The 57,671-nt window shown below is 58.8% G+C and carries 52 protein-coding genes and 6 pseudogenes; 41 read left to right on the forward strand and 17 right to left on the reverse strand.

Features of this window, described 5'->3' with window-relative positions; all coding sequences use genetic code 11:
- Positions 1-339, forward strand: a pseudogene (locus C8K18_RS30210) (hypothetical protein); the annotation flags it as partial.
- Between the two features lie 528 nt (positions 340-867).
- On the forward strand, positions 868-1,536 hold the full coding sequence (locus tag C8K18_RS30220; protein ID WP_107710774.1) for an RraA family protein: 669 nt from the start codon (positions 868-870) through the stop codon (positions 1,534-1,536).
- 72 nt (positions 1,537-1,608) lie between these two features.
- On the opposite strand, the gene C8K18_RS30225 is transcribed toward C8K18_RS30220, so the two are convergent.
- From C8K18_RS30225 to C8K18_RS30235, 3 genes are all read right to left on the reverse strand, one after another.
- Entirely contained in the window at positions 1,609-2,643 is a 1,035-nt protein-coding gene (locus C8K18_RS30225) for an L-idonate 5-dehydrogenase (protein WP_165919882.1), read from the reverse strand.
- Between the two features lie 288 nt (positions 2,644-2,931).
- Positions 2,932-4,041, reverse strand: coding sequence for a porin (locus C8K18_RS30230; RefSeq protein ID WP_258196221.1), 1,110 nt, complete (start codon positions 4,039-4,041; stop codon positions 2,932-2,934).
- Positions 4,042-4,174: 133 nt separating this feature from the next.
- A complete protein-coding gene (locus C8K18_RS30235; RefSeq protein WP_107710776.1) occupies positions 4,175-5,383 on the reverse strand; it encodes an aspartate transaminase in 1,209 nt (402 codons plus the stop codon).
- Positions 5,384-5,653: 270 nt separating this feature from the next.
- Between C8K18_RS30235 and nac the strand changes: the two genes are divergently transcribed.
- From nac to C8K18_RS30305, 14 genes are all read left to right on the forward strand, one after another.
- Entirely contained in the window at positions 5,654-6,580 is a 927-nt protein-coding gene (gene nac / locus C8K18_RS30240) for a nitrogen assimilation transcriptional regulator NAC (protein WP_107710822.1), read from the forward strand.
- A 124-nt stretch (positions 6,581-6,704) separates the two neighbouring features.
- Positions 6,705-7,187 (forward strand): acetyl-CoA carboxylase biotin carboxyl carrier protein, encoded by a 483-nt coding sequence (gene accB / locus C8K18_RS30245; RefSeq protein WP_107710823.1) that lies wholly within the window; start codon positions 6,705-6,707, stop codon positions 7,185-7,187.
- A 6-nt stretch (positions 7,188-7,193) separates the two neighbouring features.
- On the forward strand, positions 7,194-8,546 hold the full coding sequence (gene accC / locus C8K18_RS30250; protein ID WP_107710777.1) for an acetyl-CoA carboxylase biotin carboxylase subunit: 1,353 nt from the start codon (positions 7,194-7,196) through the stop codon (positions 8,544-8,546).
- An 83-nt stretch (positions 8,547-8,629) separates the two neighbouring features.
- Positions 8,630-9,301, forward strand: coding sequence for a 5-oxoprolinase subunit PxpB (gene pxpB / locus C8K18_RS30255; RefSeq protein WP_258196235.1), 672 nt, complete (start codon positions 8,630-8,632; stop codon positions 9,299-9,301).
- On the forward strand, positions 9,298-10,305 hold the full coding sequence (locus C8K18_RS30260) for a biotin-dependent carboxyltransferase family protein (protein WP_107710779.1): 1,008 nt from the start codon (positions 9,298-9,300) through the stop codon (positions 10,303-10,305). The genes pxpB and C8K18_RS30260 overlap by 4 nt, the downstream gene beginning before the upstream one ends.
- A gap of 3 nt (positions 10,306-10,308) precedes the next feature.
- A complete protein-coding gene (locus C8K18_RS30265; protein ID WP_107710780.1) occupies positions 10,309-10,767 on the forward strand; it encodes an acetyl-CoA carboxylase biotin carboxyl carrier protein subunit in 459 nt (152 codons plus the stop codon).
- Between the two features lie 45 nt (positions 10,768-10,812).
- On the forward strand, positions 10,813-11,580 hold the full coding sequence (locus C8K18_RS30270) for a LamB/YcsF family protein (protein WP_107710781.1): 768 nt from the start codon (positions 10,813-10,815) through the stop codon (positions 11,578-11,580).
- Between the two features lie 171 nt (positions 11,581-11,751).
- Positions 11,752-12,510, forward strand: a complete 759-nt coding sequence (locus tag C8K18_RS30275; RefSeq protein ID WP_107710782.1) for an SDR family oxidoreductase — start codon at positions 11,752-11,754, stop codon at positions 12,508-12,510.
- Positions 12,511-12,558: 48 nt separating this feature from the next.
- Complete coding sequence (locus C8K18_RS30280) at positions 12,559-13,569, forward strand: D-glycerate dehydrogenase (protein ID WP_107710783.1); 1,011 nt, start codon at positions 12,559-12,561, stop codon at positions 13,567-13,569.
- A gap of 342 nt (positions 13,570-13,911) precedes the next feature.
- Positions 13,912-14,613: an amino acid ABC transporter permease gene (locus C8K18_RS30285; RefSeq protein WP_107710784.1), complete on the forward strand. Its 702-nt coding sequence runs from the start codon at positions 13,912-13,914 to the stop codon at positions 14,611-14,613.
- Between the two features lies 1 nt (position 14,614).
- Entirely contained in the window at positions 14,615-15,364 is a 750-nt protein-coding gene (locus C8K18_RS30290; RefSeq protein WP_107710785.1) for an amino acid ABC transporter permease, read from the forward strand.
- Positions 15,365-15,391: 27 nt separating this feature from the next.
- On the forward strand, positions 15,392-16,120 hold the full coding sequence (locus tag C8K18_RS30295) for an amino acid ABC transporter ATP-binding protein (protein WP_107710786.1): 729 nt from the start codon (positions 15,392-15,394) through the stop codon (positions 16,118-16,120).
- Positions 16,121-16,243: 123 nt separating this feature from the next.
- Positions 16,244-17,035 (forward strand): transporter substrate-binding domain-containing protein, encoded by a 792-nt coding sequence (locus C8K18_RS30300; RefSeq protein WP_258196222.1) that lies wholly within the window; start codon positions 16,244-16,246, stop codon positions 17,033-17,035.
- 29 nt (positions 17,036-17,064) lie between these two features.
- The gene (locus C8K18_RS30305) at positions 17,065-17,844 is read left to right on the forward strand and encodes a glucose 1-dehydrogenase (protein ID WP_107710788.1); all 780 of its coding nucleotides are present in this window, start codon (positions 17,065-17,067) and stop codon (positions 17,842-17,844) included.
- Between the two features lie 659 nt (positions 17,845-18,503).
- Here the strand turns inward: C8K18_RS30305 and C8K18_RS30310 are convergent.
- From C8K18_RS30310 to C8K18_RS30360, 10 genes are all read right to left on the reverse strand, one after another.
- Entirely contained in the window at positions 18,504-19,985 is a 1,482-nt protein-coding gene (locus C8K18_RS30310) for an aldehyde dehydrogenase family protein (protein WP_375135827.1), read from the reverse strand.
- 25 nt (positions 19,986-20,010) lie between these two features.
- Complete coding sequence (locus tag C8K18_RS30315; RefSeq protein WP_165919883.1) at positions 20,011-21,249, reverse strand: FAD-binding oxidoreductase; 1,239 nt, start codon at positions 21,247-21,249, stop codon at positions 20,011-20,013.
- 59 nt (positions 21,250-21,308) lie between these two features.
- A complete protein-coding gene (gene dapA, locus C8K18_RS30320; RefSeq protein ID WP_107710790.1) occupies positions 21,309-22,187 on the reverse strand; it encodes a 4-hydroxy-tetrahydrodipicolinate synthase in 879 nt (292 codons plus the stop codon).
- Between the two features lie 729 nt (positions 22,188-22,916).
- Complete coding sequence (locus tag C8K18_RS30325; RefSeq protein WP_258196224.1) at positions 22,917-23,678, reverse strand: GntR family transcriptional regulator; 762 nt, start codon at positions 23,676-23,678, stop codon at positions 22,917-22,919.
- A 14-nt stretch (positions 23,679-23,692) separates the two neighbouring features.
- Positions 23,693-24,724, reverse strand: coding sequence for a proline racemase family protein (locus C8K18_RS30330; RefSeq protein WP_107710791.1), 1,032 nt, complete (start codon positions 24,722-24,724; stop codon positions 23,693-23,695).
- 70 nt (positions 24,725-24,794) lie between these two features.
- Positions 24,795-25,136, reverse strand: a complete 342-nt coding sequence (locus tag C8K18_RS33910) for an aldehyde dehydrogenase family protein (RefSeq protein ID WP_258196225.1) — start codon at positions 25,134-25,136, stop codon at positions 24,795-24,797.
- Between the two features lie 31 nt (positions 25,137-25,167).
- A complete protein-coding gene (locus C8K18_RS30345) occupies positions 25,168-25,833 on the reverse strand; it encodes an amino acid ABC transporter permease (RefSeq protein ID WP_107710792.1) in 666 nt (221 codons plus the stop codon).
- 8 nt (positions 25,834-25,841) lie between these two features.
- The gene (locus C8K18_RS30350) at positions 25,842-26,513 is read right to left on the reverse strand and encodes an amino acid ABC transporter permease (RefSeq protein ID WP_107710793.1); all 672 of its coding nucleotides are present in this window, start codon (positions 26,511-26,513) and stop codon (positions 25,842-25,844) included.
- 10 nt (positions 26,514-26,523) lie between these two features.
- Complete coding sequence (locus tag C8K18_RS30355) at positions 26,524-27,354, reverse strand: amino acid ABC transporter ATP-binding protein (protein ID WP_107710794.1); 831 nt, start codon at positions 27,352-27,354, stop codon at positions 26,524-26,526.
- A gap of 321 nt (positions 27,355-27,675) precedes the next feature.
- Positions 27,676-28,806 carry a porin gene (locus tag C8K18_RS30360; RefSeq protein WP_107710795.1) on the reverse strand — a complete coding sequence of 377 codons (1,131 nt, stop codon included), beginning with the start codon at positions 28,804-28,806 and terminating at the stop codon, positions 27,676-27,678.
- A gap of 406 nt (positions 28,807-29,212) precedes the next feature.
- On the opposite strand from C8K18_RS30360, the gene betC reads away from it, so the two are divergent.
- From betC to C8K18_RS30375, 3 genes are all read left to right on the forward strand, one after another.
- Positions 29,213-30,775: a choline-sulfatase gene (gene betC, locus C8K18_RS30365; RefSeq protein WP_107710796.1), complete on the forward strand. Its 1,563-nt coding sequence runs from the start codon at positions 29,213-29,215 to the stop codon at positions 30,773-30,775.
- Between the two features lie 77 nt (positions 30,776-30,852).
- Positions 30,853-31,596, forward strand: a complete 744-nt coding sequence (locus C8K18_RS30370) for a GntR family transcriptional regulator (protein WP_207909702.1) — start codon at positions 30,853-30,855, stop codon at positions 31,594-31,596.
- A 171-nt stretch (positions 31,597-31,767) separates the two neighbouring features.
- Complete coding sequence (locus tag C8K18_RS30375) at positions 31,768-32,601, forward strand: ABC transporter substrate-binding protein (RefSeq protein WP_107710797.1); 834 nt, start codon at positions 31,768-31,770, stop codon at positions 32,599-32,601.
- A gap of 164 nt (positions 32,602-32,765) precedes the next feature.
- Here the strand turns inward: C8K18_RS30375 and C8K18_RS30380 are convergent, their stop codons facing one another.
- Complete coding sequence (locus C8K18_RS30380) at positions 32,766-33,596, reverse strand: ABC transporter substrate-binding protein (RefSeq protein ID WP_258196226.1); 831 nt, start codon at positions 33,594-33,596, stop codon at positions 32,766-32,768.
- A gap of 273 nt (positions 33,597-33,869) precedes the next feature.
- On the opposite strand from C8K18_RS30380, the pseudogene C8K18_RS30385 reads away from it, so the two are divergent.
- A pseudogene (locus tag C8K18_RS30385) lies at positions 33,870-34,053 on the forward strand (FAD-dependent oxidoreductase); the annotation flags it as partial.
- Between the two features lie 257 nt (positions 34,054-34,310).
- Here C8K18_RS30385 and C8K18_RS30395 read toward each other — a convergent pair.
- Positions 34,311-35,294, reverse strand: a pseudogene (locus C8K18_RS30395) (threo-3-hydroxy-L-aspartate ammonia-lyase).
- Positions 35,295-35,392: 98 nt separating this feature from the next.
- Between C8K18_RS30395 and C8K18_RS30400 the strand changes: the two are divergent.
- From C8K18_RS30400 to C8K18_RS30435, 10 genes and pseudogenes are all read left to right on the forward strand, one after another.
- Complete coding sequence (locus C8K18_RS30400) at positions 35,393-35,617, forward strand: phage integrase family protein (RefSeq protein ID WP_375135826.1); 225 nt, start codon at positions 35,393-35,395, stop codon at positions 35,615-35,617.
- Between the two features lie 260 nt (positions 35,618-35,877).
- Complete coding sequence (locus C8K18_RS30405; RefSeq protein ID WP_107710798.1) at positions 35,878-37,002, forward strand: porin; 1,125 nt, start codon at positions 35,878-35,880, stop codon at positions 37,000-37,002.
- A 90-nt stretch (positions 37,003-37,092) separates the two neighbouring features.
- A complete protein-coding gene (locus tag C8K18_RS30410) occupies positions 37,093-37,989 on the forward strand; it encodes an MFS transporter (RefSeq protein ID WP_107710799.1) in 897 nt (298 codons plus the stop codon).
- Positions 37,990-38,071: 82 nt separating this feature from the next.
- A pseudogene (locus tag C8K18_RS30415) lies at positions 38,072-38,365 on the forward strand (formaldehyde dehydrogenase, glutathione-independent); the annotation flags it as partial.
- Positions 38,366-38,376: 11 nt separating this feature from the next.
- A complete protein-coding gene (locus C8K18_RS30420; protein WP_107710800.1) occupies positions 38,377-39,339 on the forward strand; it encodes a PDR/VanB family oxidoreductase in 963 nt (320 codons plus the stop codon).
- A gap of 166 nt (positions 39,340-39,505) precedes the next feature.
- Positions 39,506-39,718, forward strand: a complete 213-nt coding sequence (locus C8K18_RS33920) for a hypothetical protein (RefSeq protein WP_258196227.1) — start codon at positions 39,506-39,508, stop codon at positions 39,716-39,718.
- Positions 39,719-40,033: 315 nt separating this feature from the next.
- Positions 40,034-40,348 (forward strand): FAD-dependent monooxygenase, encoded by a 315-nt coding sequence (locus tag C8K18_RS33925; RefSeq protein ID WP_258196228.1) that lies wholly within the window; start codon positions 40,034-40,036, stop codon positions 40,346-40,348.
- The gene (locus tag C8K18_RS33930; RefSeq protein WP_258196229.1) at positions 40,335-40,595 is read left to right on the forward strand and encodes a hypothetical protein; all 261 of its coding nucleotides are present in this window, start codon (positions 40,335-40,337) and stop codon (positions 40,593-40,595) included. Before C8K18_RS33925 ends, C8K18_RS33930 begins: the two co-directional genes overlap by 14 nt.
- A 167-nt stretch (positions 40,596-40,762) precedes the next feature.
- Complete coding sequence (locus tag C8K18_RS30430) at positions 40,763-41,146, forward strand: fumarylacetoacetate hydrolase family protein (RefSeq protein WP_308810926.1); 384 nt, start codon at positions 40,763-40,765, stop codon at positions 41,144-41,146.
- A gap of 187 nt (positions 41,147-41,333) precedes the next feature.
- Entirely contained in the window at positions 41,334-42,206 is an 873-nt protein-coding gene (locus tag C8K18_RS30435) for a cupin domain-containing protein (RefSeq protein WP_258196230.1), read from the forward strand.
- A 9-nt stretch (positions 42,207-42,215) separates the two neighbouring features.
- On the opposite strand, the gene C8K18_RS30440 is transcribed toward C8K18_RS30435, so the two are convergent.
- Positions 42,216-43,127, reverse strand: a complete 912-nt coding sequence (locus C8K18_RS30440) for a LysR substrate-binding domain-containing protein (protein ID WP_107710801.1) — start codon at positions 43,125-43,127, stop codon at positions 42,216-42,218.
- Positions 43,128-43,389: 262 nt separating this feature from the next.
- Between C8K18_RS30440 and C8K18_RS30445 the strand changes: the two genes are divergently transcribed.
- From C8K18_RS30445 to C8K18_RS30490, 10 genes and pseudogenes are all read left to right on the forward strand, one after another.
- The gene (locus tag C8K18_RS30445; protein WP_107710802.1) at positions 43,390-44,427 is read left to right on the forward strand and encodes an aromatic ring-hydroxylating dioxygenase subunit alpha; all 1,038 of its coding nucleotides are present in this window, start codon (positions 43,390-43,392) and stop codon (positions 44,425-44,427) included.
- Positions 44,393-44,920 (forward strand): class II aldolase/adducin family protein, encoded by a 528-nt coding sequence (locus tag C8K18_RS30450; RefSeq protein WP_107710803.1) that lies wholly within the window; start codon positions 44,393-44,395, stop codon positions 44,918-44,920. The genes C8K18_RS30445 and C8K18_RS30450 overlap by 35 nt, the downstream gene beginning before the upstream one ends.
- A gap of 1,008 nt (positions 44,921-45,928) precedes the next feature.
- On the forward strand, positions 45,929-47,158 hold the full coding sequence (locus C8K18_RS30460; RefSeq protein WP_107710804.1) for a 3-hydroxybenzoate 6-monooxygenase: 1,230 nt from the start codon (positions 45,929-45,931) through the stop codon (positions 47,156-47,158).
- Between the two features lie 57 nt (positions 47,159-47,215).
- Positions 47,216-48,082, forward strand: a complete 867-nt coding sequence (locus C8K18_RS30465; protein ID WP_107710805.1) for a fumarylacetoacetate hydrolase family protein — start codon at positions 47,216-47,218, stop codon at positions 48,080-48,082.
- Positions 48,083-48,085: 3 nt separating this feature from the next.
- Entirely contained in the window at positions 48,086-49,132 is a 1,047-nt protein-coding gene (gtdA, locus tag C8K18_RS30470; RefSeq protein WP_107710806.1) for a gentisate 1,2-dioxygenase, read from the forward strand.
- A gap of 208 nt (positions 49,133-49,340) precedes the next feature.
- Positions 49,341-49,766 (forward strand): annotated as a pseudogene (locus tag C8K18_RS33940) (MFS transporter); the annotation flags it as partial.
- A 166-nt stretch (positions 49,767-49,932) separates the two neighbouring features.
- Entirely contained in the window at positions 49,933-50,538 is a 606-nt protein-coding gene (locus tag C8K18_RS33945) for an MFS transporter (RefSeq protein ID WP_258196231.1), read from the forward strand.
- Between the two features lie 164 nt (positions 50,539-50,702).
- Positions 50,703-51,920 carry a CaiB/BaiF CoA-transferase family protein gene (locus C8K18_RS30480; RefSeq protein ID WP_107710807.1) on the forward strand — a complete coding sequence of 406 codons (1,218 nt, stop codon included), beginning with the start codon at positions 50,703-50,705 and terminating at the stop codon, positions 51,918-51,920.
- Between the two features lie 753 nt (positions 51,921-52,673).
- Positions 52,674-54,044: an MFS transporter gene (locus C8K18_RS30485; protein ID WP_107710808.1), complete on the forward strand. Its 1,371-nt coding sequence runs from the start codon at positions 52,674-52,676 to the stop codon at positions 54,042-54,044.
- 137 nt (positions 54,045-54,181) lie between these two features.
- Positions 54,182-55,541, forward strand: a pseudogene (locus C8K18_RS30490) (IS3 family transposase).
- A 91-nt stretch (positions 55,542-55,632) separates the two neighbouring features.
- Here C8K18_RS30490 and C8K18_RS30495 read toward each other — a convergent pair.
- Positions 55,633-56,529 carry a LysR family transcriptional regulator gene (locus C8K18_RS30495; RefSeq protein WP_107710809.1) on the reverse strand — a complete coding sequence of 299 codons (897 nt, stop codon included), beginning with the start codon at positions 56,527-56,529 and terminating at the stop codon, positions 55,633-55,635.
- Between the two features lie 504 nt (positions 56,530-57,033).
- Between C8K18_RS30495 and C8K18_RS30500 the strand changes: the two genes are divergently transcribed.
- On the forward strand, positions 57,034-57,447 hold the full coding sequence (locus C8K18_RS30500; RefSeq protein WP_258196232.1) for a phage integrase N-terminal SAM-like domain-containing protein: 414 nt from the start codon (positions 57,034-57,036) through the stop codon (positions 57,445-57,447).
- The last annotated feature ends 224 nt before the right edge of the window (positions 57,448-57,671 follow it).

The raw sequence follows: 57,671 nt of genomic DNA on the forward strand, positions 1-57,671 counted from the left end.
TCTCTCAACGCTGGCGGCGGCGATCAGCTCGAATACGATGCGCCCACCAACCGGTACTACAACGCAGCGAGCCGCTGGACGTCTTCTGGCAATGCATCGACCAACGGCGCCTGCTCGGCCGCCTCGCCATGCACGCCGGTGCTGACTATCGTGGACGCAGGCAGCCGCCGTGTCGTTACCCGCCTGAACACGGGCAATAACGCGCACTCAGTTGCGATCGATCCGGCGACCGGTCTCATTTTCGTTCCGTATTCTTCAGCGACATCGCCTGCGGGCTGTCCGGGTTGCGCAGCGAACGGGTTCGTCAATGGCGGGCTGTCGGTATTCGCGGCGCGATGAGACCCGTAACGGCAACAGACCGACGCGGCGGCATGGATGCGCTCGATGGCGACCCGAATCGAAGGCCGGCCAAGGATGACCGCATTTCTGCTCGGACCGGATGGCGGTTCCATTACCGGTCAACAGATCGTCGTGTGCGGCGGAGCGTCGCTGTAAGGCGGTTTGATGCGAGCGTCCCGACCGTTCAGGTGCCTTCTGGCGGAAGGCTCGATCGTCGGGATCGCGGTGGTGCCGGAGAGCGCTGCTGCGATGAGGCCGGCCAATCTGGACTTCGTGCGGCTCTGGGATCCGCTGGCGCAAGCGAGCGGTCTTCGCCTCCAGGCGAACCGTTGCGCGGTCGCGGGCGCCGATTGTGACGCAGCAACTCCGCGCTTTCATAAGCCTTCACTATCGCGTAAGAACCAAGTCGTCTTTGCGCGCGTCCGGTGCCTGATATACCGTTGGTTCCGTGTCCCCGCGGCCATGCGAAGACGAGCGAATGCGTCTCGCGTGAGCCGCACTCCTCCCACCCGGAAGCGACCATCGACCATGTACAAAGCCATCAGAAAGAACCCCTCGGCGCCGCAAGCGCCAGATGACATTCTCAGCGCGTTGCGCGACATTCCCGTATCCGCTCTGAGCGACAACATGCATCGCAATATCGGCAGCGTGGGGCTTCGTCCGTATCAGCGGCCTGGTAGAAAGACCATGGCGGGGACCGCGATAACGGTGCGCTCGCGAGGTGGCGACAACCTGACCTATCTGCGAGCGCTGGAGTTCTGCCGTAAAGGCGACGTCCTCGTCGTGGATGCCGGTGGCGATCTCGACAACGCGGTGGTCGGCGGGATTTTGTCGTTCTATGCGGCGCATGTCGGCATGGCGGGCCTCGTGGTCGATGGCGCGATCCGTGACGTGGCTGAAATTCGCGAGCGCGATTTTCCGGTGTATGCGCGAGGCGTCACACACCGCGGACCATATAAAGATGGGCCCGGAGAGATCAACGTCACGGTGTCGGTCGGCGGGATGGTGGTGAAGCCCGGCGATATTGTCGTCGGCGATCAGGACGGGTTGCTCGCCATTCCACAGGAAGACGCCGGCTATGTCATCGAAAAAGCGCTAGCCGTCTTGCAAGCCGAGGCGGAAACCATGCGGGCGATGAAAGAGGGACGCTGGGACCGCGCATTTATCGACGTGCTCGAAGCGCGTTGCAATAACTGAGTAACCTGAGTCATATGCGAAAAAAAGCCGACACCTGCATTGCAGTGTCGGCTTTGTGCATGGCTGGACAGGTTAGTCGAAGCTCACCAGCACCTTCATCGCCTTCGAGCGGTCGCTCGCGGTCTGGAACGCCTTGACCGATTCCTGATACGGAAAAACGCCTGTAATAAGGGGCTTTACGTCGATCAACCCCTTGTTGATCAGTTCAACGGCGACAGCGAACTCTTCGTGAAAGCGGAATGCACCGCGCAGTTCGAGCTCCTTTGCGACGATCACGTTGAGCGGCAATGAGATGTCGCCACCTAATCCTACTTGCACGATCACGGCGCGCGGCTTGAGCACCTCGAACGAGCCACGCAGCGCCGCTGCATTGCCGCTTGCCTCGAACAGCACGTCGAAAGTGCCTTTGCCGGCGGCGAATGGCTTCAGGGCCTCGGGCGACTCGGCAATATTGAGCGCGAGATCGGCGCCGACTTTTTTTGCACTGTCCAGCGGCAACGCGTTGACGTCGGTCGCGACGATCGTCGCCGCGCCGGCGCGCCGTGAGGCAGCAACGATCAATGCGCCGATCGGCCCGCTGCCAGTCACGAGCACGCGCTTGCCGAGCAGTGGGCCCGCGCGTCGCACTGCATGCAGCGCGACCGAGAGCGGCTCGGCCATCGCGGCTTCGGCATCGCTCAACGAATCGGAGACGGCGTGCGCCTGCGAACGGTCGATCACGATTTCCTGGCGGAACGCGCCTTGCACATGGGGCGTGCGCATTGCGCTGCCGTAGTACCGCATGTCAATGCAGTGATTCTGCAGCCCTTGCTGACAGTACTCGCACATGCCGCAAGGCCGGCTCGGACTGATTGCGATGCGTGTGCCGGCCGGCATGTCGGTCACGCCGGAGCCCGCGCGAAAGACAGCACCCGCGACTTCGTGGCCGAGTACCATCGGCTCCTTGATACGGACCGCACCGAAACCGCCATGATTGAAGTAGTGGAGGTCCGACCCGCAGATACCGCCGGTCCGGACGCGGACCAGCAACTGGTTCGCTTCCGGTTCGGGCGTCGGAACGTCCTCGATGCGCAGATCGAGTGGTGCGTGAATGACGAGTGCGTGCATGATGGAGGCCTATGACAATAAATGCGGAATTTGCACACCATAAGTTAGCGGCAAAACGACGTGCCGGCAAAGAACGATCTCGTCTGGGCCGATAGCCGCTGCTTATGGCTGTGTTTTCACCTTTGGCACGATGTCGTCAGTGAATATTTCCGCTGTGCTGCACACTGTTGCACCGGTCCCGGCATACGCGGTATCGGCGTAATGGGCAAGGGCGCCTGCGGCGCTATTGCATGAGTACGGTGTGCCCGAGCGCGGCAAGTTTCCTGACCGTGTCGGGCAGCGCGAACCTCAGAACTTGTGACGCAGACCGATCGCTGCTTCGAACAGGGAGTTGTAGCCAAAGAACGGTTGATTGGAACCGGACGCCGCGGCAAGCGTGGTCCACGCGCCCGTCAGATGGTTGTAGTCCACACCGACATAGACGTCGGTGCGCTTGCTCAGCAGATAGTCGAGCGTCGGGCCGCCGGTTATGCGCGTGCCGCTTCGTCCCGCGTGATGCACGAAGTCGACGTAAAGCGGCAGATCGAGAACGAAGGCAGGGGTGATGTAGTACTGAAGCGCGGTGGAGAACGAGTCGTTACGATAGTCCGCCGGATAAACGTGACTGTAGATATACGAGCCGAACACCTTCGCCGCACCGAACTTGTAGGTGGCGCCGACAGTGAACATTTTCTGCGAGCTGTCGGGAATCGTTACGCCGAAATACGTGCTGCCATAGGCGGTCGTTGCGGGCGTGAGGCCGCCAATGTTATTCACGACCTGATACGCGGCGCCAACGCTCAGCGGGCCATTGTCATACGAGAGGCTGACGGCCGGCGACGAGTTTTGATGGACGCTGCCTGCCACTCCGCCGAACGTGTAAGCGCCTTTGAACGTGAAGCCGGCGAGCGCGGGCGACGTATAGCGCACCGTGTTGTCGAGGCGTCCTCCGCCCGTCAGCCCCGCACCCTGAAAGCCGATTGTGCCGGTGTAGTTGGCGAACGCGTAGATGTCGTGGGTCCAGCCCATTTCGTGAACCAGCGTGTACTGGCGGCCCATGGTCAGTGTGCCGTAGGGGCTCGTGAGTCCGACTAGGGCGGTGCGTCCGAAAAGGCGCGCCGTGCCTGAAGGAGTGGATTGCTGGGTGACGCCCGTGTTCGGCGTGAAGCCGCCTTCAAGCTGGAAAATGGCCGCGAGGCCGCCGCCCAGATCTTCCGTCCCCTGCATGCCCCAGCGGCTGCCCTGAATCTCGCCGCCGCTGCCCATTGTGAAAAGCTTACCGCCGGATTTGTTCTGGTGGGTGTCGAAGCGCACCGCCTCGTCGATGATGCCGTACAGCGTGACGCTCGATTGAGCGTGTGCCGCGCCTGAAATGACCAGACTCAATCCAGTTAGTATAACTAAGGTATTCTTTTTCACGAGTAGATCCCCTTGCAGATTGACGAAAAAAGAGTGCTCCAAACCGGCTGCGGCATCCTTCCGGTGCTGCATGCCTTTTTATTCGGCGGCTGGCGCTATGTCATTACGCTCTGTCCTGCACCGCCGCCGTCTCTCAAGTCAAAGCGGCAACTGCCGCTGCGATCTTTCGGCACCCGTCGTCGATCACCTCGATGCTGGTCGCTATCGACATGCGGAAGAACGGCGAGACGCCATACGCAGAGCCGGCGATCAGCGCGACGCCCGCCTGTTCGAGCAGGTACAGCACGACGTCGACGTCGCTTTGCAGACGCTTGCCGTGGGGCGTCGTGCGGCCGATCATGCCGCTGCAATTCACATAGAGATAAAAAGCTCCGCCCGGCGTTTTGCAACTGATGCCGGGAATTGCATTGAGCGCTTCCAACGCGTGATCGCGGCGCTCCTTGTAAATGCGCACGGACTGCTGCACGAACGTCTGATCGCCGGTCAATGCGGCGAGCGCCGCAGCCTGGCTGATCGAGCATGCGTTGCTCGTCGATTGCGACTGAAGCGTTTCGAGCGCGCCGATCAAGTCAGCGGGGCCCGCTACATAACCGATGCGCCAGCCGGTCATTGCGTAGGTCTTCGAAACGCCGTTGATGACGAGCGTGCGCGAACTCAGCTCAGGTTCGACAGCGAGCAGATGCTGCGGTGTATCGGCCTCGAAGCGGATGTGCTCGTAGATATCGTCCATCATCACGAGCACGTGCGGGTGACGCAGCAGCACATCCGCGAGCGCGCGCAATTCGGCCGTGGTATAGGTCGCGCCGCTCGGATTGGTCGGCGAGTTGACAATGAGCCAGCGTGTGCGCGGCGTGATCGCTCGTTCGAGAATGGTAGGCGTGAGCTTGAAGCCGTCGGCTTCCGTGCAGGGTACGACGACCGGCACGCCGTCGCAGGCGAGTGCCATGTCCGGATAGGACACCCAGTACGGAGCGGGAATCAGCACTTCGTCGCCCGCTTCGACCGTCACGGCCAGCGCGTTGAAAATCGCGTGCTTTGCGCCGCACGTCACGATAATCTGCTTCGGATCGTACGAAAGGCCGTTCTCGCGCTGCAGCTTCGCCGCAATAGCCGCGCGCAACGCCGGTGTGCCCGCCGTTTGCGTATAGCGTGTTTCGCCGCGGTTCATGGCCTCGATCGCGGCCTCGCGGATATGCGCGGGTGTATCGAAGTCAGGTTCGCCCACCACGAGATTGACGATGGATTTTCCCTGGCGCCGAAGTTCCGCGGCCCGGTCGGCGGCGGCGCTGCTCGGGGAAGGTTTGATTCTCTGAACGCGGGCGGCGATGCGCGATGCACTCACACTTGACTCCTCAGCGGCTTTTGACAGCGTTCACATTAAGCGCGAGAAAAAGTTCAAGCCAAGATGACTTTCCGCTGGCGCAATAACATCCGCTTATGACGCCGCATCGACCCACGAGGCAGTTCCGAACAGCGCGGTCCATGCGGGAATACGCCGATACGCAGGGTTTTCAGCGCGGGGCGCGACGGCGTGCGGGATTTTTGCCGACTGTGCGCGAAGCGGCGCTTGGCCTATCATGATCAACATCCCTAACGTTGAGACGTGACCACCGTGAACCTGCGGCGTTTGAAGTATTTCGTGAAGATCGTCGATATCGGCAGCCTCACTCAGGCTGCGGAAGTGCTTCACATTGCACAGCCGGCGCTGAGTCAGCAACTCATCACACTTGAAGACGAGTTCCAGCAGCAACTGCTTGTGCGCACGAAGCGCGGCGTCACGGCCACCGAGGCGGGCGCGACCCTGTATCGCCACGCGCAGTTGATCCTGCGTCAATACGAGCAGGCTCAGGCCGACGTAAAGAGCGCGGGCCAGACGCTGTCAGGTCAGGTTTCGGTAGGGCTCGCGCCCGGCACGGGCGCGTCGGCGCTTTCGCTACCGCTGTTGCGCACGGTGCGGGCGCGGCATCCGGACATTCTTCTCTACATCAACGAAAACTTCGGCACGACGCTCAGCGAACTGATCATGAACGGGCGCATGGACATGGCCGTGCTGTACGGCGATAAACCCGTGCACGGCCTGTCGTTCCAGCTTTTGATGAATGAGGAGTTGTTCCTCGTCGCGCCGCGCAGCATGGGCATCGTGCAGGATCAGATCGGCGTGACCGAGTTGCGCGACGTGCCTTTGCTATTGCCGCGTCCGTACAACTATCTGCGCAAATACGTCGACGAAGGGTTTGCGCGCGTGCAGATGATCCCGAAGGTGGTGGCGGAAATCGAATCGGCGTCCACGCTCTCGGCGGCGGTGGGCGCGGGCATCGGCGCTACCATCCTGCCGGATTCCACTGCGCGAGTGGTCGCGGCCGCTGGGGATATCGTGCAATGCCGGATTGTGTCGCCCGTGATCAAGATTCCGCTCTCGGTGTGCCTGTCGGACCATTTGCCGCTCTCGGAGCCCGCGGCGGCGGTCAAGGACATTCTGCTGGAACTGGCGGGCGACCTCGCGCTCGACGTGCGATTCGAGCCCAGCGTCGATACATAAGCGTACCTTATCGCTACAAAGCCAAACGGTCTTGGCGCAATTTTTATGCGCCGGATACATTGAGTTCATTGTCGAGCGCGCCAGCAGGTTGAGGGCGCGCATGCAACCGGCCACGGACTCAAAGATGGATCTCCAGAAGATTAAGGCGCTGATCGACCTGTTGGCAGACTCTCCGCTCGCGAGGCTCGAAGTGATCGAGGGCGACGAACGGGTCAAGCTCGTCAAGGCGAAGCGACGCGGCAAGCGAGACGCTGCGCACCCGAGCGCCGCTGACCTTGCCGCGAACCGCACAGCGGTGCCGGCTATGGTGCATGCCGAAGAAGCCGCACATACGAACGCCCAACCGTCCCCCGCACCTTCAATCGCAAAAGAATTGCATTGCGCGCGCGCGCCCATGTTCGGCGTCGTTCACCTGACGCCCGCGCCCGGCGAGCCGCCGTTCGTGCAGCCTGGCGATACGGTCGAGCAGGGCCAGGTGCTCTGCACCATCGAGGCGATGAAGATGTTCAATGCAATCGAATCGGAAGTCAGCGGCACGGTCGTGGAGATCCTCGTCGCGGCGGGAAGCGAGGTCGAATCCGGCCAGCCGCTCTTCCGGATCGGCTAGACGACCATGTTCGACAAGGTACTGATTGCCAACCGCGGCGAGATCGCGCTGCGAATCCAGCGGGCCTGCCGCGAGCTCGGTCTCAAAACGGTCGCGGTTTACTCCGAGGCGGATGCCGATGCGCGCTACGTGCGTCTCGCCGACGAAGCGCTGTGCATCGGCCCCGCATCGCCGGCACAGAGCTATCTGAACCGCGCGGCGATCCTGTTCGCTGCGCACGTGAGCGGCGCGCAGGCGATTCATCCGGGCTATGGCTTTCTGTCGGAAAACGCGGACTTTGCCGCGGAGATCGAGGCGGCCGGTCTGGTTTTCATTGGACCCGACGCGCAAACCATTCGCACGATGGGCGACAAGGTCGCCGCAAAACGCGCGATGCGCGCGGCCCGCGTGCCCTGCGTGCCGGGCCCGGATGGCGGTCTCTCCGACGACCCCACCGAGATCCTGCGGGTAGCCGAAGAGATCGGCTATCCGGTCATCGTCAAGGCGGCGGGCGGTGGTGGCGGGCGTGGCATGCGCGTCGTGCTCGGCGCTGACCAGTTGCTCGATGCAGTCTCGGTGACGCGCGAGGAAGCGCGCCGCGCGTTCGGCAAGCCCGAGCTATATATGGAGAAGTTTCTCGAGCATCCGCGTCACGTCGAGATGCAGGTGCTGTGCGATACGCATGGCAACGCGCTGTGGCTCGGCTCGCGAGACTGTTCGCTGCAACGGCGTCATCAGAAGGTACTGGAGGAAGCGCCCGCGCCAGGCATCGATGCTGGACTGATTCGGCAAGTCGGCGAGCGCTGCGTTCAGGCGTGCAGGCAGACGCGTTATCGCGGCGTGGGTACGTTCGAGTTTCTGTACGAGAACGGCCAGTTCTATTTCATTGAAATGAACACGCGCTTGCAGGTCGAGCATCCCGTGACGGAGATGACGTCGGGCATCGACATCGTGCGCGAACAGATTCGCGTCGCGCAGGGGCATGCACTCAGTATTCGTCAGTCCGACATTCGCACGCTTGGCCATTCGCTCGAATGTCGCATCAACGCGGAAGATCCGTTCACCTTCATGCCTTGTCCCGGCCGCGTGGCCGTGTGGGAACTGCCGGGCGGCAACGGCGTGCGGATCGACTCGCACATGACCGGCAGTGCGCTCGTGCCGCCGTATTACGACTCGCTCATTGCCAAGATCATCACGCACGGTGCCACGCGTGACGAAGCGCTCGCGCGTATGCGGGTCGCGCTGTCGGAAGTGCGCGTCGAAGGCATTCGCACGAACGTGCCCTTGCATCAGGCCGTGCTCGATGACGACGCGTTTCGCGCGGGCGAAGTCGATATACATCATCTCGAACGCTGGCTTGCAAACAGGAAAGAGACATGACGCTGACCGTCGAGCAGGCGTCGATCGCGCACGCGGATGCAGTCAGGCCGCTGCGTCAGGATTCACAAAGGACCGCCGTTGCAATGAAACACGACGAATCGGAGCAGACGCTTCGCGTCAGCATGCTGGGTACGACGGCTATGCTGTTTGAAGCGCCGGGCGCGCTGGATCTGCATGTGCAGCGCCGCATCTGGACGCTCGCGCGCGAGGTTCAGGCGTGGCCAGGCGTGCGCGAAGCCGTGCCTGGTGTGACCAATCTGATGCTGACATTCGCCATACCGCCGGCCGACCCGGCGTCGCTTGGCGACGCCTTGCGCGATGCATGGGCTGCGGCCAGCGAGTTGCAGATCGAAGGAAAGGTGGTGGAGTTGCCGGTGCAATACGGCGGCGAGTTCGGGCCGCATCTGCAAGATGTGGTAAGCCACACCGGGCTTTCCGTCGATGAAGTCGTGCAGTTGCACTGCGCGCCGCTCTATACCGTCTATGCGCTTGGCAGTCACCCGGGCTATTGCTATCTGGGCGGCATGGACCCGCGCATCGCGACGCCGCGGCGCAAGGTGCCGGTGCTCGGATTGCCCGGCGGTGCGGTGTCGATTGGCGGCGTGCAGACGGGCGTGTCCGCATCGACGGGACCTAGCGGCTGGAACACGATTGGCCACACGTCCATGTCGTTTTTTGATCCGGCGCGCGAGAACCCGGCCACGCTTGCGCCGGGCGACATGATCCGCTTTCGTGTCGAGAGGATTGCTTCATGATCGAGATTCTGTCTTCTTCGGCGCTTGCCACTGTGCAGGATCATGGGCGCGAAGGCTATCTGCGTTACGGCGTCGGCACGGCCGGCGCAATGGACCGGCTCGCGCTCGCTGTCGGCAATCTGCTTCTCGGCAATCCCGACGACGCAGCCGGCATCGAAATTCCGATGTTCCCCTTCCGCATCCGCTTTCTCGCCGATATGGCCTTCGCGATCACGGGCGCGGACTGCGCGGCGCGCCTCGGCGAGCGACAGGTGTTGCCGTGGTGGACGATACAGGCCAAACAGGGCGATGTGCTGACGATCGGCGTGCCGACGAGCGGCACGCGCTGCTACCTGACGCTTGCGGGCGGCGTGGAAGTGCCCTTGGTGCTCGGCTCGCGCAGCACCCAGTTGCGTGGCCAGTTCGGCGGCTACAACGGCCGTCAACTGCAAAAGGGCGATGTACTCCAGGCCATTGGTGCAAGCGGACGCGCTGCGTCGTACGGCGCGCCGTATGCAGCCGGTTTCGGCACCGTGCCGCCGGAGCACTCGTTGCCCGCGCCGCAGGCGCTGCCCTCGGCCGATGCGGACCAAACCACGGTGCGCGTGCTGCCCGCAGCGGAATACGAGTACTACCGGCCGGAGTCGCTCGAAGCGTTCTGGAGCGAAGGATGGAAAGTGACGCCGCAAAGCGATCGTTACGGATATCGCCTCGCCGGTCCGACGCTCAACGCGACGCACGCCATCGAGAAGCGTTCCCATGGCATCGTGCCTGGCGTGATCCAGGTGCCGCACAACGGGCAGCCGATCATCCAGCTACGCGATGCACAGCCGTCGGGCGGCTATCCGAAGATCGGCACCGTCATCGAAGCGGATTTGTGGCGGCTCGCGCAGGCGCGTATCGGGACGAAGATCCGCTTTGTTCAGACGACCTATCCGGAAGCCGTCGCGGCGCTGGAAGAACTGGCTGGCTATCTCACCAGGGTACGCAACCTCGTGGAACTGTTCCGCTCTTCCAGACACTGAGCCATGACAGAAAAAGACGAAGTGAATATCGGCGAGCTTCGACAGATCATGTCGTGGCTGGCGACAGCCGGCATCGAGTTCATCGAAATATGCAGACCTGCCGCGACGGTTCGCTTGACGATGGAGCGGGAGCCGCGCATGAAGGGAAGGGCGCGGACGGTTCACGCACTGGACGATGCTGAAGGTACGCGCGAGCGGTCGGCTGCTGTAAGCGAGCAGAGCGTCGGCGTTGCGGCGCACTGCGCCGGCATTTTTCTCACCACGCATCCGGCGCGCTCCACGCCGCTCGTGAGTGCCGGCGCTCACGTCAATGCCGGCGACATTGTCGGCTTGCTGCGGATCGCGCAGTTGTGCGTGCCGGTCCTGGCGCCCGTAGAGGGCGTCGTGATCGACGTGCTTGTCGCGCCTGGCGCAACGGTCGGCTATGGAACGCGCGTGATCGAACTTGCGCCGTCCGCGTGAGCGATTCGTCCGTGCACGTCAGCGCTTGAGAAGGGGGAGTGGAGAGTGGAAATCGATCTGAACGCGGATCTTGGCGAAGGCTTCGGCCCATACCGCATGGGCGAGGACGAGGCGATGCTCGACATCGTATCGTCCGCGAATGTGGCCTGCGGCTATCATGCGGGCGACCCCGTCATCATGGATAAAACGGTGCGCATGGCGCTCGCGCGCGGTATTGAAGTCGGCGCGCACGTTGGCTTTCCGGACCTCCTGGGCTTTGGCCGCAGGCCGATCCAGGCCGATCCCTTGGAACTCGCCAGTTACGTGCTGTATCAGATGGGCGCGCTTGCGGGCATCGCCAAGGCCGCCGGGCATCGGGTCACGCATATGAGCTTTCACGGCGCGCTCGGCAACATGGCTGCAGCTTCGTATGAACTGGCCGAGCCGCTGGTGCGAGCCGTCGCCGAGTTCGACCGTGATCTCATCATCAGCGTGTCGACGAACACGGAGATAGAGCGCGCCGCCGATCGTCTCGGCCTACGCACGGCGAGGGCATTTCTCGCCGACCGCGCCTACGACGATCATGGCGCACTCGTCTCACGCAAGCTCGCCGGCGCGGTGATCAAGGAGCGCGCGGCGGTTCTTGCGCGCGTCAAGGAACTGCTCGAGGAAGGCACCGTGACGACGGTCACCGGCAACAAGCTGAAGATTGCAGTTCAGTCGATTCTGCTGCACGGCGACACGCCGGGCGCGGTCGAGCTGGCGCGCACGGTGCGCGGCGTGATCGAATCGGCGGGCGGACGGGTGGTGCCCGTATCGCGACTGGTCCGCTAGCACCGACATCAACGGGTCATATCAACCATAAGGGTTGCTTATCACTTCAAAGCCAATCCGTCTTTGTTGCTCGCTTTGACGCGGTATAGATTGATGAAAATCGCATTGGCGACGGGCTTATCGCACGCTTCTTCGAGAGGCGACATTCGAAAACTACAGAAGAGGTGATTCATGCCGTTTTCAGACTACAAGACTGCGCTCGTCACGGGCGCTTCCACAGGAATGGGCGCGGCCATTGTCGAGCGCTTTTGTCGTGAAGGACTCGAAGTGCATGCGCTTGCACGCAACGCCGATCGTCTGAATGAACTTGCCGAGCGCACCGGCTGTATTGCGCATGCGGTCGACGTGTGCGATCTGGAGGCCGTGACCAGGCTCACGCAGCAGGTGCCGTTCGATATCGTCGTGAACAATGCGGGCGTCTCGCGCAAGGGTTCGATTCTCGATGCAGGCGTGGAAGACATCGACGTGCAGGTGGAAGTGAATCTGCAAGCCGTGCTGCACCTCGTGCGCCTCACCATGCCCGGAATGGTGGCACGCGACCGCGGCCATATCGTCAATATCAGCTCGATCGCGGCGATCTACAACTTCAACGGCAACTCCATCTATCACGCGACGAAAGCCGGCATACACGCGCTGTCGCGCCAGTTGCGCGTGGACGCGACGGGCAGGCGCGTACGTGTGACGGAGATTTGTCCTGGCCGCGTGGCGACCGATATTTTCGGTCACGTGCATGGCGATATCGAAGAAGCGCGTAAGAAGTTCATTGACGGCTTCGAGTTGCCGCAGCCGTCCGACATTGCGGATGCGATTGCCTTTGCGATCTCAGCGCCGCTCGCCGTCAACATCAGCAACATGGAAATTCTGCCTACGCTGCAGGTGCCGGGCGGGCTTACCACGATCAAGCGCGAGCCGTCCGGTCACGAAGAATAACCGCGCCGTTCGCAAGAACGTTACCTGAGTCCATTAAGGAGGTCTTTCATGCGAGCATCGGTACTCGTTACCCGTGCATCATTTCCGGACATCATCGAGCGCCTGGCTGCGGACTTCGACGTGACCGACAATCCGGACGATGCCATCTGGACGCAAGCGGAGTTGATCGAGCGGTTGCAAGGCAAGGTCGGCGCGATGACGGCCGGCAGCGACCGGATCGATGCGACCTTGCTCGACGCGTGTCCGCAACTGAAGGCGGTGTGCAACATCGGCGTGGGCTACAACAACGTCGACGTGGACGCGTGTACAGCGCGCAGCGTGCTGGTCACGAATACGCCGGACGTGCTGACCCATACCACCGCCGACTTCGGCTTCGCGCTGATGATGGCCGCCGCGCGACGCATCGCGGAGTCGGAACACTTTCTGCGCGCGGGCGAATGGAGGGTGACGGGCCGCTATGACATGTTTGTCGGCGGCGACGTGCATGGCTCGACGCTCGGCATTCTCGGCATGGGGCGCATCGGCCAGGCGATTGCGCGGCGCGGTGCATTCGGCTTCGGCATGCGCGTCATTTATCACAACCGTTCTCAACTGGCACCGGATGTGGAAGAAGGTTGTCGTGCACGTTATGTCGACAAGGAGACGCTGCTGCGCGAGGCCGATCATCTGATCGTGGTGGTGCCGTATTCGGCCAGTTCGCATCACGCAATCGGCGCGGCGGAACTCAAGCAGATGAAGTCGTCAGCCACGCTCACGAATATCGCGCGGGGCGGCGTGGTGGACGATGCGGCGCTCGCGGTCGCGCTTGGGGAGGGCGGCATCGCGGCTGCGGGTCTGGACGTATTCGAAGGCGAGCCGCTCGTGTGTCCCGCGTTGCTCGCGCAAAAGAACGTGGTACTGACGCCGCATATCGGCAGTGCGTCGGTCAATACGCGACGCGCCATGGCTTCACTCTGCGCGGACAACCTGATTGCCGCGCTTGGCCGGGGCGCCTTGGCCGGCAAGCCGCCCACGCCAGTCAATCCGCAAGTGCTCACGCGTTCGGCGGTCATTGTTTGATCTGGACCGGCGCAGCGCATTGCGCCGGATCTACTGGTGGACAGCGCGCCCGTTCTGACGGGCGCGGCAACCGACGAGGCGCCCGCAGAGGCCCCACGTACTGGAGACATACATCATGCAGCACGGTGCCTCGCGCGCTGTCGAAAGCGCTTCGCCACGTCCTCGCGATTCGTCATTCCCGAAACTTATTGCACCAGAAGAAAGGCCTCTGCCAGGGCTTTTTTTTGCGGGCTAGTATGGATTCAACAAGGAAGTCATGACGGCTTCCGGGTAGAAACGATACAACGGTGCGGTGTTCATATCGGGGATCATCGCCCGATCCGAATCAATGGGACATGCAACATGAAAGTTCATTTTGACATCGCGACGGTGCTGCGAGGCGACTATGGCGCGCTGTTCCTTCATGGCATCGAACTGACGCTCGCCATGGCCGCGTTGGCATGGATGCTCTCGTTGATCGTGGGCGTGCTGCTCTCGGTGATCCGCCTCACCAACAACCGCTTCGCAACCTCGTTCGTCGCGTCATTCGTTGCCTACCATCGCAATGTGCCGATGCTGGTGCAGATCCTGTTCTGGTACTTCGGCATCTCGAACATCTTGCCGGCTTCATTGCAAGCGCTGCTGAACCACTACAACGGCCAGTTCATTTTCGCAGTGATTGCAATTGGCCTGTGCAGCGGAGCGTATCTCTCCGAAGACATTCGCAGCGGGCTGCGCGCAATTCCGTATGGCCAATATGAAGCGTCGCGTGCGCTCGGCCTGAACTTTCTGACCGGCATGCGCCACGTCGTGCTGCCGCAGGCGCTGCGCAATGCGATTCCGCCGATGGTCAATCACGCGGTGCTGCTCTTCAAGAACACGAGTCTTGCAATGGCTATCGGCGCGGCGGAGCTGACGTACGTGACCCGGCAAATCGAGAACGAAACGTTCCTGTCATTCGAGTCGTATTTTGTCGCCACGGCGGTGTATCTCGGTCTCTCGCTTGTCATCATGCTGTGCGGCGCCAAGGTCGCCATGCATTACCGCATTCCCGGAGCGAAGTGACATGTTCGACATTCTGCGCGATAACTGGACACTGCTGCTCATCGGGCAATATCCGCATGGGCCGCTCGGCGGCATCGTGCTCACGATATTGCTGTCGCTGTCGGCACTCGTCATTGCATTTCCGCTGGGCATACTGGTTGCGCTCGCACGCATCAGTCCCTTGCGGCTTCTCAACGCACCCGCAACGGCGCTGGTCTACATGGTGCGCGGCATTCCGCTGCTGATGGTGATCTTCTGGGTGTACTTCCTCGTGCCTGCGCTGACTGGCTATCCGGTGACGGGATTCGTCACGATGCTGTGCGCACTCGTTATTTACGATTCGGCTTATCTTGGCGAGATCATTCGCGCGGGCATAGAGGGACTGCCGAGAGGACAAACCGAGGCGTCGCGTGCGCTCGGCATGAGTTATATGAAAACGATGCGCGCGGTCGTGCTGCCGCAGGCACTTTACAACGTGGTGCCGAGCATGGTCACGCAGTTCGTGTCGACGATCAAGGAAACATCGCTTGGCTACATCATCAACGTTCAGGAAATCTCTTTCGCAGCCGACCAGATCAACAACCGGCTTTTGACGAAGCCGTTCCCCGTCTATCTGATTTTAGCGCTCAGCTATTTCGTACTGTGTTACGCACTCACCCAGCTCGCGCAGTATCTGGAACGGCGCGTCACGCGCAAGCGGGCAGGGGTCGTCGCGAAGGCCCAGCAAGGCGGCGAGCTGGCACCGGCCGAGCCGCTGGCCACCGAGAACTAGGCGTTCATTTATTTCGAGGTATTGCGCATGATCAGGTTTTCCAGCGTTAACAAATGGTATGGCGAATACCAGGCACTCGTGGACGTGAACGCCGAAGTTCGCAAGGGCGAGGTCGTGGTGGTCTGCGGTCCTTCCGGCTCGGGCAAGTCGACGTTGATCCGCACGGTCAATCGTCTTGAAGAGATCAACCGAGGACAGATCTTTTTCGACGGCCAGGATATACACGACAAAAAGCTCGGGCTGAATGCTTACCGTAGCCGTGTCGGCTTCGTGTTCCAGCAATTCAACCTGTTTCCGCACTTATCGGTGCTCGATAACATCACGCTTTCGCCGATGCGCGTGCATGGACTGAAGCGTGCCGAGGCCGAACGCAGGGCTCAGGATCTGCTGTCGCGCGTCGGTCTCTCGAACAAGGCGCGTTCCTATCCGGCGCAGTTATCGGGCGGACAGCAACAACGCGTCGCGATTGCACGCGCGCTCGCCATGGACCCGCCCGCGATGCTGTTCGATGAACCTACGAGCGCGCTCGATCCGGAGATGGTCGGCGAAGTGTTGAACGTGATGAAGAGCCTCGCGCAGGAGGGCATGACGATGATGTGCGTTACGCACGAAATGGGCTTTGCACGAGAGGTGGCGGACCGCGTCTGGTTCATGGACGCAGGGAAGATCCTGGAAATCGCCGAGCCGGAAGAATTTTTCCAGCGCCCGAGGCATGCGCGCGCGCAGCGCTTCCTTTCCGATCTGCATACGCACTGATTCGATTCAGCAGCGGCTTTCAACAGCGTCAATTGCTTTAAACATAACCCTTAGAGGAGCACCACCATGCAGGTAAGAAAATTTTGTGCGGGGATCCTGGCCGCTGGCGCCGCTCTTCAGTTCATGAGCCCGGCTTTCGCGGATCAGCTTGCGGATATCAAGAGCCGCGGCGAAGTAACGTGCGGCGTCTATTCGAACGTCGAACCGTTTTCCTATCCGAATGCGCAGACGCGCCAACTCGAAGGTATGGACGTGGACCTGTGCAACGCCGTGGCGAAACAGTTGGGCGTGAAGGCAAAGCTCGAACCGTTGGCAGTCGAGGCACGCATTCCGCAACTGAAGCTCGGACGTGTCGATCTGGTCGTCGCCAATCTCGCGTACACGAAAACACGCGCCACGCAGATTGCATTCAGCGACTCGTATTACTCGACCAAGGAAGTGCTGGTCGTCAAGAAAGCGGATGCCAGCAAGAAGCTCACGGACTTCGCCGGCCAGAAGATCAGCGCCGCCGACGGCTCGACGTCCGCGCAGTCGATTCCTCTTTCCATCAAGGACGGTCAGGCGGTTACGTTCCATGACACCAGCTCGGCGTTCCTCGCGCTGGAGCAGGACAAGGTAAAGGGCTTTGTCACCAACCAGATGACCGCCACAAAAATCGCAAAGCAGGTTCAAGGAACGGACGGCGCGGTGGCCATTGCCGCGGAGCCCATGCTGATCGAACCGATTGCAGTCGGCTTGCGTCAGAATGAACCGGCTATGCTGGCGGCGGTCAATAAGGCATTGGCGTCCATGGAGCAGAGCGGCGAAATGAGCGCCATCTTCAACAAGTGGCTTGGACCGAAGACGCCGTATGGGCTGACGCGTACCGACAAGGTCACGCCGATCAACCAGCTGAAGTTCACGCCGGTGTCCTGAAGCTTTGCATTCAGTGGATCAGAAAGGGGATGAAGTTGAACAATAGCCTGAAGCTGTTCGATCTGACGGGGCGCCGCGCGCTCATCACCGGATCGAGCACCGGTATCGGTTTTGCGCTCGCGAAGGGCCTTGCGGGCGCCGGTGCGGAAGTCGTGCTGAATGGCCGTAGCGAGGCGCGCCTCGCCGAAGCGGTGAATCGTCTGCGCGAAGAGGACGCGAGCGCGCATGCCGTGAGTTTCGACGTGACTTCGCCAGAAGCGGTGCACGCGGCCATTTCTCAAATCGAGCGCGACATCGGCCCGATCGACATCCTTGTGAATAACGCCGGAATGCAGCGCCGCGCGCCACTCGACCAGTTTTCGCATGCCGAGTGGGAAGAACTCATGAAGACCAATGTGGACAGTGTGTTCCTGGTGGGTCAGGCCGTGGCGCGGCATATGCTCGCTCGCAAGCGCGGCAAGATCGTCAACATCTGCTCGGTGCAAAGCGAGCTGGGCCGACCGAACATTGCCGCCTATACGGCGAGCAAAGGCGCGGTGAAGATGCTGACAAAGGGCATGGCGATCGATTGGGGGCAATACGGCATTCAGGTGAATGGTCTTGGCCCGGGCTACTTCAAGACCGAACTGACGGAGGCGCTCGTCAAGGACGAAACGTTTAGTGCATGGCTCACCGGACGGACGCCGTCGCGACGCTGGGGCGACGTGGAAGATCTCGTCGGCGCGGTGGTGTTTCTGTCGAGCGATGCGTCGAATTTCGTGAACGGCCACATTCTTTATGTGGACGGCGGTGTGACTGCCACGCTGTAATGGCTTAAGTTACCGACAACCGCGGACCGATTCGAACGGCGAACGAAGCGACATTCGGCGCCATTGCCGTTCCGGAGCCAAGGGCAGCAGGGCGCTGCAACTTCATAAAATCGCAACACTCTGCCTGTGATCTTGAAGTCGCTTCTCGACGAGCACACTGCATCGTGACGACATTCCGGATGGAGTGTAGTGTTTCGGTCTCCCGTTGCAGACATTGCTGGGGACTATCAGATGAATGTTGTCCGCGACCTGAAGTCGGTGTGCCGCAACTGTCATGCGATGCGTCACCGGCAGCATCCGTCACTATCGATTGAAAAATTACGCGCAATGGTGCGTAGCTGAATCGCGGCATACGAACCCGATCTCCACTTTACGCTTGGAAGCCGCAATAAACGTCGCGTGGATCGATTGCCGGGTGTGCGTCGAACTCAGCTAATCGTCCTGTCCGGCAGTTGCCATTCGCGAGCGCAAGAGAGACAGGGTGGTCGACGACAGGCGTTTCTCAGCGTGTTACTAAGATAGCCTTTCTTTTCGTAATGGCCGCATTTCCGGTCTAAAGTTGCCGTCCTGAAATGCGCCTGGAAACCTTAGGCGCAAGAGTCTTTGCATTCACCCCGCTCGCATATTCCGGAGACATCGAAACACATCGTGCGCGTCCATTACTTGATGTACCAACCCCACGGCTCCTCGCTGACCAACTTGGTAATCTGCTTGGTCTCGAGGTAATTGTCGAGTCCCCACCGACCCAGTTCGCGACCAATACCGGATTGCTTGTAGCCACCCCACGGTGCTTCGGTGAAAGTCGGTTGCGAGCAGTTAATCCAAACAATGCCGGCGCGCAAAGCGGCCGCAACACGTTCAGCTCGCGCATCGTCCTTCGACATCACGGCAGCAGCCAGACCGAATCGCGAATCGTTAGCGAGTTGGACCGCCTCGTGTTCCGTCTCGAAGGGGCGAACGCATACGACCGGGCCAAAGATTTCCTCGACCCACGCATCGCTGTCAAGCGGCACATCGGTCAGAATCGTCGGACGCAGGTAGTAGCCCTTGTCAAAGCCTTCAGGTCGAGTTCCACCAGCAGCTACGGTTGCGCCCGCGTCCCTAGCAGCTTCAATAGCGGCAGCGACTTGTCGGTACTGGCGTCTCGAGACCAAGGGCCCAAGAAGGACGCCGTCATCCAGGCCGTTGCCGACTGTAATGCGATTGGTCTCCTCGACCAGCCGCTCCAGAAGCTTGTCGTATATGCCCTTCTGCACAAGGACGCGCGAGGTTGCCGAGCAGACCTGGCCTTGGTTCCAGAAGATACCGAACATGATCCATTCGACCGCTTGCTCGATGTCGGCGTCATCAAAAACAACGAAGGGAGATTTTCCACCCAACTCAAGGCTGATGCGCTTAATGTCCCGGGCTGCGGTGGCCATAATCTGTGAACCGATTGGACCGGAGCCGGTGAAGGCGAGCTTATCCACGCCCTTGTGTTCTGTGATTGCTTGACCGGTTACCGAGCCAGAGCCCGTCAGAATGTTGAGCACGCCCGCAGGCAACTCCGCTTCGTGCGCTATCGCGCCCAACTCCAGTGCCGTCAGGGACGTAAGTTCGGCAGGCTTGAGAACCACAGTACAGCCGGCCGCAAGAGCCGGCGCGACCTTCCACGCAGCCATAAGGAGCGGGTAGTTCCACGGGATAATTGCGCCCGCCACACCGATGGGTTCTTTCACCGCCTTCGAGGTAAACCGCCCGTCGGAAAGCTCAATCTTTTCCTCGGGATTGTTGTCGAGTTGCTCGGCAAGACCGGCGTAATATTCGAAGCACCCGGCAGCATCGCCGATATCCCACATCGCTTCTGGAAACGGCTTGCCGTTATCAATCGTCTCGAGTCGGGCGATTTCTTCATGCCGGCTACGGATACCATTTGCAATGGCGCGCAGGTACTTTGCGCGTTGCGCGCCGCTGAGCTTCGGCCAACCATCATGGTCGAATGCACGACGAGCTGCTTTGACTGCGATGTCGACGTCTTCGGCAGATGCCGCACTGATTGTCTGAATGACCTCTTCTGTCGCTGGGTTGATTACGTCACAGGTAGCGCCTTTAATAGACTTCACCCACTTGCCGTCGATGTAGAGTTCGTTTCGCATCTTGATTACCTTGTCGTGCATTGCATGAGGTTCAAAACCGGTCAACGCGATACGGTTTCATGTTCACGGGCGGTGTAACGCCCGTAATGAGGTCTGCCATCAATCGACCGGTGGTCGCACCGTATGTGAGCCCGAGGTGTCCGTGCCCAGTCGCATAGAAAACGTTTGAGCGCTTGGCCGAACGTCCGATGACAGGGACGGTATCCGGAAGAGCTGGCCGATGGCCCATCCACTCGCTTGTCTCTTCCACTTTGAGGCCAGGAATGGCTTCCTTCGCGCGCTTCACCAATACCTTGGCACGGCGATAGTCCGGCGGGGCATCTAGCCCAGCCATCTCTACGGTGCCTCCGACACGAATTCCGCCTGCTGTTGGCGTAACCATAAAGGCGCGCGCAGGCCAGATAATGGAATGGCGCATCGAGAAGCCCGGAGCCATAATCTGCGTGTGATAGCCTCGCTCAGTTTCAAGCGGAATAGGTTCGTTGAAGAGCAACGAAAGGCGACCAGTGAAAGCCCCCGCTGCGACGACCAGACGACTCAATTCGATTCGACGTCCGTCTTTGAACTTGACCGCGCTTACCCTTTGCTCGTTCTGGTCAAAGCCACCGACGTCGCCTTGTTCAATGCGACCGCCCAATGCCTTGAAACGCTCCGCCAGCGCGACAACAAGCTTATACGGGTCGGAAATTGACCGATTCTCAGGGAAGAGAACCGCCTTTTCAATCTTGTCAGTCAACGCGGGCTCAAGCTTGCGCAGGGCCTCGCCGTCCATCACTTCATGCGGGAATCCGAAGCGTTCGAGAATCTCGATGTGCTCCCGGTCGGCGCGGAACTCCGCGTCGTCCTTGTACAGACTAAGGCTGCCCTCAGGACTTAGCATGTGCTGCAGTCCGGTTTCCTTCAAGAGGGCATCCAGGTCTTCATGCACTCGGCTGCAAAGTACGGCGCCTGCCGCCTCAAGTTCCCGGAGCCTGGAGGGACGACTTGCCGAGAGAAAGCGCACAAACCAGGGTAGCAGCTTCGGCATGTAACTCGGGCGGACCCGCACTGGGCCTTCCGGGTCTAACATCCACTTGGGCATCTGCGCCCAAACACCCGGGCGCGATGCTGGCATGAACTCGGTGACGGCAATGCTGGCCATGTTGCCGTACGAAGCACCTTTGCCCGGAGTATCTTTGTCAACCAGCACTACCGATTCCCCGCGGCGCTGCAGCTCATACGCGATGGTGGTTCCGATGATTCCAGCGCCGATAACAACGATAGGTGACACAAACTCTCCTGCGGACATTTGGCTAAGGCTTGAGGGCTACCTCAAGCCGACATCGACGATTACCAGTTCAGGATGGGTTCCATCGCTGCACGGAATGCCGTCTTCTCTTCGTCCGTCAACTCTCCCAAGGGTGCGCGAGCCTTACCTACCGGTGTGCCCTGCAGTTCGCAGCCGTACTTGATTTTCTGAACGAACTTCCCGCTTTCGAGGATGTTCATCGCACGGTAGAGGGTTGCCATCATTTCGCGTGCTTTCTCCAGTTCACCAGAGCGGAATGTACGGTCGAGGTCGCAACACGCCTTCGCCATGCAATTTGCCGGTCCGCAAATCCACGTGTCTGCACCCCAGAACATGAAGTCGAGCGCCACATCGTCGGAGCCAGAGACCAAGTCAATACGGCCCCGGTAGCGGGAATAGATATCGATTGCACGCTGCAGAACGCCCGAGCTTTCCTTGATACCGATGACACGCGGGTCGTCCGCAAGCGCATCCATGAGGTCGAACGAAATCTCGATTCCATCCTTCTGCGGATAGTTGTAGAGGATGAGGTTGACGCCGGTTGCATCAAGAACTTGGCGATAGTGCGAAAGGAGTTCTTCTTGCGTGGGGCGGGTGTAAAAGGGCGTCGCCAGAAGGACCGTGTCGTAGCCGATTTCCTTTGCCTTGGCAGTGTGCTCGATTACTTCGCGCGTGGCCGGGGCGTTCGTGCCAGCGATGAGCACTTCGTTGTCGTTGGCGAAATCCCTTACAAATCGAAGGACCTCTCCTCGTTCCTCTTTCGACATCGAGAAGTATTCGCCAGTCGAGCCCAGCGGCACCCAGCCAGTGACTCCCGCAGCTCGCAAGTTGAGCATGTGCTTTTCGAGCGCCTTGAAGTCGACCTTGTTGTTGGCATCGAAAGGCGTCACAAGCGCCGGCATGACTCCAGATAACTTCATTGTTCACTCCGTCAAGGTTATCAGCCGCTTAAGCGCACTGAATTTGCCATTTGCAATGGAATCGGGTTCGAGCTCGGCCAGGAGGCACGGAACTTGTTGGCTGCTCCGCACCGATGTTTTTGCCCACTGCCGCTCTCTCAAGCTCCGGCCCACTAATTCGGTCGACTGTCCAAAAACTCAGGGCCTGCGCCGCGAGCGTCACACTTTTGCAGCACCAATGAATGCTGTGTGTTTTCATGTGTGCAGAACTGTATGCAGGCAGTGTAAAAACACCAGTTCCGAAAGTCAACTAGGCGATTTTCCCTAGACAGATGGTTTAGCAAACACAACAGGGATGGGACGAGCGGAGCGTCCGCGTGGTCTTGGACCGGAAACAGATGCGATGTCGACAAGCGCTCACGAGCGAGCGCCGAACTGAATACGAAGGGCTGAAAGACCCCGCGAAACTGGCCGATAATGGCGACGGAACAAGGTGGAACCGTCCCTCCGCAGGCTTTTGCTGCCGCGGCTCTGAGCTGGCGGCTATCTCCGGCTACGCAACGGACGCAGGTGGCTCATCCGGGCCTGGTTGGGTGGTAGGGACCCGATGCTTCGGCACGGCCTGCGTCGGCCGTTTGAGGTTCGCGCCTAAACGCTCGAGCTTGGAATTATCAGACGAGGACAGGCCCGACTACGGGCTAGGGCGACGCAGATACTGCCCGAGTTCGCGTCGAAAACGCAGCCGAGGAATTAGAGTATGGCCATGGACTCGGTCATATTCTGGCGCATATAGTCCAGGAAGCGTTTTTGAAACAGCATCGTGTGTTCGTGGGCCAGTTTCTCCGCGAGATTGGCGTCTCGCTTCTCGATAACCTCGATAAGTTCGGCGTGGTCACGGCCGAGCTTGGTCGCGGTTGGCGAGGTCACCGTATAGTCGAAATGAAGATGCAGAAGCCGTTGCCCTTCGCCTAGCAGCCGCTCGTAATAGCCTACAAAGTAGGGATTGTTTGCTGCATGAGCGATAGCCATGTGAAAAGCCTTGTTGGTCTCGGACATCGCCTGAAAGTCACCGCTCTCAACGGCCCGCATGTATTCGTCGTCGGCTTTTCGTATGCGCTCGAGGTCCTCAGTCGTTCGGTGCTGCGCAGCAAGACGCGTCACTGCTCGTTGAATAAGGTCCAGCGCCGAAATGTACTTCGGGAATTCCTCAATTTCGAACGGCGTCACAAGCGTAGTGCGATTCGGGAGAATCGTTACCAGTCCCTCGCTAATCAAGCGCGCCAGTGCATCGCGCACGGGAGAGCGCGATAGCCCGAATTGAGCTGCGAGCGAGACCTCGTCGAGGGGAGCGCCTGGTTTCAGTTTCAAAGTGAGAATCTGTTTACGCAGTTCCTCATAGATGTATCGTCCGCCATGCCTGCGAACAGTGGTTTCCGTCTCCGTACCTTTACTCATCGCCTCACCGCCGCTTTCGTTGGCCCGAACCATCGGGCGCGCGTCCGATTTTATCATCCTGCGACCTCCGTTCATCCGGCAGGAAAACCGGGTCCCCAGGTATCGCTCAGCATGAAACCGGCAGCTAGGGGGTCATCGGGGTCCACGCCGAGCTGCTGAATACCATAGATCCAAGCGCGACCTCGCACTCTCGGTAAAACGGCCGGCTTTCCAGCGACTTCAGTTTTTCCTCGCATTTCGACCGTGAACTCCCCCCCGATGGTCGAGCGCGACGTGAGACGACTGCCAATATCGACCACGCCGCGTGCTGACAGAGTCGCAAGATTAGCCGAACTTCCCGTACCGCACGGCGACCGGTCAACGCGGCCGGGCGGAAGCGTGGTGCAAGTCTGGTACAGATCGTCGCTCAAGCGATTGCGAAACATTACATATGCGACTTCGTTAATTTCAGGAAAGAGCGGATGTTGAATCTCGATTTGACCATTGATGATGCTCTTCAACCCAACGCCGGCATCGGCAAGTGCACGAGCATTCTCCGGCGCAATCGTCAGGCCAATCTGGTCTACATCGATAAGTGCGTAGTAGACGCCGCCAAATGCGATGTCGGCTTTAATTCTCCCGAACTGAGGAGTCTCGAAGCGAAAGTCAAGTTGCTCAGCGAAAGACGGCACCATATCGAGCGAGACGCCCGAACAACGTCCGGCCTTGCAGGTTGCATGGGCGGTCACGAGTCCCGCTGGAGTGTCTAGAACTACGGTCGTTTTCGGCTCCTGCATTTCGACCATTCCAAGCTCCAGCAACGCCGTTACAACGCAGATGGCATTGCTTCCTGACATTGGATGCGCTTTGTCTGCCTGAAGCACAATGAAGCCCGCATCCGCCTCTGGTCGAGTTGGCGGCAGCAGGAGATTCGCAGACATTTGCAGGCACCCGCGCGGCTCAAGAACGACGAGCCTTCGCAGACTGTCGTCGACTTCATTGATGTAATTCATCTTGTCGAGCATAGTCGCCCCGGGAATCCCAACGACTCCCGCGGTGATGACCTTGCCGATTTCGCCCTCGCAATGAACATCGACAATTTGTAGTGTCTTTTTCCAGCGCATGATTGACAGACCTTACTTGATGTACCAGTCCCAAGGCTTATCACTGGCGAATCGCATGATTTGCTAGGTTTCAAGGCAGTTGCTCAAACGCCAGCTCGCCAGGTTCGCGACCGATTCCGCACTGTTTATAGCCCCCCCACGGCGCCTCAATGAAGCTCAGTTGGCTGTGGTTAATCCAGACAATTCCGGCGGGCAATGCCCAAGCTACGCGCTCGTAACTCCCTGGTCGCGTGGCATCGCCGCAGGGGGGCGAGACCTGATCGACGTTCGTTCGCCGACCGCATCGCCTCTCCTTCGTCATCGAACGGGCCTTCAGTTTGAACTCGAGAATGTTCGCGAGAGCGTCATGGTCGACCGCGCCGACTGGGTTAAACGGCGTAACAAGCGCGGGCAGGATGCCTTTCATTTGCATAAGCTTGTCTCCGACTTTTCAACGGAATGAACTAGTAAGCGAAGCGCCTGAGGAAGCGCGATTCGACCAAGCCCACCAAACGGGTCAACGGGAAGGCCACAAGGAAATAGATGATTGCGACAGCAGTCAGGAACTCAACGGGCTTGGCAGTCGCATTCGAGATGCTTTGGCCGACAAACATGAGGTCAGCGATACCGACTGACGAAATTAGCGCACTCTCCTTGAAGAGACTGACGACATTCGAAAGCAGCGGCGGAATAGCTCTCAGCAGCGCCTGCGGAAAAATCACGTAAAGAATCTTCACTTGTGGCGGCAGGCTCAATGCGATACACGCGTCGTGCTGCTCGGCCGCAATCGACTTCAGCGCTCCACGAAACGTCTCGCTGGTCACCGCCGCCATGTACATCGTCAGAGAGATGACTACTGAAGCGTGCGGCGGGATATCCACATGAAAAACGACAGGAAAGCAGAAGAAAACCCAGAAGAGCTGAATTAGCAGCGGCGTCCCCCGGAAAAATTGAACGTAAAACGACGTCACACCTTTGATTACTGGATTCGGCGACATACGCAGCACGCTGAGCACGAATCCTGCGACACTGCCCATCACAGCACAACTGCAGCTGAACGCTATCGTGATGCCAAGCCCCTTGAGGAGAACAGCCCAGTAGGGGAACACGGATGCAAAATTGAGAGTCATGTCGAACCTCAGCGCGAAATGGCTGCGTCTTGGCGGCGCTCAACCACATGAACCAGCTTGGAGATGGGCAGGGAAAGAGCGAAATAGATGAGTGCCACAATCGAGTAGGTCTCAAGCGGCCTGTATGCTTCAGTTGCAAGGCTCTTTGCCACATACATCAGGTCTGCAACTGCCACGATTGCCACTAACGCGCTCTGCTGCAGACTGCCAATGCCATTGGTCATGAGCACGGGCATCGCGTTGCGCAGCGCCTGCGGCAAGACGACGTAGACAGTCCGTTGCCAAGGACGAAGGCCTAACGCCACACAAGCATCCAGATGCTCCTTCGGTACTGCCTGAACGCCCGCACGATATGCTTCTGCATTGAACGCAGTGAGGTTTAGGCCAAGCGCGAGCACTCCCATGGTAATAGGGTCGATGAACACATCGAAAATCATGGGAATGCAGTAGAAGAACCAGACAATCTGCAGCAGCGCTGGCGTGCACCGGAAAAACTCGATGAAGAGTTGCGCAGGCAAACGCAGAATCGCCCAACGGCTCATGGCGAGCAGGCAAAGCAAAAAGCCGCACGTAAGGCCGATTAAGTTCGACGCTATTGCAAGCTCAAGCGTCACACGAAGTCCGGAGAGTAGCGGACCGACACTTCCCTCGAGGAAGCTAAAGTCAAACTGGTAGTTCATGGCTTAGCCCTCAGTCAAGGTGGAGGACTTTTTCGAGAAATTCGCGAGTGCGCGCTTCCTTCGGCGACTTGAACATCTCTGCCGGGGCCCCCTGCTCAACGATTTTGCCGCCAGCGCAGAAGACGACGCGCGTGCCAATGTCGCGTGCAAAGTGCATATCGTGCGTGACGATAATCATGGCCATCTTCTGCTCGGCCAACTGCAACATTACGTTCTGCACTTCAACGACCATTTCCGGGTCGAGCGCGCTCGTCACCTCATCGAACAGCATGAGTTTCGGCTCAAGCATGAGTGCACGAGCAATTGCGACCCGCTGCTTCTGGCCGCCGGAAAGTTGACTCGGATACGCGTGCAGCTTACTTTCAAGGCCCAAGCGGGCTAGATACATCCGAGCGCGCTCCGTCGACTCCGCTCTTGAGAGACTCGCGGTCTTCATCGGCGCGAGGATGAGATTGCCCAGCACGGAAAGATGGGGGAAGAGCGTGTAGTGCTGAAACACCATCCCAATCTGCTTTTGCAGACGGGTGTCGATACGCTTACCACCGTTCTTCTCGCCGCGGATATAAGGCTGCCCTTGGAATCCGATTTCGCCGGACTGCATGCCCTCAAGGCCCATCATGACGCGAAGGAGCGAGCTCTTGCCGCTGCCGCTGGGGCCGATGATGACGAGGCGGTCGTCGGCTCGCATATCCAGGTCTAAGTTGTCCATCACGACCAAATTTTCCCCGTACGACTTGTACACCTTTCGGAACTGTACGAAGTCGCCGGATGTTGTGACAGGAAGGTCGTAGACGGCAGATTGTCCGTTCGAGCTAATGGCCATGGTCTGAGGTGACAACATTGAAAATCTCTCCAGCAATCGCCCGGAAGGGCTGGGATGCGGTGGTGCCACGCCTGATATGCCTGAAATCGACCCGAGCCATCGGATGCGAATCTGTGTGGCCGAATGTGTGCAGCACTGTACACAGTGTAGGGAGGCAGAAATCCGCCTGTCAATCAAGAACTGCACTGCGTAGGGAAATCCCGCACGGCCTCATGGGGCCGTCCTTCCGCATCGCAGAGCTACGACAGTTAGCACCCTAGCCGAAGTGGGAGACCATGCGGGAGGTCCCATCCCGAGTGGTTTCAACAGTAGCAGCTCAGACTTTGAGTCGCACAAGAGTCAGAACTTATGGCGGATTCCCAGACGAACGACCGCTTGCTTTGCGCTACCAGGCGCTTCCGTTGCAGTGGGTCCGATGGCGTAGATGCTCGCGAAGGTCGCATCGCCCGCCGCCTTCTGAAAGATAGCCATAGCAAAGACGTCTGTTCGCTTCGAAAGGAAATAGTCGACCATGACGTTGAACTCGTGCCATTTCGGTCTGAGGTCGCCTGTCGGAGACGCTTGCTTACCGTTCGTAAAATAGTAGCCACCGGAGAGATTCAGAGTCGGGGTGACCGCGTACATTGCGTTCACTTCATAGTTATCGAGTCGGAGATAGCTCGAGATGATTGGACCGGAGCTGATACCGGTCAAGACCGTACGCGCCCATGACAGAGCAAGCTTCAACGCGCCGATGGTGTATGTGCCACCAGCGCCATAAATTCGCTGTCTATTGGCGACGAATGGTGCATCCGCGTTCGAGGAGATTGCGCCATCGGCATTCGTGCCGGGATTGTCGAACTGCTGGGCAGCCGCAGCGAGGTAGAGCGGCCCATTTGAGTACGAAGCACCAATGCCAAAGGAACGGTTCTGCTTGAACGCTCCGGCTTGGTTGCTGAAACCGTACATCGTGCCGAACGTTAAGCCAGCCAAAGTTGGACTGGTGTACTTCACCGAGTTGTTCGTGCGGGCGTCGTTTCCAATGTTGTCACTGTCAAATGGGTGACACATATAGCCGCCGCCATAGGTCCCGCATGAGGTCAGTGGATAAAGGTAGTCGACCACCGGGTCGTATTGTCGACCCAATGTCACCTTGCCCCAGTTCTGCCCCGTCATACCAATCCAAGCCAAGCGACCGAACATTCGGCCTCCCTGTCCGAGGTTGCCGTTCGCGACGCTGAATCCGTTCTCGAGTGTGAAAACAATCTTGTTGCCTCCGCCGATGTCTTCCGCACCCTTAAGGCCGAAGCGGCTCGCTTGCGGGGGACCATCGGATAAGGTGAAGGCGTGGGCACCGTTACCCGACTTGAGATTGCTGACATAGTTGAAGCCAGCGTCGATGATGCCGTATAGGGTCACGGTGCTTTGTGCATGTGCAGCGCTCGCGAGCAGCAGAGTGACCGCTGTCGCAACAAACCTGTAAGTCTTCATTCTGGACTCCTAATTGTAGAATGCATCGAATCTAGGTGGTCTACTCACATCATTTGGCCGGTCTCAGTTTGTCCACCTCTGAACTACGCCCACCGCCCCGTTACCTACCAACACCCGCGAAGCAGTCCATAGCTCCCGAAACCGGCCCTCCTGTATACAGAGTCGTGTACAGTTTACAAATTATGTCGATGCATTTTCGACATCGTCAAGCTATCAAAAATACCGACGTGCACGAAATCCGCGCGTTCTTGCGATAGATTGCGGGTCAACGACAGCCCTTCACCGTCGGCATGCTTCATTTTCGGCTTTACTTGTTGAATATATTTCGACAAACTTGTACCTGTCGCAAGCGTGCCGACCAGCAGACGCTTGCGGCGAAAGCCGTCAAAAAAGAGGAACTTTGCAAATGAAGAAGCCGAACATCGTATTCATCATGGCCGACCAAATGACCGCCTACGCGCTGTCGGCATACGGAAACAAGGTCACGAAGACTCCAAATCTCGACAGACTTGCCGCTGAAGGCACGGTGTTCGAGAACGCCTACTGTCCGTATCCGTTGTGCGCGCCGTCCCGGTTCGCTCTGATGGCGGGAAGACTGCCCTCCAAAATCGGCGCATTCGACAACGCGGCTGAGTTTCCCGCCGCGGTTCCGACATTTGCGCATTACCTGAGAGACGCGGGCTACTACACCTGCCTGTCCGGCAAGATGCATTTTGTAGGTCCCGACCAGCAGCACGGGTTTGAGGACCGTCTGACCACTGAAATCTACCCTGCTGACTTCAGCTGGACGCCGCTCACGTACGAGCAGGTAGGCGACCCGGAACAGCCAGAAACGCATGTCAAGACCCAAGGTGTTTCAAGCGTGGAGACTGTTTCGGACGCGAGTGCCGTTGCACGGTCTCTTCAGATTGACTATGACGATGAGGTCGCCCGTCGCGCCGTTCAGCAAATCTACGATTGGCGCCGCTATGGAGATGGGCGCTCACTTTTCATGACGGTTTCGTTCACGCAGCCACATGACCCCTACGTTTCGACGCCAGAGTTCTGGGACCTGTACAAGGACGAGGACATAGACGAGCCTCGCGTGGCGAAGATTCCGCTCGACCAAATGGACGCACACAGCCGCGGTCTGTACTTCCACTACGGTCTCGACAAGTACAACGTGACCGACGAAGTGTATCGACGCGCCCGGCATGGCTACTACGCGATGATTTCGTACATCGACAAGCGCGTCGGCGAACTTCGAGCGGCGCTCGAATCGACCGGGATGGCAAAAGAGACTATCGTGATGTTCACGTCGGACCACGGAGACATGGTCGGCGAACGCGGATTGTGGTTCAAAAAGAACCTGTTCGACCCCGCGCTCTCCGTTCCGCTCATATATTTCGACCCTCGCAAGCAGGGGTTAAGTCGCGTCAAGGCGCCAGTCTCGCTCGTCGATGTTTTACCTACGCTTGTGGATATCGCCAATGGAAGCGAGGACGCAATCGTCACCCCGTTTGAAGGCAGCAGCCTCCTTCCGCTCATGAGCAAGGACGAGCCGGACCGAATCGTCGTCGCGGAACATCTCGACGGCGGCACGAAAGCACCACGTGTCATGGTTCGCGAAGGGGATTTCAAGCTGATTTACTCTGAAGCTTACCCCCCACAACTCTATAATCTCGCCGCTGACCCGGGTGAGCAATTGAACCTGGCGGAAAACCCGGAGTACGGCGCAATCCTTGAAAAGCTCAAGCAGGTGTTGTCACGGACATGGGACCTTGGCCGTTTGCGTGATGAAGTTGTCGCAAGCCAAAAGACTCGCCAGTTCCTCATGCGCTCGCTGCACACGGGCAAAGTCACCGATTGGGAAACGTATCCGAACGCTGTGCGCGAGCACACTAAGTTTGTCCGGCGCGGCGAGTACTTTCCTGAGGCCGAGCAGCGCTCGTATCTGGGACTGCCCGACCGCGACCGAATCGAACAATGAATCGCGCCTGTGGATTCAGTTCGTGCGCCTAAGGCCGTTTGCTTGCGCAGCATTACTTCGACAAATTTGGCGAAAAAATGAATATCTCTGTGAATGACGATGACCGCCGCGGAAAGGGGCCGAGCTCCAAGGCGGTGTACGAGACTCTTCATGATGAAATTCTGAATCTCGTTCAACGTCCGGGCAGGCTTCTGGACGAGGCGACGCTTGCAGAGCGATTCAAGCTGTCGCGTTCTCCCATTCGGGAAGCGTTGATTCGACTCGTCGGTGACGGTCTCGCTGCTGTGCTGCCGAACCGGAGCACCATCGTTTCACCCATAGAGCTTGAGGCGTTCCCCAAGTATGTCGAAGCACTCGGGATAGCACATCGATTGAACTGCCGGTTGGCCGCCGAAAACCGGTCCAACGATGACCTCGATGCGATGGTCGCTGCTAATGAGTATCTTCGTAATTCGATAGAGACGGAGGACTATCTGCTGGTTTCAGCGGCGAACAAGGCTTGCAATATGGCTGTAGCGCGGGCAGGCCGGAACCCATATCTTGCGGCGTTCTACGAGAGACTGCTGGATGAGCGCAGACGCATGTTCAACCTGCATATCGAACATCTTGGGAAGGCGCACTTAGCAAATCAGCTATATCAACAGCACGATTTGATGTTGAAGGCCATTCGCTCCGGTGAGCCCGACCTCGCCGACAACCTTGCATTTGACCAGACGCGACAGTTTCGGGAAAGCTTTCTGGAGTTCATGCGCAGAGACCAAGCGGCCCCAATCGACCTCGGCAAATCGGTCCTTAGTTCGCGGGACAGCAATGTGAGCTAAAACAGAACTGTCGAACGCTTTCTTTGTTACCAAGAGAGCGTTCGGCGAGCGAAATGAAAAACCTTGCATGCAATTAGGAATGCTATAGGTATCGTAATGTTCAATCTAAAACGCCATCAACCTAAAAGTTGACGGAATCATCGAAGACGATGAGTCACATCGGAGGCTCCAATGCTACGTACTTCTCCCTCGAAAATAGGCGTTGCGCTCGCGGCGCTTTTGGCAGCACTTGCCCTGAGTAGCCCATCGGCGAAGGCTGACGATGGCTCTACGTGGCAAAACGTACGAAAAGCCGGCGTACTTCGGTGCGGCGCAGCCACCGCGCCTCCGTATGTAATGCGCGACGTGACGACGGGCAAGTACCGAGGCTTCTTCAGCGAGCTTTGTCGGCAATTTGGTGAAAACGTTCTGAAGGTGAAGGTCGAGTTCGTCAACACTACCTGGGACAACATTGTTGCGGGCCTGCAGTCCGACAAGTGGGACCTTTCGCTTGCACTCAACGATACGCCAGCCCGCCGCGAGGCTATCAGCTTCTCAAAACCAGCCGTTGACTACACCGTTTCGTTCGCCTACAACAAGAAGAATCCGAAATTCGCAAATGGGATAAAGACCCTCGCGGACATAGACAGAAAAGACGTGAACGTTGCGGTGATGTCAGGAACAGCAGCAGACAAAGCGATTACAGCGACGCTCAAACATGCCAATATTGTCCGGTTGCCGGGAGACGACGAGGTGCGCCTCTCGCTGCTGTCTCGGCGCGTAGACATGGTGGCTGACCCGAGCATCACGAACATGCTGCTCACCCAAGCGCACCCCGAATGGGCGGCTACCTTCAGCCCGAATCCGCCGCTCGCGCATCAGGACGTTGCGTTCGGCATTCGGAAAGATATCCCCGCAGCCGACGTGGCGGTACTGAACAGCTTCATTGACCAACAGGTTAAAACTGGCCAGATTGACAAGCTGGTGAAAGCGTCAGTCCAACAGATGCTGGAGGCTGCAAAGTGACACGATAGGATAAGAAGGCTGGGCCGTCACAGACGGCCCAGCCTCGAAGGCGAATCACACAGCAAGTATCGGTCAGGGAGTGCATTCAACTAACCGCTCCTTTCGGACAACTAGCTGATACGCAGGATGGTCTCTATGTCAGACGTTCGCTGATTAAGTGAGTCTCACTTGCCGGCAGCGAGCATCGTCTGAACCGAAGCTTTAATGAGCTTGTCGACATTTCCAGATTTAACTTGCTGGTCGATAAAACCGTTAAGGACCTTCAAATCTGCTTCTGAGGTCTCCTTGCGCACGCCGAACGCGACTTCTTGCTGTGCAACTGCCGGATTCGGTTGAATCGTCGCCGCCCACTCCGGATGGGACTCAGTGAGAAGCATGTTTGTGATATTGGCATCTGCCAGCAAGTCGGCTCTCTTTGACATGAGTGCCATGCGCGTGTCGTCATTGGTGGGCAAGCGCATGACGGTCGCCTTCTTCAGAAGCGCGCTGATAGCCTTGTCTTGAGCTGAGCCAGACATCACAGCGACCGACACGCCTGACTTGTCGAAATCTGCGACGCTCTTTGCGCCCTTGGCAATCTTGGGATTGTTCTTGTTGTAAGCGAACGAGACGTTGTACGGCGTCACCGGAATAGAGAACGAGATGGCCTTCTCGCGCTCAGGCGTGTCATTCAACGCCATCGACAGGTCCCACTTGTTCGACTGCAGTCCTGCGACGATGTTGTCCCAGTTAGTGTCAACGAATTCGACCTTGACGTTCAACGCTTTCTCGCCGAAGTCCTTGCACAAGTCAGAGAAGAAGCCGCTATAGGTGCCCGACTTCGGGTCACGCATGACATACGGAGGCGCCAGCGCCGCGCCGCAACGGAGGACCCCCGCCTTTTTGACGCTTGCCCAAGCGTCGCCGGCTTTGGCTGGCATGGCCGTGAGAACAGAAGCTGCAGCTGCCAAACACAACGCAACGTGCCGGGTTGAACGAAACACTCGATTCATCATGACCTCACAAGACGGGTTAACTCCAATCGGACTCGGATGTCACCACACAACACTGTATACTAAGGGTGTGCAGCGCTGTATGCAGTCTAGTAATCCAAAGAATTGGTTGTCAACTAGGCGATTGCCCTACGCAGTGCACGGAGGTTTTGCTGAAAACGCGCTTTGGAGGAGTAGAAAGGCCTGCACGAATGCAAATTGCATCAACCGACAACTAGACACTTCTCAGTTCGCGCTCGTTTTTTATTTTTTCTTTTCCACCTCGGAGCTAATAGCATGCGAGTCGTTGTGCTGGGCAGGGGCGTTGTCGGGGTGACTAGCGCGTTTTATTCGCTCGTGCGGGTCATGAAGTGACCGTTCTCGACCGGGAGGCTGGTCCGTCCCTCGAGATCAGCTTCTCTAACGCGGGCCAGATTTCCCGAGTTACGCTGCTCCTTGGGCTGCTCCCGGCGTACCGCTTACCGGGCAAGCGTGCAACAGCGGCTGGAACGTGTGCGGCAGGCTGCAGTGTTCTGTCACCCGGAAGGATCGCGAGGACCAGCGTGCAGTCGTCATCTTTGCTCTTGCAGAGCATAGCCTTTGCGCCTTGCCCCGGCACTGTCCCGCGAACCTCAGCGACGAGGTCCGACCGTCCCTCTGCCGGATGCTCGATGACGCGAAACCCGGCCGCTTCGTCCTCGAGCAAAGCAACCAGGCGGTCAAACACTGTCGTCATGCTTAGGCCGCCGTGAGAGAGCAAAACCACTCAAGGTCGATGTTGCCACCGCTGAGAAGACCGCCGACGCGCTTTCCTTTGGGAGAGTTCTTCATTTTCAAGGCAGCAGCGAGCCCAAGGCATCCGGTCGGTCCACGACCATCTTCATGCGGGCAGCGAAGAACTTCATGGCGGTCACCAGTCGGCGTCCGGTGCCGTGATTATGTCGTTCACATCGCGTTGGATGATGGGGAACGTGTAGTTTCCGAGATGCTGGGTCTGCGCTCCGTCCGCGATGGTTTTCGGCGTGTCGATATGCACGATCTCGCGGCTGCGGAAAGATTGCTGGCCATCATTCCCGGCTTCCGGTTCGACTCCGTACAAGATGCATTGGGGGCGAGTGCACGAGTCGATAGCGCGCAACCTGACAGGAGGCCTCCGCCGCCCAACGGTATGAACAAATAATCCAGCGCGCCGACAGCTTCGAACAGTTCTTTGGCAGCAGTGCCTTGTCCCGACAGGACGTCCGGATAGTCGTAGGACGGGATCAGCGTAAGTCCCTGCTCGTCGGCGATGCGGCGGCCGATCGCTTCGCGATTTTCGGTGTAGCGGTCGAAGATCACAACAGTCGCGCCATATCCCTTCGTGGCTGCGACTTTTGCCGCAGGTGCATCGTGCGGCATCGCGATGATTGCCGGAATGTTCAGAATCTTCGCCGACAGGGCAATCCCTTGGGCATGGTTGCCCGAAGAGAACGCGACCACGCCGACTTTGCGCTGCTCCGGCGAAAATTTCGAAAGGGCATTGAACACCCCTCGAAACTTGACCGCGCCCATGCGTTGAAAGTTCTCACACTTGAAAAACACTTCCGCGTCCGTGATTTCATTCAGCGTGCGGGAGGTTTGAACCGGGGTGCGATGTGCGACGCCAGCGATCCGCGAGGCGGCCGCCTCAACGTCAGCGTAGGTAGGAAGCTCAAAGTAGTCATATCCGACTCGAAAGTAGATTTGATTCACCAGCCCGGCTGTTCCAGTGCGCGGCGGGCGAACGGACCTGTCACTGCAAGGCGGCGACCCGGGCGCTGGACATCCTGCCGACGCTGGCGATGCCGCAACCGCAGGTGAGCGATGCCGTCGATGTCTGGCTGCCAGCCCGTGTTGCTCCAGTGCTGCATCAGCATGGCATCCAGACGCTGACTGATCTGACCCTGCGCATCCCTCGTCGTCGGCGTTGGTGGCGCACGATTTCCGGACTCGGTGTGCGCAGCGCAGGGCATATTAAACCTTCTTTGCCGCCCACCCGGCGCTCACCGAACGCGCCCGCGCGCTAACCGTGGTGGCGACGCCGGAACCCGTGGTGCCGGGGGAAAACAGCCGAGTGCCATCTCCGCCCCCAATATAGGATTTGGCGATACGTCGTATAGCGTCAGCTCAATTGCCGTAATAGTAGTCGACTCCTAGAATCGGCCTGTCCCTGGTTGATTGCGACCGCGAGACAGCACGGCAACACACCATGAAGCGAACAGGCGTCGTGGATGAGTGTGCTCCGATGCAAAGAGCTTAAAAAAGCCAATGATGACGGAGACAATCAATGAAGAAGGCTTGGCAGGCGAGTGCCGCGATTTTGGCGGTCGCGGTCGCATCCACGGCGACGGCGCAAAGCAGTGTGACGGTCTACGGGATCGTTGACGACGGCGTTGGGTGGACGAGCAATCAGGGAGGTCACAGCAACGTACAGATGCTGAGCGGCTACATGCAGGGGAACCGGCTAGGATTTCTCGGGCACGAAGACCTTGGCGCGGGAAGTTCCGCGGTGTTCAGGCTCGAAAGCGGTTTCGACAACAACACCGGAACGCTTTCGCAGGGAGGCCGACTCTTTGGTCGTTCCGCTTACGTTGGCGTCGAAAACAAGAGTTACGGGACAGTGACGCTGGGTCGTCAATATGACACGAACTACGACCTGCTTGCGCTGTATCAGTTTGCCAAGTACTGGGGCAGCAACGGTGTGCTCATTGGCGACAACGACAACCTGTTCGGGACGGTGCGCTTCAGCAACTCCGTCAAGTATACGAGCCCGAACATCGGTGGCTTCAATGTCAGTGCGATGTACGCGATGAGCAACGTGCCGTCGTTTGAGGACAATCGCGCCTATAGCGTGACGGGACGTTTTGAACACGGCGGCTTGTCGGTTGGCGCAGGTTTTCTACAGATGGACCATCCGAACCCCACCGACAACCCGAACGGCGCGGCCGGCAACGACTATCCGGCTGCATTCAGCTTTTTCAAAGGTAGCCTGCTCAGTCCGACGACGGGCGTGCGCCGCCAGCAGATCTTCTTGTCAGGCGGCACGTATAACTTCGGCAAGGCTCAGATCGGGGTCCTCTATTCTCATGTCAATTATCGCTACCTCGACGGCACTTCGCTTCATCTGAACAACTATGAGATCAGCGGAGAGTATTTCATTACGCCCGCGCTTATCGCCGGTCTCGGCTATTACTACACGAACGGTGCTTACAGTTCTCCGGACGTGAGTCCGCACTGGAATCAGGTCGACGCTGGCCTCGACTACCTGCTGTCAAAGCGCACCGACCTGTATTTCTACGGCGTTTATCAGCGAGCGGGCGCGGGTGCGCGGCAGGCCGGCATCTTCCTGATCCCGGTGTCCAGTTCGCGGCAACAGACTCTGGTTTCCGCGGGAATCCGTCACGCGTTCTAAGCTGAAGACCAACCTCATCGGTCCGGCGCAGTCTGCAATGCGCAGCTGGTGAGCCGACGGTCGGCCGGGGTCGAGACATGGAGACGACAGATGAGTATCGAAAGAACTATGGAAATCGAGGCGTTCATCGATTCGCGCCGGTTTTCGCGGTACCAGTTGTTTATCGCCATGCTGTGCTTCGCGATCGTCGTGATCGACGGCTTCGACAATATCGTGATTGGTCAGGCCGCGCCAGTGCTGGCGACGTTGTGGGGCGCGCCCAAGTCCGCTTTCGGGCCGGTATTCGGCGCGGGTCTGTTTGGCATGATGGTCGGCGCGTTCGGTCTCGGTCCCATCGCCGACTGTAAGGGACGCAAGGCCGTGCTGATCGTGTGCACAATCATGTTTTCGCTCTTCAGCCTGGCCACCGTGTGGGTCGACTCGATCAACGAACTCATCGCGTTACGTTTCGTGGCCGGCCTGGGTCTGGGCGGCGCAGTGCCTTGCGCAATCGCGCTGACATCGGAATTTTGTCCGCGGAGGAACCGGGCACTACTCGTCGCGATTCTCACATGTGGTACGCCGTTGGGCGGCATGCTGACAGGCATCGTCGCTGTTCGTGATGCCCGCTTATGGATGGAAGGGCATGTTCATCCTTGGTGGCGTGTTGCCATTGCTGTTCCTATCCTTGATGTTTACCTGGCTGCCGGATTCGGTCAAATACATGGCGCTGCGCGGCGATCGGCAGGGCACTATCGCGCTCATCCTCAGGAAGGTGTCACCAGACGAGGATCTGACGAACACGCGCTTTGTCTCGCAGGGAGTGTCTCGCGCGACGCGCGGCCCGGTTGGATCGCTATTCGCTGGTGGCGCCTGGAAGGGCACGGTGTCGCTGTGGGTTACAAATTTGTGCAACCTGCTCGTGATCTATTTCTTTACCAACTGGCTTCCGACGCTTGCGACGGCGCTCCATGTAGAAGGCGCGGGCGTGCACGGTTCCGCACTTAGCTCGATCTATCTGGCCGGGATCACCATCGGGTCGATCAGCATCGGACTACGTTGACATGGGCGGCTGGATCGGTGGTCAGGCGTCACCGACGATCCGGGAGCATCCGACGCGGCCGCCGCGCATGGCAGAATGTCGGTTCGGCTCGGACTTGGATGGGCGAAGTCGCACAGTTTCTTTACCGGGCAGACGCCGGTTCTCAAGTACAACCGAAATCTGATGAACGCAATCCTGTGGGACAGGATCTCGATTGTCGACATCGTCAATGTCCGCGTGATTTCGCTGGATGACGCGCCAAAGTGGTATGCGGAGTTTGACGCGGGCGCCGCGAGCAAATTTGTCATCGATCCGCACGGCGTTCTTGAAACCGCGATCTAAGGGTTCAACAGATGAAGGTCATCCTCAGCAAGAAGCAAATGGTCGCAGAAGACATTTGCCTGTTCGACCTCACGTTGGCGAATCAGTCGGCATTGCCCGCATTCTCCGCCGGCGCGCACATCGATGTCGCGCCGGTTCCGGGGCTCGTGCGCCAATACTCGCTTTGCAATAACCCGGAGGACCGACATCGCTATCAGATTGCGGTGCTGCGCACGCCAGATTCGCGTGGCGGATCGGTGGCAATGCATGGCCTGAACGAAGGTGACACGCTCGAGATCAGCGTGCCCAGGAATCAGTTTCCATTGGCTGCGCATGCCGGCAGATCGATACTGATTGCAGGCGGCATCGGCGTGACGCCGCTGCTTTGCATGGCCGAGCGGCTGGTGCATGAACCGGGGGCATTCGAGTTTCACTACTGCGCACGCGACATGACCCGAATGGCGTTTCTCGAACGTTTCTCAAGGCCGGATTTCGTTGACCACGTGCAGCTTTATCCGGACGCAGGACCGAAGGCCCGCAGGTTCGACGTCAAAGCCGTGCTCGGCGTGCCCGACCTTCATCACGCGCACGTCTATGTATGCGGCCCGGCGGGTTTCATCGACTTTGTTCTAGATGCGGCGCGTGGCCTCGGCTATGCGGAAGACCAGGTGCATCGCGAGTACTTCGCCGCGGCCGGTGCAGTGAGTGCCGTGTCGGCGGACGGCGACGTTCCGTTTCGTATACGGATCGCCAGTAGCGGTAACGAATACGAAATTGCTTCGCAGCAAAGCGTGGTCGAAGTCCTCGCGAAGCAGGGAATCGAGATCCCGGTGTCGTGCGAGCAGGGCGTCTGCGGGACTTGCATCACGCGCGTACTTGACGGCACGCCGTTGCATCGCGACGTCTATTTCACGGACGCCGAGCACGCCCGCAATGACCAATTCACCCCATGCTGTTCGCGGTCGTTGAGCTCGGTACTCGTACTGGATCTTTAGTGGTGACGGTGCTCTGTCGAGCGCGACGCGCAATCCGACTAACGTAGTGGAGCAAGTGTATTAACGCACAACATGATCGCCTGATCCTGATCGCAGGTGGCGGCATCGGCGGATTCGCAACGGCGCTTGCGCTGAGCCAGCGGCTTCAGCGTGCATCTGTTCGAGCATGCGAGCGAGTTCAGGGGAAATCGGCGCGGGTATCCAACTCGATCCGAATGTCTTTGCGATGCTCGACATTCCCGGCATTTCCGAGCAGATAGAAGCTCGTGCGGCGTTCCCCGAGAAGCTCGTGATGATGGACGGCCTCAGTGGCGAAGAGCTCGGCAGGATCCCATTGCAGGGCCAGTTCCTCCAACGCTTCAAACACCCTATGCGTTGATCCACCGCGCGGGGTGCGTGCACGCTTGTCGCGGGCAGCCGCGGATCATTATGTCGACCGGTGAAAAAGTCATCGGCTTTGAGGATAACGGCGACAGCGTGACGATCTGCACCGAAAGCGGCAAGGAGCTAACCGGCGCGGCGCTGATCGGAGCTGACGGCATGTGATCTTCCATACGAGGCAAGATCATTGGAGACGGCGCACCGTGTGTATCGGGCCACATCGCTTATCGCGCCGTGCTGCCGATCGATCAGGTTCCCGAACATCTGCGGCTGAACAACATGACGCTGTGGGCCGGCAAAAAAGACGCATCTGGTGCATTACCCGCTTAGAGGCGGCAAGCTGTTCAATGTCGTCGCCGTGCTCCATAGCAATCGCTATGAGGAAGGTTGGGATACGTTTGGCGAGCCGGAAGAATTGCAACTGCGGTTTCAGAACGCGACCGGCACTGAGAAGACGATGCTGGAAAAAATCGAATCGTGGCGCATGTGGGTGGTGTGCGATCGCGATCCGGCGAAGGGCTGGTCGAAAGGGCGCGTGACGCTGATCGGCGACGCGGCGCATCCGATGCTCCAGTACATGGCGCAAGGCGCGTGCGTGGCTGTCGGGGGCGGTCGTGCTGGCCGATGAAGTCGCCGCACCACCCGACGATGTGGTCGGCGCGCTCCAGCGGTACTGCGCGGCACGCTATCTGCGCACCGGACGCGTGCAGTTGTCGGCGCGCCTGTACGGCGAGGTGTATCGCACGTCCGGCGTGACGCGCGAACTGCGCAACGCATTCGTTCGCAGTAAATCGCTGGAGAGCCATCTTGACGGCATGGCATGGCTTTACCACGGCATTTCGACGCGCAGTACATCGCGTGAAGCGACTGTCTGATCCCACGCCAACATACCAAAACAGGAACCCCTGTGAAACTCTGTCGTTTCAATGATAATCGCCTCGGCGTGGTGGAGGACGACTTTGCCATCACAGCGCTATCCCCTGCCGCTTGGCGATCAGCTAATCGCCGCATTGCCGCCCATCGGCCACCTGCTCGATGAACTGTGTGCGCGCGCGCCGAGCGTACAGCTTGGCAGCGTACGGTTGCTGAGTCCCGCTTCCGCAAGGCGCCGGATAGTTACACGGTGCTAGGTCCGTGGCTCGTTATCGCAGATGAGATTCCCGAGCGGAGCGCCTTCGGTCTGGAGATACGCGTGAACGGTGAGCTGCGGCAAAGCGCGAACACCAGAGATGTGATCCTGCACGTTCCGGCGTTGATCGCGTTCGCATCTTCTTTTTATACGCTAAATCCGGGCGACGTCATCATCACCGGCACGCCCGAAGGCGTCGGTCCCGTTGTGCCCGGCGACATCATGCTCGCCTGTATCGACGTGATCGGTTCGATGCAGGTGACGTTGCGCGCCTCGGCGCGATCGGTGTGCGCGTGACGGAAAAGGAGAGTCACATGGCGGATTTCCATGTCAAGCCCGGCATGACTGATCACCGGCCACGTTTTACGAACGCCTGAGCGCTCAGAACCTTTCGCCGCTGTGTGAACCCATGGCCGGCTTGGTCACGCCAAAGCCAAGGCCCGCTCGTGTTCCCGCGCATTGGCGTTGTGGGGACTTGAGGCCGATGTTGATGGAAGGCGGAACGCTGATCACCGTCGAGGAAGCCGAGCGACGCGTGCTTGTGCTGGAAAACCCCGGCATCAGAGGACGTGCGCAGATCGCGCAAATTCTGTACGCGGGGCTGCAACTGGTGCTGCCCGGTGAAATAGCGCCGAGCCATCGTCACGTGGCGTCGGCATTGCGCTTTATCGTCGAAGGAAGCGGCGCCTGTACGGCGGTCGACGGCGAGCGCGTCGACATGGAGCCGGGCGATTTTGTCATCACGCCATCGTGGGCGTTTCACGATCATGGCAACGCGGGCGAAGAACCGGTCGTCTGGCTAGATGGACTCGACGTACCGATCGTTAACGCTTTCGATGCGAGCTTCGCGGAACGCTATCGCGAGCCAGTGCAGCCAATCGCGTTTGGACCAGGTTATTCGGCTTTGCGTTACGGCCACGGTCTGCTCCCGTTCGAGCATGACAGGAAGGGCAAGAGCAGTCCGCTGTTTCACTATCCCTACGAACATAGTCGCGCGGCGCTTGAAGGACTCCCGCGGCGTGGCGAGCTGAATTCTTTTGCGCGGCATCAAGCTTCAGTATATGAATTCAGTCAACGGGCAGGCGCCGGTTCCGACGACGGCGCATTCCTGCAATGGCTCCCAAAGCAATTTCGCGGTCGCGACCATCGTTCGACCGATGCGACCGTATTCAACGTCGTCGAAGGAAGCGGACGGAGTGTCATTGACGGAGAAGTATTCGAATCGCGTGAGAAAGACGTCTTCATCGTGCCTTCGTGGTCAAGCGTCAGGCACGAGTCGGATGGCGTGTTGGTGCTGTTCAGCTTTTCGGACCGCCCGGCGCAACAGGCGTTCGGCATCTGGCGCGAAGGCGCCTAGCGACACACCTCAGACGTCCGGCTCAGGCGCGCCTGCGCTTGTGTCTTCGATGCCGGCGACGATCCAGTGGCGGAATTTGTCCACGGCGTCGCCAGCAGTTTCCGTTTTCTCATGGACGAAGTAATACGCACCGGCGCCGTCGCACGTCACGTCGAAGAGCGGCTTGAGCGTGCCATTCGCTAACTCGGATCCCACCATCACCGGATCGACGACCGCGATGCCGAGTCCCTTGACGGCGGCATCGATCACCATGTTCCGCGTCGCCAGCGTCAGGTAGCGCGCCGCATCGACGTGACAGCCTGCGGCGCTCGCCCAGATTTCCCAGTCTTGCTGGCGCAGCCGGGCGACCAGCAGGCGCTCCGCCTGTAGCTCCGCAGGCGTGTCGATGGCGGCGGCCGGCTTGTAGGCTGGCGCGCAAACCACCATGAGCGTTTCTTGGCGTAAGAACTCGACGTTTTGCGCGCGCCAGTTCCCCTCGCCGAAAAGGATCGCGCAGTTCGATGATGTGTAGTCCGCGGAGGTCGACGTTGAGATTTGTAGATCGATATCCGGGTACTGGGCCTGGAACGACGACAGCCGAGGAATCAGCCAGCGCGATCCGAATGTTGGCGGGCAACTCACCCGCAACGTCACCGCGGCCACGGCGCGTCTCGCCTCGGCGATCGCGTCGTCGAGCCGGGCAAAAATGGCACTGGCGTTCGCGTGCAGGCGCTTGCCTGTCGTCGTCAATGAGAGCGCGCGACCTGTACGTTCGAATAGACGCACACCGATTTCTTCTTCGAGTCGCGACATCTGATGGCTGAGCGCCGATGCTGTCAGGTGGAGTTGCTGCGCCGCCTCTGCCAAGCTGGCGCAGTGCCCAACCTGAACCAACGAGCGCAACGCGGGGAGCGACACAGAGCGGCCGGGATTGGATTTCATCAAGCATCCTTGGCTTTCGGATGGACGGATTAGCTAAAGCGGCTTGGGGTCCGATCAACAGCATAGCACTTGCGTCGTTCCGGCCCCATCGCCGCCAGCGCGCATCGACTTGCAGAGCGCACCGCGGACCGCTGAATTTTCTTCACGTCTGACTTGCAAACATAGCGATTGTCGCCGCGACTAAGCTCCGCTTATTGTGAAGCCTTCAACGGCCCGTCCAGGTCGGCTCAGCATGTACGCCAAATTAATCCGGAGACACAAGGTGCAGTTCCTCAAAAACACTTGGTATGTCGCAGCATGGCAAGGCAGCGTAACGCGCCAGCTGCTTGCGCGCACGATTCTCGGCGAGCCGCTGCTGTTTTATCGCAAGCTCGACGGCGGCGTCGCAGCGATCAGCGACCGCTGTCCACATCGCTTCGCCCCATTGAGCATGGGCAAGCTCGTTGGTGACAACGTCGAGTGCGGCTACCACGGCTTGCAGTTCGACTGTAATGGTGCGTGCGTGCTCAATCCGCATGGCGACGGAAAAATCCCGCGGGCAGCTGTGGTCCGGCATTATCCGGTCGTCGAACGCTATGGCTTTGTCTGGGTGTGGATGGGGGAAGTGGAACGTGCGGACCCGGCGCTGATGCCCGACTACAGCCATTTGACGAGCGAAGCGTTCACCACAGTCGGCGGCGAGATGGTCCAGCAGGCCAACTATGAACTCGTCGTCGACAACCTGATGGATCTTTCGCACGCGATGTATCTGCATGCCGACTATCAGAGAACCGACGACTTTCTAACGGCACGGCATGACGTTTCGCAGGAGAACGGCATCCTGTACAGCAAACGCTTCGTGCCGGGCACGCGTGCGCCGGTGTCGTTCAGAACAAGCCTGCCGGATCCCGATGCTCCGGTCGATTACTGGCTCGACGTGCAATGGTCTGCGCCCGGTTTGTGTGTGCTCGAAATCGGCGTCGTGCCGGCGGGACACGACCGTCAGCACGGAATTCGGCGTCTTGGTACACACTTCGTCACGCCCCAGACCGAGACGAGTTCGCTGTATTTCTACGCCAGTTCGCGGAATTACCGCCTCAACGACACGGTTGCGGACGACGAGATCAAGAACTGGCAGGACGTCGGTTTCCACCAGCAGGACAAGCCGATGATCGAGGCGGTGCAGCGCATGATGAACGGTCAGACCGATCTGATGGCACTGAAGCCGATTCTGTTGCCGCCGGACGCCGCGTCGATGCGCGCGCGTCGTCTGCTCCGGCAACTGATTGCCGAAGAAAACTCTCAGCCCGCGCACGCGTGAATCGTACTGTGGGAGAAGCACACCATGCGAAATCTACCGCGCTGGAGGCGACGTGCAGGCGATCGTGCATAGTCATTCGCCATCGATCACTCCGTTCACTGTTTCGTCACTGAGGCTGAAGCCGTTTTTTCACATGGGTGGCTTTCTGAAGGATGTTCGACGCTTCGAAATTCGAGCGGCAAGTGGCCGTATGACTGACATGCTGGTACGTGCCCCTGAGTTGGGCGTCTATCTGGCGCATTCACTTGGGTCATCATGTATTTCCTTGATATGCGGTCATGGGTCCGTCGCGGACGGGCGGTCCCTGAGAGGGGCGGTGTATCGTGCGGTCTATGCAGAGATCAATGCGCGGATCCAGACGGCTTCGATTGGTTTGGGTGGGCAGATCACCTACCTGTCCGATGAAGAAGCCGTGCTAGCTACGGAATCGACGGTCCCGCAATACGATCGCGCATGGGAACTCTGGCTGAAAGCCGTCGCCTCTGGCGATTAGGAGAGCCTGACCTCGGCCATCGAAGGTACGCGAAGCAGGTGCTTGTTTCCGGGGACCACCGATCGCTGTCGGTTCGCTCACCGTCTCGGGCCGATCGACAACGCCATCATGTGGTCAGACCTGCCGCGTGACCGCTTGCTCGGCTGCGCTAAGCTATCCCTTGGAGCGCGCACGGGTTGACCGACGTGCGACGAAATCCCTCGCCCTGCTCATGAGCGGACCGCTTACACTCGCGCCGGCGGTGATTTGGCTCAATGGTCCCGTCAACGACCCACACGCAAGCGATTGTACTCGCTGGCATCCGACATCGGTTCTAACAGGTCCTGTTTCCACTCGACATGATGGTTAGCTCGCAGTCACGATCACACGACCGACCGTAGGTCCAGTCATAGAAGAAGCATTCCCTCGCGAATCGGTGAGAGTTGTCGGAGCAAAAACGACCTTATGACCTGCGATGAGCAAACTAAGGAATCCTGGCGGAGTTGTTGGCTGGATGCCATTTTGATCGTGAGATTATCGTTCGGTGCATTCACTGGTATCTACGCTACAAGCTCAGCCTTTGCGATCTGGTCGAGATGATGGCCGAGCGAGGTCTGTCGCTGGCAGATACGACGATCATGCGTTGGGTGAAGCGCTTTACGCCGGAGTTCGTGAAGCGCTGGAAGCGTTTTTTGATACCGTCAGGGCACTCATGCGTGCTGACCAGACTTATCCAAAGATCTGCGGGAAGTGGGTTCATCGGTATCGCGCGGTGGGCCGGCCCATGTCCAAGTTCTCTGCAGCCAGGTGACGCTAGCGGTCCGATAGGCCTCGTCGAAGACAGCGAGGTTTTTTTAGGTCTAAGTTGACCACTCCACTTACCCGCTCCATCAACAATCTTGATGAAGCATATCAAAAGTTGCGTATGGATTGATTGGAAAGTGCTTTCTACAATGGGTCTACTCATCGCGACGTTCCCGTTTCAAGAGTGACCGTTATCCTGGTACTTGCTAAGAAAGTAGGAGAGACATGAATCCAGAACAGCAACGACCGCTGCCAATTCTCATCGCAGGAGGCGGTATTGGCGGCCTCGCGGCGGCGCTCGCGCTCAGCAAGGCTGGTTCGTCCGTTCGGTTATTCGAGCGCGCGCAGGAGATCAAGGAGATCGGCGCGGGCATCCAGATTGGACCGAACGCATTTCACGTTTTTGAGCGTCTCGGTATCACCGACGCAGTAAACGCCAAGGTCTCCAGGCCGGGCAAATTGGTGATGATGGATGGCATTTCGGGGGATCAGGTTGTGTCGATTCCGCTCGACGGCCCATTCATCGAGCGGTTTCACTATCCGTATGCGCTGATTCATCGCGCGGACCTGCACCGGATTCTGCTGGACGTTTGCCTTCAATCCACCCGCATCGAGATATCTACGAACATTAAGGTGGAGGGTTACACCGACGAGGGCGGTAGCGTCGTGCTGCACACCTCGGACGGTGACGTGCGAGGCCGTGCACTGATTGGCGCGGACGGCTTGTGGTCCACCGTCCGCTCGCAACTAGTGGGTGATGGCGCGCCGCGCGTGTCGGGCCACATCGCGTATCGCGCGGTGCTGCCGATCAGCGAGGTGCCGGAACACCTGCGCCCGAACACGATGACGCTTTGGGCCGGTGCGAAGAATCACCTCGTCCACTATCCCCTGCGCGGCGGCGATCTCTTCAATCTAGTCGCGGTTTTTCACAGCGATCGCTACGTCGAAGGCTGGGACGCCGAGGGCGATGCGGAAGAGCTTCATATGCGGTTCCGCGATGCGGTGCCTGAGGTTAAGGCGCTGCTCGCGAAGATCGACACGTGGCGCATGTGGGTGTTGTGCGACCGTGAGCCGATCAAGGAATGGTCGAAGGGCAACGTCACGTTGCTTGGCGACGCGGCTCACCCAATGCTGCAATACATGGCGCAAGGCGCGTGCATGGCGATGGAGGATGCCATTGTCATCGCGGACGAAACATCTTCGGCTAACGGGGATCTGGCCGCTGCGTTTCTCCGCTATCAGGAGCGTCGTTACCTGAGGACCGGCAAAGTGCAGATGAGCGCACGGCTTTACGGGGAGTTCTATCACGCAAATGGCGTGAAACGGGAGTTGAGAAACGAGTTCCTGCAGAGCCGCAGCGTTGAACAGACGTTGGACGGCATGGCGTGGCTTTACGACGCCGGGCCGGTTCTGCGCGCGCCTCAACGGCCTAGAACGTCCACCGTCGCTTACTGAACTTGCGGCGACGCGTCTTCGAACACGTCGCTGCCGTGGCCATTTGCAGAGACCACCATGAAGATTTGCCGTTTCAATGACAACCGCCTCGGTGTAGTCGAAGGCGATAACGTTCGCGATGTGACCGAAGCGTTGGCCTCGTTGCCCGCTGCAAGCTATCCGTTCCCATCCCACGACGTCCTGATTGAAAACCTGATGCAGATCCGGCAGGCCGCCGAGCAGCTCGCGCCCCGCGCGCCGACGTTCGCACTGGCGGACGTGAAGTTGCTGAGCCCGATCGGCAACCCCGGCAAGATCGTCGCCGCGCCCGTCAACTACAAGAAGCACCTGGCGGAAGTGCTTGGCGATCCGGAGATCCACAACGACAATCAGATCAGCCACATCCAACGCGCCGGCCTTTTCCTCAAGGCAACGAGCTCGGTGGTCGGCGCATCGGACGGCGTCGCGTTGCGAAAGCTTGACCGCCGCAACGACCACGAGGTCGAGCTGGCGGTGGTTATCGGCAAGGCGGCGAACAACGTGTCCCGCGAAGACGCGCTGGACTACGTGGCCGGTTACACCATCGGCCTTGACATAACGATTCGCGGGCCGGAAGAACGCAGCTTCCGTAAGTCGCCGGACACGTACACGGTGCTGGGGCCATGGTTGGTCACAAGCGACGAAATCGCCAAGCCCGGCGAGCTCGATTTCTCGATCTCGGTGAATGGCGAAGTGCGGCAGAAGTCGAACACACGGGAACTGATTCTCGGTGTTCCTGAACTGATCGAATTCGCCTCGTCGTTTTACAGCTTGCAGCCGGGAGACGTGATCATCACCGGCACACCGGAGGGCGTCGGTTCGATAAAACCCGGTGACACCATGTTCGCCGAAGTTGAAAACATCGGGTCGATGCAGGTAGCAGTGCGCGACGCCCAGGAGGGCTAGGCCATGGAACGCTTACGGGAAGAGACGACTGAGCGGCTGGAATTCTATCAACGGCTCGATGGTGTCCACGCGGCACCACTGTGGGCGGTGTTGTCGCAACTGGTCACGCCAGAGCCGCGTTCCCGATGCGTGCCGCACAAGTGGGATTATGCTGGCATGCGCTCGCTCCTGATGGAAGCGGGGGGGCTAATTACCGCGAAGGAAGCCGAACGGCGCGTCCTCGTGCTCGAGAATCCCGGTATTCGCGGGCTTTCGCAAATTACGCAGAGTCTTTATTCGGGTCTGCAACTGATCCTGCCGGGTGAGATCGCACCGAGTCACCGGCACGCGGCGGCGGCGATGCGCCTGATTGTCGAAGGTGGTGGCGGCTATACCGCGGTGAACGGCGAACGCATTCCAATGGCGCCAGGCGACTTCATTCTGACGCCGTCGTGGACGTATCACGATCACGGCAATCTCGGCGATGAGCCTGTCATCTGGCTCGACGGACTCGACCTGCCCATCGTCAATCTGTTCGATGCAAGCTTCGCGCAAACTTATCCGTCGGGCGACGTGCAGGAGATTACACGGCTCGCGGGCGACGCGCAGGCGCGGTACGGCAGCAATATGCTGCCCCCCGAATATGTTCCGGATAACAAGTCCTCCCCACTGTTTCATTATCCGTATGCGCGCGTGAAAGAAGCGCTGTTGCAGATTGGGGGGGCGGACAAGCTCGACCCATGTCACGGCATTAAGCTGCAGTACGTGAACCCCGTGACCGGTGGTTATCCCATGCCAACGATGGCCGCCTACATGCAACTGTTGACGGCGGGTTTCAGCGGGCGGCCCAGCCGCTCGACCGACGCTACCGTATATAACGTCTGTGAAGGCGCGGGGGTGACCTTAATCGGAAACGAACGCATCGAGTGGTCGATGGGAGACGTGTTCATCGCGCCGTCATGGAACACAGTGGCACACCAGGCAAGCGAGCGTTCGGTGCTTTTCAGCTTTTCGGACCGTGCGGCGCAGAAGGCGCTCGGGCTCTGGCGGGAGGAGCGTCTGAACGACTGACCAGTGTAATTCTGGACCCTCGAAGTGGCCGAGATAATGATTAGCAGCGTCGAAGGCGCAATGGAGGCAATCGATCAGCACCCCTTCATCCTTCTTGCAGGTGCAAGAGGTTATCGACGCGCGACCGTTGAGCCGACTGCAGTTCCACGCCATCTCACTTTGCATGCTAATTGCCGCGCTTGACGGCTTCGATACGCAGGTGATCGGCATGCTCGCGCCAGTGATGTCACGCAGTCTTGGCGTGCCCGCCGCGCTGTTGGGACCGGCGCTCAGCGCCGGGCTTGTCGGGGTGTTGATTCGTGCAGTCACGCTTGGCCCACTGGCGGATCGGTACGGCCGCAAACGGCTGATCGCAACTTCTGCGACCATTTTCGGTATGCTGTCGTTGGCGACGGCTTTTACACAGAGTGCCGAGCAGCTCCTGGTGCTCCGACTCCTGACCGGGATCGGCCTTGGCGGTGCGTTGCCCAACGCGATTTCACTCGCATCAGAGTATTCACCAAAGCGGCTCGCGCGCACCATCGTATCCACGCTCGTATGCGGTATGCCGCTCGGGGCGACACTTGGTGAAATCGTCAGTGGGATGCTGCTGCCGATCTATGGTTGGCCGTCGGTCTTCGTCGTCGGCGGAACGTTGCCTTTGGGCGCTGCCCTGTTAGCTATCCGGTTCCTGCCTGAATCGCCGGGGATTCTAGCGCTAGGCGCCGAGAAATGCGCCCAGCTTGCCTCGATCGTTCGCCGTATCGCCCCGGACGTGGCCCCGGCATTCGTTAGCGAACGCTGGCGAAAGGCGGCAACGTGTGCCCCTGCGCGCGCTGTTCGAGCGGGGACGGGCGACACAGACCGCGCTTCTTTGGATTCCGTATTTCATGAGTTTGGTGGTTCTGTATTTCATCGTGAGCTGGATGCCTCCAGTGTTGGTTGGTGCACACCAGACCGTCGCGACGGGCATCAAGGCAGTAACGTTGTTCAGCATCGGCGGCGTGCTCGGATGCGTCACGCAAGGTCCGCTGATGAATCAGCTCCGTGGTCGTCGCACGATGCTCTGCCAACTATTCGCCCATATGTTGCTCGCCGTTGCGCTCGCGAAGGGGGCGGGCGACGCCAGGCTCGTTATCGGTCTCAGCTTTCTAATGGGGCTCGCCGTGCAAGGCGTTCAGGTTGGATTGAATACGCTCGCGGCCGAGATTTATCCAACGCCCATGCGGGCGACCGGCGTCGGCTGTGCGGCCGGCATCGGCCGGATCGGGTCGTTTGCGGGCCCATTGGCAGGCGGCCTGCTTCTGCAACGGCACTGGACTGCCAGCGAGGTGTTTCTCGCCGGCATCGTTCCCGCAATGACCGCTGCTATGGCCATTGCAATCAATCGCGGCCATTTGCGTCTGAGTCCTGAGTTGAATGTATAACGAGTAGCAACTGCATATATCGATGCGGAGCGAAAACGACGCTTGATGGCTGGCCTTGATGACGTGGCGCTCGCGCTGGAGCAGTCCGCACAGATTCGTGCCGACGAAACTAAGCGCGATGCGATGGAACCCTGGCTTTTTGACACTGAACTTGATTAAGAGCAATGTCTGTCTCTTCACAGACCCTGAAGGGCGTGCGCATCGTTGAAATGGGCCAGCTCATTGCCGGTCCGTTCGCGGGTAAGACGTTGGGCGAATTCTGCGCGGAGGTTATCAAGGTCGAGGCGCCCCATGATGGCGACCCATTGCGTAACTGGCGTCTTATCAAGGGTGGCACGTCGGTGTCGTGGCAGGCGCAGTCGCGCAACAAGCGCTCTGTCGCGCTCGATCTTCGCCATCCCGACGGCCAGGACGTGGCCCGTCGATTGATCGCCGAATGTGACGTGTTGATTGAGAACTTCCGGCCCGGCACGCTGGAAGCGTGGGGCATGAGTTACGAAGAACTTAGCCGGATCAACCCCGGACTCGTCATGCTGCGCATCTCGGGCTATGGGCAGACGGGTCCTTATCGCAACCGGCGCGGTTTCGGCGTCATCGGCGAGGCGATGGGGGGACTGCGTCATCTCACGGGCGAACCCGGCCGCGTGCCGGTGCGCTGCGGCATTCCGATTGGCGATACATTGGCCGCGCTGCAAGGCGTCATTGGGGTCATGATGGCTCTATATCATCGCGATGCTCAAGCCGGCGAAGGCCAGGTCATCGACGTGGCACTGCATGAAGCGGTCTTCAACGTGGTGGAAAGCCTCATTCCCGAATACAGCGCGTTCGGCTCCGTACGTGAGGCCGCAGGTAGCGCGTTGCCCGGCATTGCGCCATCGAACGCCTATCGGTGCGTCGATGGCTACGTTTTAATCGCCGGGAACGGCGACAGCATTTTTCGGCGCCTAATGCAGACTGTCGGACGAGAGGACCTCGCAGCCGATGCCTCCCTTGGCAGCAGCTCGGGCCGTGTCGCTCGAGTCGCCGAACTCGACGAGGTCATAGGCACATGGACCGCCGGGCGCACGAAACAACAGGTGCTGGACATGTTGTCGCAAGCAGGGGTCCCCGCCGGAAAAATCTACACGGCCAAGGACATCGTCGAGGATCCGCACTATCAGGCGCGCGGGATGATCTTGAAACAGCAAACAAGGGCCGGCTACGAGATTGATGTGCCGGGCGTTGTGCCCAAACTCAGTCTTGCACCCGGTTCTGTTCGGTCTACCGCGCCGGATCTCGGCGATAAGACTGATGCCGTACTTCGCGAATTCGGGCTAAACGAAGAACAAATTTCCGTGCTGAGGAAGAAGGGCATCATAGGCGGAAGAACATCTGCGCTATGAATCGAAGGGCCCGCGGTCACGCGTGCCGATAATTGAATCGGCAAAGGCGATTGACGGGGAATGGGACCTATCCAAACAAACCGCTTCGTTTTGGGCTGGGCCCTTGCCGCGGCGGCAACGCCTAGGACTAGGGGTAGAAGCGATCAGCAACGGAAATTCCGACACCGCCTATGTGTCCGGGTTGACGCCCTCTACAAGAGAACTCTTTGATCGAAGGCGAAGCGTCGCGAGCTTTGAGAATTTCGCTGCGGTTCCGAAGCCGATCCTCTTCGCGTGAGTCGGTCCATTGGCTGGGCCAGCTTCTTGGGGCTTAACCTATCTGCGGTCGAGTATTGAGGTGTTCCTACGGCTTTGTATAGGTAGCGTCCTGACGCCGACGGCCGGCCCAAATTTTTTTCGCCGCACCCCCCGGCCTGCCTAGGCGCTATGCGGGGTCGGCGGAAGATGCTTTCCACGCAAACACAATCTCATTCGCTAATGAGTCGCGAGCTACGTTGCAGTTCTGAGCTGCCCGACGTGGCAGGGATCGTCAGAGTCCTTTCACGTAGGCTTATCCACATGCGACCTCGAACAGACGGCGAGCTATCAATAAGTTTGAATTGGCCTATCGGCTCAACGTAGTTTAGCGATAGCCGCGGCACGCTTAGAATAGCAAAAGGAGGTATGCGGCGGCATCAATCGTCCGAACGAATATGCGGACATGTTCAGTAATAAAACCAAGAACTAGAACACTTTTACAGCCAGAGGAGACAAATGAACGAAAGTCCACGAGTAGTTAATCTCACGATGCTGCTTGATCATGGGAAGCTCACGAAGGCGCACGTGCTCGTTATTGTGCTTTGCGCTTTTGTCGGCCTTCTAGATGGTGCCGACACGCAATCGATAGGCGTTGCGGCCCCCTTCATCGCGAAGGGCCTCGGTCTTCAAATCAGTAGTTTTGGACCCGTCTTTGCATCGTCCCAGCTTGGCGCGGCTATTGGCGCCTTGACGTTCGGTTCACTCGCCGATCGAGTTGGGCGCAAGACGATGCTTATCGCCTCGGTTCTGATAATTGCGGCGTTCACTGCCGCAACTATATCCGTTGATACAATTCAAGCGCTGGTCATTGTGAGGTTCTTCGCAGGTCTTGGTTTGGGCGGCGCAACGCCATGCTTCTTGAGTCTGACCTCGGATTACTCTCCGACCAAATATCGGGGAACGATTGCTACAGTCGTATGGTCCTCCTATCCACTCGGCGCGGCGCTCGGAAGCTTCACCAACGCTTTTCTCTTATCTAGTGTCGGTTGGCGCGCAATTTTTATCTTGGGAAGTGCTCTGCCGGTTTTTGTTGCATTTCTCATCTTGTTTTTCCTTCCGGAATCGATTCAATACTTAGCGTCCAACGGCGGGAATCAAGCACGCATAGAAGGACTTCTGATGAGACTCGGTCACAACTTTCGTGGCGCGAATGTCCGATTTACGGTTGAAGGCAGAAAGTTCGAGGGGGCATCGATTCGTCAGGTTTTCAGCGACGGTCGCGCGGTGCCGACAATTTTGCTCTGCATGGTATTTTTCTTTGCCTTTGCAACGACCAACATTACCGTGATGTGGACCCCGACGCTCCTTCACACTAACGGTTTCACCCCAGCTGAGACAGCGATCGTTCTCACATTCTTCAATGTCGGAGCCTTCTTTAGTATGGCCGCTGCGGGCCGGCTTGTTGATCGATTTGGGTCTTTCCTGGTTCTCTTCCCCGCGTTTATTGTCGCGTCGGCCTCGCTTGGCGCACTTGGTCTTTCATCAACGATCGCGGTGGGCTGCGTTCTCGGCACGATGTTGGGGGCTGCAATCGGAGTCGGTGGAGCAGGTGCAGTTGCGGTAGCTTCATTGATTTTTCCTGCTGCGGTTCGCTCGACCGGGATCGGTTGTGGGATGAGCAGCGCTCGATTGGGACAGTTTGTGGCGCCGATCATAATCGGACTCTTACTTGCCTCTGCTATTTCGACTTTCCGCATCTTTTCAACTGCCGCCTTGTTTCCCGCGTTAGCGAGTGTCTTTGTCGTTTTGTTATCGCTTCAGAGGAGGCGGCGAGATACCGTAACAATCGACGACGCGAGTGAAGTGCTCGGCAAGCGCGCACCATAGTGACGTGTGGAAGCAGGAGCGCAAGCAGTGTTTTTTCCTGCATCACGTAATTTGCGCTTAACTGGATGAACGAACATGATTGAACCGCACCGGATTTGAACTGACCCCCGAGAGTTGGGCACGACCTCGGAGGTTCCGTGAGGAAATTCGATGTAAAGTTTAAGGGAAGGTGGTTCGCAAGTACCTCGCTGGCAAAGGGGGCTATAAGCTTCTTGCGGCGAAATTCGGTATAGCAGAAAGCATGATGAGGCGATGGGTCGCGGCGTATCGCCACCATGGTAACGCTGGGCTCATCCGGCAGCGTGGTGCTTACACCGTTGAGTTCAAGCTTGAGGTGGTGCACCGGGGTGTGGCTGAGAACCTTCCTGTCGAGAGTTGGCTGCCATTTACGATATCGGCAATCCGCACAACATCACGATGTGGCAACAACAGAAAGCGCGGGGATAGCTCCGCTCGCAAAAGAGCATGCGCCCGTCGGGACAGGATGTTTCGGTGCAAGCAAAGAAAAAGACCTCGAACCAGCGGTTGGAAGCTCCGCGATCTGAAGAGTCAGACCAACTGCTTTGTGAGAATCAGCAGTTACGCGCGGAGGTCCCGTACATAAAAAATTCAATGCCTTGGTTCTAGCAAAGAAAGTTGGCGCGGCAGAAAGAGCCAAAATAGTGCTTGAACTGAGGCAGGAGTTCCCCTTGACCGATCTTCTCCAGGCTGCGGGGTTGCCACGCAGTACGTACTACTATCAGGTGAAGACGTTGGCCGCCCCGGACCGGCATGGTGGGCTCAAGGCGAAGATTCAGGCTGTCTATGCTGCACATCGCGGCTTGTATGGCTATCGTCGCATCACCTTGACTATCCGCTGTGATGGCGAGCTAGTCAATCACAAGAAGGTGCAGCGCCTCATGAACGAATTGGGAATCAGGTCGGGGGTGCGCAGGAAGAAGTTCCGGTCGTACCAGGGGAAATCGGCGGAGCCGCTCCGAACCTGCTCAATCGTGAATTCACCGCGTCGGGTCCAAACGAGAAGCGGGTTACCGATGTGACCGATTTCCGGGTCGCGGGGGAAAAGCTGTACCTTTCTCCGGTCATGGGCCTCTACAATGGGAAATTGTTGCCTACGAGTCGAGCCGTCGCCCCGACTTCCCGATGGTCATGGGCATGCTCAAGAGAGCTTTCGGGAAAAGCGGCAATGCGGCTACACCGATGTTTCATTCACACCAGGGTTGGCACTATCGCATGCAACCGTACCGAGCCGCACTGGCGCGCTACGGAATGAAGCAAAGTATGTCGAGAAAAGTGAATTGCTTCGATAACGCGGCCATGGAGAGCTTCTTTGGCACTCTGAAGGCCGAGTACTTCAGTCTCACGGACTTCGAAGGCGTCGACGCATTACGGGCAGGCCTGAAGGGCTACATCGACTACTACAACCGGCACCGCATCAAATCGAAATTTGGTGGACTGAGTCTCGAGGACTATCGAATGCGAGCGGGAGGAGATTAACGCTTCAACGTCCAACTCTCGGGGAGCAGTTCATTGCCAGGGCGTTTCAAAATTAAAGAACCTGCAGAGAGCGAGTAAAAACGACGGATAGCTAAGCGTTTTCTCCAAGCAGATCAACCAAAACCAAGCGTAACCACTGATTAGCGGGGTCCTGATGGTACCGCTCGTGCCAATACAACGTTACGTCGTAGGACGGTATACTGACTGGCGCATCTAGGAGTTTGACGTTTCCGCTTTGTGAAAGGATAGTGCCCAAATGTGCTTGCACCAAGGCAACCAATGGTGTGCTTGCGACAATTTGGGCAAGTCCCAAGAAAGAAGGAATGCTTACGGCAATTGAGCGGCTTATGGACTGTTCCTCTAGAGCCTTCTCGATACGCCAGTGCGCAGTACCGTGCATCACAACGGCCACATGGCGTTCTTCGAGGAACTCCTCTAGAGAAATTGTATTTCCGATTCGAGGATGCCCTTTACGAACCATGCATACCATGTGTTCTTTGAATAGTCGGCGCTGATGAAATCCGGCACGAATTCCTTGCGTGTAGCCCATAGCCAAGTCAGCGTGGCCCATTTCCAGGAGCCTTGGCGTATCTTCATCAAGGTTTTTGACTTCCACGCGGACATTGGGTGCGAGCTCATTCAAACGATCGAGGAGGCGTGGCATCACCACTATCTGTCCTGCATCCGTCATGCATATCCGAAAGCTACGCTCAGACTCGGTTGGAACAAAGCTTGGCCTTCCTATGAGTCCATTCTCCAGTATGCCCAAGGCTAGTCGAACATGTTCGATGATTTGGTCAGCTCGTGGCGTCGGATGCATGCCAGCAGAAGTTCTAATGAACAGTTGATCGTCGAAGTAAGTCCGAAGATTGCTCAAACGCATGCTTATTGATGGCTGACTGAGGCCGATAGCATCAGCAGCAGCGGAGATGCTGTGCGTTCTGTATACGGCGTCGATGACCTTGAGATCTTTGAGGCTCAGATCCATGCGGCTGCCCTATAAGGAAGAACAAATATGCGTATCGTATCAGCCTAATTGCCTTGATAGCTGCCCGACTCTAGAATTTCCGCTGTGGTCTGATTCTCGCAGGGCGCTCATGGTGAGCGCAAGCCGTGGTCGCTGGTCATCCACCCAACATATCGTGTCAACACAACACAAGAAGATCTTGGAGACAAAGAATGCGAATGAGATCATGCATCTCTTCAGCGGCCCTCGCTCTTTTGTATCGTCCCCGAGCGCGCGAAGCAGCGTCACACTGTATGGCATTTTCGACGACGGTATCGCTTGGACGAGTAATCAAGGCGGCCATCGGAATGTGCTAGTCCTAAACCGCTGACGCGGTAGTGGGAGGTTCACACAGGTCTTCGGCTGACGATTCATGAAGGGGGTTGTCTGGCGCCGGATCGCAGCGAAATGGTAGGTGGTGTCGCCAGGAGCCGTATGTGAACGCCCCGGTTGGGCATTACGCCCACTGCTTTCAGGAGGTTCGACATGACACCACTGCGCCAACGCATGCATGACATGCAGATTTGCAACCTTTCTGATAATGCTAAGAAGGCCTATCTGATTCGGGTATCCAGTTTCGCCCGACACTTCCGCCGCTCGCCCGAACTGCTAGGTTCCGAGGAAATCCGCGTCTGGCTCGGCTACCTCCGCGAACAACGCAAGCTGGCACCCGCCAGTCCCGGCGCAACGATCGGCACACTGCGTTTTCTCTACCGGGTGACGCTCGAACGTGACTGGAGCGACGAGGAATTTGTCGCTGCCGAAGAAGCCATTCAGACTGCCAGTCGTCCTGAGCCTGGAGGAGATCACCATTTTCTTCGACTCCATTCCCAGCCTGAAGCACCGGGCCATTCTGAACCGCCTCATCAGGACGTCCGTGAAGGCCATGTTGATCCCTGAACAAGTAGCAGAGCGGCTTCGCGCTGCGCGCCGCATACGCTCCTGCGGCGTTAGTAAGATTGGTGACTCGCTGGACGACGCGGCAGGACGCCGCGCGTGCCGGCAAGCCCCACCGGTACGAAAAAACAGAACATTCTATTAAGCTAAAGGCCTGTATAACTAAATGAAAACCATTTCGGTGACGGCATTGGCTGCCCAGCCGCGACCGACCGCTACGGTACAAC

The sequence above is a fragment of the Paraburkholderia sp. GV068 genome (genome assembly GCF_003058125.1).
Lineage (GTDB): Bacteria > Pseudomonadota > Gammaproteobacteria > Burkholderiales > Burkholderiaceae > Paraburkholderia > Paraburkholderia graminis.

Coding starts and splice junctions, on each gene's coding strand:
- C8K18_RS30220 (WP_107710774.1), top strand. CDS start 868: ATGTACAAAGCCATCAGAAAGAACCCCTCGGCGCCGCAAGCGCCAGAT.
- C8K18_RS30225 (WP_165919882.1), bottom strand. CDS start 2,643: ATGCACGCACTCGTCATTCACGCACCACTCGATCTGCGCATCGAGGAC.
- accB (WP_107710823.1), top strand. CDS start 6,705: ATGGATCTCCAGAAGATTAAGGCGCTGATCGACCTGTTGGCAGACTCT.
- accC (WP_107710777.1), top strand. CDS start 7,194: ATGTTCGACAAGGTACTGATTGCCAACCGCGGCGAGATCGCGCTGCGA.
- pxpB (WP_258196235.1), top strand. CDS start 8,630: ATGAAACACGACGAATCGGAGCAGACGCTTCGCGTCAGCATGCTGGGT.
- C8K18_RS30260 (WP_107710779.1), top strand. CDS start 9,298: ATGATCGAGATTCTGTCTTCTTCGGCGCTTGCCACTGTGCAGGATCAT.
- C8K18_RS30265 (WP_107710780.1), top strand. CDS start 10,309: ATGACAGAAAAAGACGAAGTGAATATCGGCGAGCTTCGACAGATCATG.
- C8K18_RS30275 (WP_107710782.1), top strand. CDS start 11,752: ATGCCGTTTTCAGACTACAAGACTGCGCTCGTCACGGGCGCTTCCACA.
- C8K18_RS30280 (WP_107710783.1), top strand. CDS start 12,559: ATGCGAGCATCGGTACTCGTTACCCGTGCATCATTTCCGGACATCATC.
- C8K18_RS30285 (WP_107710784.1), top strand. CDS start 13,912: ATGAAAGTTCATTTTGACATCGCGACGGTGCTGCGAGGCGACTATGGC.
- C8K18_RS30290 (WP_107710785.1), top strand. CDS start 14,615: ATGTTCGACATTCTGCGCGATAACTGGACACTGCTGCTCATCGGGCAA.
- C8K18_RS30295 (WP_107710786.1), top strand. CDS start 15,392: ATGATCAGGTTTTCCAGCGTTAACAAATGGTATGGCGAATACCAGGCA.
- C8K18_RS30300 (WP_258196222.1), top strand. CDS start 16,244: ATGAGCCCGGCTTTCGCGGATCAGCTTGCGGATATCAAGAGCCGCGGC.
- C8K18_RS30305 (WP_107710788.1), top strand. CDS start 17,065: ATGAAGTTGAACAATAGCCTGAAGCTGTTCGATCTGACGGGGCGCCGC.
- dapA (WP_107710790.1), bottom strand. CDS start 22,187: ATGAAGTTATCTGGAGTCATGCCGGCGCTTGTGACGCCTTTCGATGCC.
- C8K18_RS30325 (WP_258196224.1), bottom strand. CDS start 23,678: ATGATAAAATCGGACGCGCGCCCGATGGTTCGGGCCAACGAAAGCGGC.
- C8K18_RS30330 (WP_107710791.1), bottom strand. CDS start 24,724: ATGCGCTGGAAAAAGACACTACAAATTGTCGATGTTCATTGCGAGGGC.
- C8K18_RS33910 (WP_258196225.1), bottom strand. CDS start 25,136: ATGCAAATGAAAGGCATCCTGCCCGCGCTTGTTACGCCGTTTAACCCA.
- C8K18_RS30345 (WP_107710792.1), bottom strand. CDS start 25,833: ATGACTCTCAATTTTGCATCCGTGTTCCCCTACTGGGCTGTTCTCCTC.
- C8K18_RS30350 (WP_107710793.1), bottom strand. CDS start 26,513: ATGAACTACCAGTTTGACTTTAGCTTCCTCGAGGGAAGTGTCGGTCCG.
- C8K18_RS30355 (WP_107710794.1), bottom strand. CDS start 27,354: ATGTTGTCACCTCAGACCATGGCCATTAGCTCGAACGGACAATCTGCC.
- C8K18_RS30360 (WP_107710795.1), bottom strand. CDS start 28,806: ATGAAGACTTACAGGTTTGTTGCGACAGCGGTCACTCTGCTGCTCGCG.
- betC (WP_107710796.1), top strand. CDS start 29,213: ATGAAGAAGCCGAACATCGTATTCATCATGGCCGACCAAATGACCGCC.
- C8K18_RS30370 (WP_207909702.1), top strand. CDS start 30,853: ATGAATATCTCTGTGAATGACGATGACCGCCGCGGAAAGGGGCCGAGC.
- C8K18_RS30375 (WP_107710797.1), top strand. CDS start 31,768: ATGCTACGTACTTCTCCCTCGAAAATAGGCGTTGCGCTCGCGGCGCTT.
- C8K18_RS30380 (WP_258196226.1), bottom strand. CDS start 33,596: ATGATGAATCGAGTGTTTCGTTCAACCCGGCACGTTGCGTTGTGTTTG.
- C8K18_RS30400 (WP_375135826.1), top strand. CDS start 35,393: ATGCCGCAACCGCAGGTGAGCGATGCCGTCGATGTCTGGCTGCCAGCC.
- C8K18_RS30405 (WP_107710798.1), top strand. CDS start 35,878: ATGAAGAAGGCTTGGCAGGCGAGTGCCGCGATTTTGGCGGTCGCGGTC.
- C8K18_RS30410 (WP_107710799.1), top strand. CDS start 37,093: ATGAGTATCGAAAGAACTATGGAAATCGAGGCGTTCATCGATTCGCGC.
- C8K18_RS30420 (WP_107710800.1), top strand. CDS start 38,377: ATGAAGGTCATCCTCAGCAAGAAGCAAATGGTCGCAGAAGACATTTGC.
- C8K18_RS33920 (WP_258196227.1), top strand. CDS start 39,506: ATGCGAGCGAGTTCAGGGGAAATCGGCGCGGGTATCCAACTCGATCCG.
- C8K18_RS30435 (WP_258196230.1), top strand. CDS start 41,334: ATGTTGATGGAAGGCGGAACGCTGATCACCGTCGAGGAAGCCGAGCGA.
- C8K18_RS30440 (WP_107710801.1), bottom strand. CDS start 43,127: ATGAAATCCAATCCCGGCCGCTCTGTGTCGCTCCCCGCGTTGCGCTCG.
- C8K18_RS30460 (WP_107710804.1), top strand. CDS start 45,929: ATGAATCCAGAACAGCAACGACCGCTGCCAATTCTCATCGCAGGAGGC.
- C8K18_RS30465 (WP_107710805.1), top strand. CDS start 47,216: ATGAAGATTTGCCGTTTCAATGACAACCGCCTCGGTGTAGTCGAAGGC.
- gtdA (WP_107710806.1), top strand. CDS start 48,086: ATGGAACGCTTACGGGAAGAGACGACTGAGCGGCTGGAATTCTATCAA.
- C8K18_RS30480 (WP_107710807.1), top strand. CDS start 50,703: ATGTCTGTCTCTTCACAGACCCTGAAGGGCGTGCGCATCGTTGAAATG.
- C8K18_RS30485 (WP_107710808.1), top strand. CDS start 52,674: ATGAACGAAAGTCCACGAGTAGTTAATCTCACGATGCTGCTTGATCAT.
- C8K18_RS30495 (WP_107710809.1), bottom strand. CDS start 56,529: ATGGATCTGAGCCTCAAAGATCTCAAGGTCATCGACGCCGTATACAGA.
- C8K18_RS30500 (WP_258196232.1), top strand. CDS start 57,034: ATGACACCACTGCGCCAACGCATGCATGACATGCAGATTTGCAACCTT.